Origin of the sequence: Streptomyces sp. NPDC056144 (assembly GCF_042264145.1) — a bacterium.
GTDB lineage: Bacteria > Actinomycetota > Actinomycetes > Streptomycetales > Streptomycetaceae > Streptomyces.
Map to the genome: position 1 here is coordinate 1 of NZ_JBHJVF010000009.1, position 56908 is coordinate 56908.

General features: G+C 74.3%; 44 protein-coding genes and 1 pseudogene (1 of these 45 cut by a window edge). 21 read left to right on the plus strand and 24 right to left on the minus strand.

Going from position 1 to position 56908, the window contains the following annotated elements:
- The first annotated feature begins 523 nt into the window (after nt 1-523).
- Nucleotides 524-973: a PTS glucose transporter subunit IIA gene (locus tag ACFC0Z_RS25000; protein WP_376441990.1), complete on the plus strand. Its 450-nt coding sequence runs from the start codon at nt 524-526 to the stop codon at nt 971-973.
- A gap of 79 nt (nt 974-1052) precedes the next feature.
- Nucleotides 1053-2723 carry a phosphoenolpyruvate--protein phosphotransferase gene (ptsP, locus tag ACFC0Z_RS25005; protein ID WP_376441993.1) on the plus strand — a complete coding sequence of 557 codons (1671 nt, stop codon included), beginning with the start codon at nt 1053-1055 and terminating at the stop codon, nt 2721-2723.
- A gap of 79 nt (nt 2724-2802) precedes the next feature.
- Here ptsP and ACFC0Z_RS25010 read toward each other — a convergent pair whose 3' ends face one another.
- Both ACFC0Z_RS25010 and ACFC0Z_RS25015 read right to left on the minus strand, forming a co-directional pair.
- Nucleotides 2803-3693 carry a hypothetical protein gene (locus ACFC0Z_RS25010; protein ID WP_376441995.1) on the minus strand — a complete coding sequence of 297 codons (891 nt, stop codon included), beginning with the start codon at nt 3691-3693 and terminating at the stop codon, nt 2803-2805.
- 24 nt (nt 3694-3717) lie between these two features.
- On the minus strand, nt 3718-5010 hold the full coding sequence (locus tag ACFC0Z_RS25015) for an MFS transporter (protein WP_376441997.1): 1293 nt from the start codon (nt 5008-5010) through the stop codon (nt 3718-3720).
- A 51-nt stretch (nt 5011-5061) separates the two neighbouring features.
- Here ACFC0Z_RS25015 and ACFC0Z_RS25020 point away from each other — a divergent pair, with 51 nt between their 5' ends.
- Entirely contained in the window at nt 5062-6381 is a 1320-nt protein-coding gene (locus tag ACFC0Z_RS25020; protein ID WP_376442000.1) for an aminotransferase class I/II-fold pyridoxal phosphate-dependent enzyme, read from the plus strand.
- Nucleotides 6382-6456: 75 nt separating this feature from the next.
- On the opposite strand, the gene ACFC0Z_RS25025 is transcribed toward ACFC0Z_RS25020, so the two are convergent.
- Complete coding sequence (locus ACFC0Z_RS25025; protein WP_376442003.1) at nt 6457-8085, minus strand: serine protease; 1629 nt, start codon at nt 8083-8085, stop codon at nt 6457-6459.
- Between the two features lie 120 nt (nt 8086-8205).
- On the opposite strand from ACFC0Z_RS25025, the gene ACFC0Z_RS25030 reads away from it, so the two are divergent.
- Nucleotides 8206-8964 (plus strand): RNA polymerase sigma factor, encoded by a 759-nt coding sequence (locus ACFC0Z_RS25030; RefSeq protein WP_376442005.1) that lies wholly within the window; start codon nt 8206-8208, stop codon nt 8962-8964.
- A complete protein-coding gene (locus tag ACFC0Z_RS25035; RefSeq protein WP_376442008.1) occupies nt 8961-10025 on the plus strand; it encodes a CU044_5270 family protein in 1065 nt (354 codons plus the stop codon). The genes ACFC0Z_RS25030 and ACFC0Z_RS25035 overlap by 4 nt, the downstream gene beginning before the upstream one ends.
- Nucleotides 10026-10097: 72 nt before the next feature.
- Here the strand turns inward: ACFC0Z_RS25035 and ACFC0Z_RS25040 are convergent, their stop codons facing one another.
- Nucleotides 10098-12068, minus strand: coding sequence for an acetoacetate--CoA ligase (locus ACFC0Z_RS25040; RefSeq protein WP_376442011.1), 1971 nt, complete (start codon nt 12066-12068; stop codon nt 10098-10100).
- 214 nt (nt 12069-12282) lie between these two features.
- Here ACFC0Z_RS25040 and ACFC0Z_RS25045 point away from each other — a divergent pair, with 214 nt between their 5' ends.
- Nucleotides 12283-14727: a glycoside hydrolase family 31 protein gene (locus tag ACFC0Z_RS25045; protein WP_376442013.1), complete on the plus strand. Its 2445-nt coding sequence runs from the start codon at nt 12283-12285 to the stop codon at nt 14725-14727.
- Between the two features lie 78 nt (nt 14728-14805).
- Here ACFC0Z_RS25045 and ACFC0Z_RS25050 read toward each other — a convergent pair whose 3' ends face one another.
- On the minus strand, nt 14806-15309 hold the full coding sequence (locus ACFC0Z_RS25050; RefSeq protein WP_376442486.1) for an NUDIX domain-containing protein: 504 nt from the start codon (nt 15307-15309) through the stop codon (nt 14806-14808).
- A 68-nt stretch (nt 15310-15377) separates the two neighbouring features.
- Between ACFC0Z_RS25050 and ACFC0Z_RS25055 the strand changes: the two genes are divergently transcribed.
- From ACFC0Z_RS25055 to ACFC0Z_RS25065, 3 genes are all read left to right on the plus strand, one after another.
- Complete coding sequence (locus ACFC0Z_RS25055; RefSeq protein WP_376442015.1) at nt 15378-16172, plus strand: M15 family metallopeptidase; 795 nt, start codon at nt 15378-15380, stop codon at nt 16170-16172.
- Nucleotides 16173-16269: 97 nt separating this feature from the next.
- Entirely contained in the window at nt 16270-16758 is a 489-nt protein-coding gene (locus ACFC0Z_RS25060) for a Zn-ribbon domain-containing OB-fold protein (protein ID WP_376442018.1), read from the plus strand.
- A gap of 26 nt (nt 16759-16784) precedes the next feature.
- Complete coding sequence (locus ACFC0Z_RS25065) at nt 16785-17942, plus strand: lipid-transfer protein (RefSeq protein WP_376442489.1); 1158 nt, start codon at nt 16785-16787, stop codon at nt 17940-17942.
- 62 nt (nt 17943-18004) lie between these two features.
- On the opposite strand, the gene ACFC0Z_RS25070 is transcribed toward ACFC0Z_RS25065, so the two are convergent.
- The 4 genes from ACFC0Z_RS25070 to ACFC0Z_RS25085 are packed head-to-tail and all read right to left on the minus strand — an operon-like array spanning nt 18005 to nt 22313.
- The gene (locus ACFC0Z_RS25070; protein WP_376442020.1) at nt 18005-18610 is read right to left on the minus strand and encodes an ATP/GTP-binding protein; all 606 of its coding nucleotides are present in this window, start codon (nt 18608-18610) and stop codon (nt 18005-18007) included.
- Nucleotides 18591-19013, minus strand: coding sequence for a DUF742 domain-containing protein (locus ACFC0Z_RS25075; protein WP_376442023.1), 423 nt, complete (start codon nt 19011-19013; stop codon nt 18591-18593). The genes ACFC0Z_RS25070 and ACFC0Z_RS25075 overlap by 20 nt, the downstream gene beginning before the upstream one ends.
- Nucleotides 19014-19023: 10 nt before the next feature.
- Entirely contained in the window at nt 19024-19479 is a 456-nt protein-coding gene (locus ACFC0Z_RS25080) for a roadblock/LC7 domain-containing protein (protein WP_376442026.1), read from the minus strand.
- A complete protein-coding gene (locus ACFC0Z_RS25085; protein ID WP_376442029.1) occupies nt 19476-22313 on the minus strand; it encodes a nitrate- and nitrite sensing domain-containing protein in 2838 nt (945 codons plus the stop codon). Before ACFC0Z_RS25085 ends, ACFC0Z_RS25080 begins: the two co-directional genes overlap by 4 nt.
- Before the next feature lie 426 nt (nt 22314-22739).
- Here ACFC0Z_RS25085 and ACFC0Z_RS25090 point away from each other — a divergent pair.
- A pseudogene (locus tag ACFC0Z_RS25090) lies at nt 22740-23042 on the plus strand (hypothetical protein); the annotation flags it as partial.
- 61 nt (nt 23043-23103) lie between these two features.
- Here the strand turns inward: ACFC0Z_RS25090 and ACFC0Z_RS25095 are convergent.
- From ACFC0Z_RS25095 to ACFC0Z_RS25115, 5 genes are all read right to left on the minus strand, one after another.
- A complete protein-coding gene (locus tag ACFC0Z_RS25095; RefSeq protein ID WP_376442031.1) occupies nt 23104-27771 on the minus strand; it encodes a hypothetical protein in 4668 nt (1555 codons plus the stop codon).
- 56 nt (nt 27772-27827) lie between these two features.
- On the minus strand, nt 27828-28739 hold the full coding sequence (locus ACFC0Z_RS25100) for a hypothetical protein (RefSeq protein WP_376442034.1): 912 nt from the start codon (nt 28737-28739) through the stop codon (nt 27828-27830).
- Nucleotides 28736-29341, minus strand: coding sequence for a hypothetical protein (locus ACFC0Z_RS25105; protein WP_376442036.1), 606 nt, complete (start codon nt 29339-29341; stop codon nt 28736-28738). Before ACFC0Z_RS25105 ends, ACFC0Z_RS25100 begins: the two co-directional genes overlap by 4 nt.
- Entirely contained in the window at nt 29338-30882 is a 1545-nt protein-coding gene (locus ACFC0Z_RS25110) for a hypothetical protein (protein WP_376442039.1), read from the minus strand. Before ACFC0Z_RS25110 ends, ACFC0Z_RS25105 begins: the two co-directional genes overlap by 4 nt.
- A 100-nt stretch (nt 30883-30982) precedes the next feature.
- Complete coding sequence (locus ACFC0Z_RS25115) at nt 30983-31717, minus strand: GntR family transcriptional regulator (protein WP_376442492.1); 735 nt, start codon at nt 31715-31717, stop codon at nt 30983-30985.
- A gap of 186 nt (nt 31718-31903) precedes the next feature.
- Here ACFC0Z_RS25115 and ACFC0Z_RS25120 point away from each other — a divergent pair, with 186 nt between their 5' ends.
- The 5 genes from ACFC0Z_RS25120 (at nt 31904) to ACFC0Z_RS25140 (ending at nt 36306) form a co-directional block, all read left to right on the plus strand.
- On the plus strand, nt 31904-33184 hold the full coding sequence (locus tag ACFC0Z_RS25120) for an MFS transporter (RefSeq protein ID WP_376442042.1): 1281 nt from the start codon (nt 31904-31906) through the stop codon (nt 33182-33184).
- Nucleotides 33181-33972, plus strand: coding sequence for a putative hydro-lyase (locus ACFC0Z_RS25125; RefSeq protein ID WP_376442045.1), 792 nt, complete (start codon nt 33181-33183; stop codon nt 33970-33972). The genes ACFC0Z_RS25120 and ACFC0Z_RS25125 overlap by 4 nt, the downstream gene beginning before the upstream one ends.
- A 92-nt stretch (nt 33973-34064) precedes the next feature.
- Complete coding sequence (locus ACFC0Z_RS25130) at nt 34065-34829, plus strand: LamB/YcsF family protein (protein WP_376442048.1); 765 nt, start codon at nt 34065-34067, stop codon at nt 34827-34829.
- The gene (locus tag ACFC0Z_RS25135) at nt 34826-35446 is read left to right on the plus strand and encodes an allophanate hydrolase subunit 1 (RefSeq protein WP_376442050.1); all 621 of its coding nucleotides are present in this window, start codon (nt 34826-34828) and stop codon (nt 35444-35446) included. The genes ACFC0Z_RS25130 and ACFC0Z_RS25135 overlap by 4 nt, the downstream gene beginning before the upstream one ends.
- Entirely contained in the window at nt 35443-36306 is an 864-nt protein-coding gene (locus ACFC0Z_RS25140; protein ID WP_376442053.1) for a biotin-dependent carboxyltransferase family protein, read from the plus strand. Before ACFC0Z_RS25135 ends, ACFC0Z_RS25140 begins: the two co-directional genes overlap by 4 nt.
- A 15-nt stretch (nt 36307-36321) precedes the next feature.
- Here the strand turns inward: ACFC0Z_RS25140 and ACFC0Z_RS25145 are convergent, their stop codons facing one another.
- The 6 genes from ACFC0Z_RS25145 to ACFC0Z_RS25170 form a co-directional block, all read right to left on the minus strand.
- Nucleotides 36322-39924: a hydantoinase B/oxoprolinase family protein gene (locus ACFC0Z_RS25145; RefSeq protein WP_376442055.1), complete on the minus strand. Its 3603-nt coding sequence runs from the start codon at nt 39922-39924 to the stop codon at nt 36322-36324.
- A complete protein-coding gene (locus ACFC0Z_RS25150) occupies nt 39921-40796 on the minus strand; it encodes an SGNH/GDSL hydrolase family protein (protein ID WP_376442058.1) in 876 nt (291 codons plus the stop codon). The genes ACFC0Z_RS25145 and ACFC0Z_RS25150 overlap by 4 nt, the downstream gene beginning before the upstream one ends.
- Complete coding sequence (locus tag ACFC0Z_RS25155) at nt 40793-42034, minus strand: glycosyltransferase (RefSeq protein ID WP_376442495.1); 1242 nt, start codon at nt 42032-42034, stop codon at nt 40793-40795. Before ACFC0Z_RS25155 ends, ACFC0Z_RS25150 begins: the two co-directional genes overlap by 4 nt.
- Before the next feature lie 194 nt (nt 42035-42228).
- Nucleotides 42229-43350 (minus strand): glycosyltransferase family 4 protein, encoded by a 1122-nt coding sequence (locus ACFC0Z_RS25160; RefSeq protein ID WP_376442061.1) that lies wholly within the window; start codon nt 43348-43350, stop codon nt 42229-42231.
- A gap of 261 nt (nt 43351-43611) precedes the next feature.
- Nucleotides 43612-45027, minus strand: a complete 1416-nt coding sequence (locus ACFC0Z_RS25165; protein WP_376442064.1) for a HEAT repeat domain-containing protein — start codon at nt 45025-45027, stop codon at nt 43612-43614.
- Nucleotides 45028-45352: 325 nt separating this feature from the next.
- Complete coding sequence (locus ACFC0Z_RS25170) at nt 45353-45745, minus strand: ankyrin repeat domain-containing protein (RefSeq protein WP_376442067.1); 393 nt, start codon at nt 45743-45745, stop codon at nt 45353-45355.
- Nucleotides 45746-46051: 306 nt separating this feature from the next.
- Between ACFC0Z_RS25170 and ACFC0Z_RS25175 the strand changes: the two genes are divergently transcribed.
- Both ACFC0Z_RS25175 and ACFC0Z_RS25180 read left to right on the plus strand, forming a co-directional pair.
- Entirely contained in the window at nt 46052-46246 is a 195-nt protein-coding gene (locus ACFC0Z_RS25175) for a hypothetical protein (protein WP_030493667.1), read from the plus strand.
- Nucleotides 46247-46283: 37 nt separating this feature from the next.
- The gene (locus tag ACFC0Z_RS25180; RefSeq protein WP_376442070.1) at nt 46284-47975 is read left to right on the plus strand and encodes a hypothetical protein; all 1692 of its coding nucleotides are present in this window, start codon (nt 46284-46286) and stop codon (nt 47973-47975) included.
- Nucleotides 47976-48041: 66 nt separating this feature from the next.
- Here the strand turns inward: ACFC0Z_RS25180 and ACFC0Z_RS25185 are convergent, their stop codons facing one another.
- Nucleotides 48042-49541, minus strand: coding sequence for a PLP-dependent aminotransferase family protein (locus ACFC0Z_RS25185; protein WP_376442072.1), 1500 nt, complete (start codon nt 49539-49541; stop codon nt 48042-48044).
- A gap of 64 nt (nt 49542-49605) precedes the next feature.
- Here ACFC0Z_RS25185 and ACFC0Z_RS25190 point away from each other — a divergent pair, with 64 nt between their 5' ends.
- The 4 genes from ACFC0Z_RS25190 to ACFC0Z_RS25205 all read left to right on the plus strand — a co-directional run bounded on the left by ACFC0Z_RS25190 (nt 49606) and on the right by ACFC0Z_RS25205 (nt 53181).
- Complete coding sequence (locus tag ACFC0Z_RS25190) at nt 49606-50337, plus strand: YitT family protein (RefSeq protein ID WP_376442074.1); 732 nt, start codon at nt 49606-49608, stop codon at nt 50335-50337.
- A gap of 17 nt (nt 50338-50354) precedes the next feature.
- The gene (locus ACFC0Z_RS25195) at nt 50355-51119 is read left to right on the plus strand and encodes a glycerophosphodiester phosphodiesterase (RefSeq protein ID WP_376442077.1); all 765 of its coding nucleotides are present in this window, start codon (nt 50355-50357) and stop codon (nt 51117-51119) included.
- Between the two features lie 67 nt (nt 51120-51186).
- Nucleotides 51187-52551, plus strand: coding sequence for an MFS transporter (locus ACFC0Z_RS25200; RefSeq protein ID WP_376442080.1), 1365 nt, complete (start codon nt 51187-51189; stop codon nt 52549-52551).
- Between the two features lie 255 nt (nt 52552-52806).
- Entirely contained in the window at nt 52807-53181 is a 375-nt protein-coding gene (locus tag ACFC0Z_RS25205) for an RNA polymerase-binding protein RbpA (protein WP_015032218.1), read from the plus strand.
- A 109-nt stretch (nt 53182-53290) separates the two neighbouring features.
- Here the strand turns inward: ACFC0Z_RS25205 and fxsA are convergent, their stop codons facing one another.
- From fxsA to ACFC0Z_RS25220, 3 genes are all read right to left on the minus strand, one after another.
- The gene (gene fxsA / locus ACFC0Z_RS25210) at nt 53291-53887 is read right to left on the minus strand and encodes an FxsA family membrane protein (protein WP_376442083.1); all 597 of its coding nucleotides are present in this window, start codon (nt 53885-53887) and stop codon (nt 53291-53293) included.
- Nucleotides 53888-54022: 135 nt separating this feature from the next.
- On the minus strand, nt 54023-54799 hold the full coding sequence (locus tag ACFC0Z_RS25215; RefSeq protein ID WP_376442086.1) for a polyprenol monophosphomannose synthase: 777 nt from the start codon (nt 54797-54799) through the stop codon (nt 54023-54025).
- 468 nt (nt 54800-55267) lie between these two features.
- Nucleotides 55268-56908, minus strand: the 3' portion of a protein-coding gene (locus tag ACFC0Z_RS25220; RefSeq protein ID WP_376442089.1) for an amidohydrolase. Its footprint extends 42 nt past the window's final position; 1641 of the gene's 1683 nt are visible here — the last part of the coding sequence; its start codon lies beyond the right edge, outside the window; its stop codon occupies nt 55268-55270.

Sequence of the window (56908 nt, forward strand, 5' to 3'; positions counted from 1 at the left end):
ACTAATCTGGCGTTGATTTTTGGCACGCTGTTGAGTTCTCAAGGTGCGGACGCTTCCTTCGTTCCTGTTTCCAGGCCCTCCGGGCGCTTCCTTCGGTATTTCGTGTTTCCAGCTTAGCAGACCCGATTTCTCGTTTCCGCCACCCGCTGGAGCGGGTTTCCGGGGCAGGAATTCACTTTCGTGTTTCCGTTTCCCGGCGGGGTCAAACATTACCAGGCTTTCTCGGCCCCTCCGACCACTCCCCCACCGTGCTGACGCACGCAGAGGTGTAGACCACTGAGGTTAGGATCTGGCTTGATGGTGCTGCCGACCCGCGACTCAAGGCCGCGTTGGGGTCAGGCAGGAGTACGACAGTACATCCCACCGTCAGTAGAGGCAAATCGTTTCGGGGTAGTCCTAGCTCCGTCCAACTGGTACGTCTCGTGCGGAACTAGGACTTCTTATGACTTACGCTTCTGAACAGTACGCCGTCCAGGACAGGTAGTGACGGCGCCACACAATCTCCGCCCCTGGGAGGCTTCCCATGACATCCGTGTCGTCGCCGCTTGCTGGTCGAGCCATCGGTCTCGCCGCAGTTCCCGACCCGGTCTTCTCCGGTGCGATGGTCGGTCCCGGCACCGCCATCGACCCCGTACGTGAGCCCTCGGAGGCGGTGTCGCCCGTTGACGGGGTCGTCGTCTCCATGCACCCGCACGCCTTCGTCGTCGTCGACGCCGAGGGCCACGGTGTGCTCACGCACCTGGGTATCGACACCGTTCAGCTCAACGGCGAGGGCTTCGAGCTCCTCGTGAACAAGGGTGACACCGTGACGCGCGGACAGGCCGTCGTGAAGTGGAACCCCGCCGCGGTCGAGGCCGCCGGCAAGTCCCCCATCTGTCCCATCGTGGCTCTCGAGGCCACCGCGGACTCGCTCTCCGATGTCGTCGAGGACGCCGACGTGAAGGCCGGCGACGCGCTCTTCAACTGGAGCTGACCGGTCCGTCCTCGTGACGACCGCGAGTTCGACATTCAACGCGGCGGCCGGGGCCGCCGCACTATCGGAGACGGGTGAGATGGAGACAACGCTGCGAGGCGTCGGCGTCAGCCACGGTGTGGCGATCGGCGAGGTCCGGCACATGGGCACGGCGGTTCTGGAACCGCCGGCCAAGCAGATTCCGGCCGACGAGGCGGAGCGCGAACAGGGGCGCGCTCGTCAGGCGGTGGAAGCTGTGGCCGCGGACCTGATTGCGCGAGGCAATCTGGCCGGCGGTGAGGCCCAGGCGGTGCTCGAGGCCCAGGCGATGATCGCCCAGGACCCGGAGCTCATCGCCGACGTCGACCGCCGTATCGCGGTCGGCAGCACCGCGGAGCGCGGCATTTACGACGCGTTCTCGCACTATCGGGAACTGCTCGCCGGTGCCGGTGAGTACATGGCCGGGCGCGTCGCCGACCTCGACGACGTGCGGAACCGGATCGTCGCCCGCCTGCTGGGCGTGCCGATGCCGGGTGTGCCGGACAGCGACGAGCCGTACGTGCTCATCGCGCGTGACCTGGCGCCGGCCGACACGGCGCTGCTCGACCCGGCGCTGGTGCTCGGGTTCGTGACCGAGGAGGGCGGGCCGACCAGCCACAGCGCCATTCTGGCGCGGGCCCTCGGTGTGCCGGCGATCGTGGCACTGCCGGGTGCGGGTGAGCTGGCCGAGGGCACGCTCATCGCGGTGGACGGTTCCACGGGCGAGATCTTCGTGGACCCGACCGAGGAGAAGCAGGCGGAGCTGACCGCGGCCGCCGCCGCGCGGAAGGCCGCGCTGGCGTCCTCCAGCGGTCCGGGTGCGACCTCGGACGGGCACAAGGTGCCGCTGCTCGCCAATGTCGGCGGTCCGGCGGACGTGCCCGCCGCGGTGGAGGCCGGTGCCGAGGGCGTCGGTCTGTTCCGTACCGAGTTCCTCTTCCTGGACGACAGCAAGCACGCTCCGTCCGAGGAGAAGCAGGTCGAGGCGTACCGCAAGGTGCTGGAGGCCTTCCCCGAGGGTCGTGTGGTCGTGCGTGTGCTGGACGCCGGTGCGGACAAGCCGCTCGACTTCCTGACGCCGGCCGACGAGCCGAACCCGGCGCTCGGTGTGCGCGGTCTGCGTACGCTCCTGGACCACCCGGAGGTGCTGCGGACGCAGCTCACCGCGCTGGCGAAGGCGGTCGAGGGTCTGCCGGTGTACCTCGAGGTCATGGCGCCGATGGTGGCCGACCGTACGGACGCGAAGGCCTTCGCCGACGCGTGCCGTGAGGCGGGGCTGCGGGCGAAGTTCGGTGCGATGGTCGAGATTCCCTCGGCCGCGCTGCGGGCGCGCTCGATCCTCCAGGAGGTCGAGTTCCTGTCGCTGGGCACCAACGACCTGGCGCAGTACACCTTCGCGGCCGACCGTCAGGTCGGTGCGGTGTCGCGGCTCCAGGACCCGTGGCAGCCGGCGCTGCTCGACCTGGTGGCGCTGTCCGCCGAGGCGGCCAAGGCCGAGGGCAAGAGCTGTGGTGTGTGTGGCGAGGCCGCTTCGGACCCGCTGCTCGCCTGTGTCCTGACGGGTCTGGGTGTCACCTCCCTGTCCATGGGCGCGGCGTCGATTCCGTACGTGCGGGCGACGCTGGCGAAGTACACGCTGGCGCAGTGCGAGCGGGCCGCGGCCGCGGCGCGTGCGGCGGACACGGCGCACGACGCGCGTCTGGCCGCGCAGGCGGTGCTGTCCGGGGAGTGATCCCGGGCGGATTCTGACGCGGGGAACCGGAGGGGCTTCCCGTCACCTTGGTGGCGGGGAGCCCCTTCGGCGTGTCCGGTCAGTGGTGGGCGGGCCAGTCCTCGTCGGGGTCGGGGGCGAGGGGGAATCCCGCGCGGTAGTCGACGCCGGGTTCCGGGGAGAGGGGTTCTCCGGTGCGGGCGTCGGTGCAGTAGGCGGCGAAGACCTCGGCCTCGGTGAGCGGGGCGAGGCCGCCGTCGGTGAGTCGCCAGCCGTGGAGGTGGTCGCGGGCGTCGGGGTGGGTGGTGCGCAGGACCAGGCCGCCGGGGGCGGCGAGGACGAGGCCCGCGGCGAGGACGGCGGTGAACTCGGCGGCGGCCGGTCCGGTGGGGTGACCGGGGCCTTCGGCGTGGAGGACGGCGAGGAGTTGGTCGGCGGCGGCGGGGACGCTGCAGACCAGGTGGTGGGTGCCCGGGCCGGCGGCGGCGAGGAGGCGGGTCAGGAGGCGGCCGGCCCGGGCGAAGGCGGCTTTGCCGAGGTCCTTGCCGCAGGTGGCGCAGTCGCCTGCGGTGGCGAGGACGGTGGTGGCGTACTCCCAGGTGGCGTGGCGGACGGCGGTGTCGACGAGTTCGGGGAGGAGGTCGCTGAGGGGTTGACCCGTGTAGGTGACGTGGGCGCCGGTGGCGGCGAGGTGGGCGGTGAAGCGGCTGCGGCTGGTGGGGTGGTCGGGGTCGAGGGCGGCTTCGGCGCACCAGGAGGCGTACTCCTCGGGGTCGAAGAGGGTGACGGTGGTGTGTCCGCCCTGGGTGGCGAGGGTTTTGAGGAGGGCCTCGACCTGGTGGAGGTAGGTCGTGTGGTCGTCGAAGGCGAAGGTGCGGTAGCGGCGCATGGCCGCGAAGTCCCGCTCGTCGGCGAGGAGGCCGACGGTGCTGGGGACCTCGCGGCGCAGGGCGCGGCGGAGGTGGGCGGTGGTGGGGCCGGTCCGGGTCATGTCTCCCCCTGAGTGACGCTCCGATCAGTGCTCACTCACCGTAACCATCGCCACTGACAGTGACGGTTCGGGAGGGGTGAGACGACCGCGGACCAGGCGGTTCTGGGTGGCACAGGTGGCGGCGAGGGCTATGCCGAGGACGGGCCAGGCCAGGGGGCCGGCGGACATGATGCCGGTCATGAGGAGGGGGCCGACGAAGCGCTGGGTGGAGTGGGCGAGGCCGTGGACGCCGAGGTAGGTGCCCTGAGCGTCGGCGGGGGCGAGGGCGACGGAGATCTCCCAGGACGACATCGCGTGGAGGATCTCGGCGAAGGTGAGGGCGACGACCGCGACGATCAGGCCCGTGACGGCGAGGGCGCGGCCGCCCGCGGCGGAGAGGGCGAGGGCCGCGGTGCCGAGGGCGAGGAGGCCGGCGAGCGGGGCGAGGAGACGGCGGGCGGCCGTGGTGGTGGCGGCGAAGCGGGAGAGCGGGACCTGGAAGAACACCACGAGGACGGTGTTCAGGACCATCAGGAGGGGAGCGAGGCCGACGGGGGCGTCCGTGGCATGGACGATCCAGAGGGGGACGGCCACCTGGAGGATCGTGTCGTCGAGGAAGAGGGCGGCGTCGGTGGCGGTGTAGCCGAGGAAGCCCCGGTCGCGCCAGGGGCTGCGGCTGGCGGGTGCGGCGGCTTCCGGGGTGTCCGCGGAGGTGGCGACCACGCGGGAGGGGCGGGGCGGTTCGGCGCAGGTGAAGGTCAGGGCGGCGATCACGAGGTAGGTGAGGACGTTGCCGAGGAGGAGCAGTCCGTACGCCCTGGTGCTGCCGGTGGCGAGCGCGGCGGCGGCGCCGAGGCCGCCGATGGACCAGCCGATGTTGACGGTGGTGCGCTGGATGGCCTGGTAGCGGACGCGCTCGGGGCCGGCGACGCGGGCCGCGTACAGCTTGATCAGGACGCTGCCGGCGCGGTCCGGGACGGCGCCGAGGGCCGAGTACAGGGTGAGCAGGAACAGGTTGTCGGTGGTGAGGAGCGCGAGGAGGGCGATGCCGCGCATGAGCTGGGCGGCGACGATCACACGGACGAGGGGGAAGCGGTCGGCGAGCCGGCCGGCGAGCGGGGCGCCGATGATGCCGACGCCGCCGGAGACGGTCATGAGGAGGCCGACCTGTCCGAGGCCGAGGCCGGCGACGTAGGTGAAGTACAGGACGGCGCAGCTTGCCCAGAGGCCGGTGCCGGTCTTGTCGATGATGCTCACGAGGAGCATGCGGCGGCCGTCGCGGCCTCCGGGTATGCGGCCGAGGACGGCGCCGGGCCGCCGTGAGGTCTCGTGGCTCATCGGTGTGGTTCCCCCTTGACTCGATTATTGTGTTGGTACATAATGTTTAACGTGGCAACACAATATGCGATTCAGGGAACGACGTCCAAGGGAATCGCCGCGTCCGTCGAGCGCGGCGTGGCGGAGGGCGAGCTCGCGCCGGGCGACGCGCTGCCCCCCGTACGGCGGCTCGCGGACGAGCTCGGCGTCAGTCCCGGCACGGTGGCGACGGCCTACAAGGAGCTGCGGCAGCGCGGTCTGGTGGTCACGCGCGGGCGGGGCGGCACGGTGGTCGCCGAGGCGCCGTCGGTCGCCTCCCGCCGGCCCCCGTCCGTGCCGCCGGGTCTCGTGGATCTGGCCAGCGGGCTCCCCGACCCCGCCTTCCTGCCGGTGCTCAGGCCCCCGGCCGAATGGCGGCCCGTGTACGGGTCCCATCGCGCGGCGCCCCGGATCGCGGCCCTGGAGGAACTGACGCGGGCCTGGTTCGCCCGGGACGGCGTACCGACGGAGCAGATCACGTTCGCGTACGGCTCGCTCGACTGCATCGCCCGGCTGCTCTCGGTGGAGCTGCGGCCCGGGGACGCGGTGGCCGTGGAGGATCCCGGATTCCACCACCTGCTCGACCTGGTGCCGGCGCTGGGGCTCCGGATGGTGCCGGTGGCCGTGGACGCCGAGGGGATCACGCCGGACGCGCTGGGCGCCGCGCTGCGCGCGGGGGTGCGGGCGGTGGTGTGCAGTCCGCGCGCCCAGTGCCCCACCGGCGCGTCCTTCTCCCTGACGCGGCGCGACGAGCTGGCCGCGCTGCTGCGGGAGTTCCCCGAGGTCCTCGTCATAGAGGACGACTACAACCTCGGGCTCGCCGCCCCGGCCGCGCCCACCTTGGGCGCCGCCGGGCTCGAACGCTGGGCGCAGGTCCGGACGGTGTCCAAGCGGCTCGGGGTCGACCTGCGGTGGGCCGGGGTGTCCGGCGACCCGGTGACGCTCGCCCGGCACGACGGCCGGATGCTCATGACCTCCGGCTGGGTCAGTCACGTCCTGCAGGAGACGCTCGTGTCGCTGTTCGCCGACCCGGAGGTCGTGCGGCTCGTCGCCGACGGCGAGGTCGAGTACGCGAAGCGGCGTACGGCCCTGATCGACGCGCTCGGCTCGTACGGGATCCGGGCGGTCGGGGCGAGCGGGATGAACGTGTGGGTGCCGGTGCGGGACGAGTCCGCGGTGGTGAACGGACTGCGGACGCGGGGCTGGTGGGTCGCCGCCGGGGCGCGGTTCCGGATCGCCGCTCCGCCGGCCGTACGGATCACGACGACGACGCTGGTTCAGGCGGACGCGGTGCGTCTCGCGGCGGACTTCGCGGGCGTGCTCGGGGACTCGCAGGCCACGTACGGGGGCTGACGACCGGGAGACCGGGACGACGACGGCGGCCTCGCGGGAAGGTTTCCCTTCGCGCGAGGCCGCCGTCGTGGTGGATCAGCGGGTGCGGTAGGCGTTGCGCAGGGTCTGGGTGAGGGTGTTGCCCGCCGTGTCGACGAGGGCGGCGCGGAGCGAGACCGTCCGGCCGGGGGCGGGGGTGCGGAAGGTCGTGCGGCCGTCGGCGACGGGGACGCGGGTCCAGGTGGCGCCGTTGTCGACGGAGACCGACACGGTCAGGGAGCGGACGCCGGTGCGCGCCGCGGCACCCTGGACGGTGACGGGCACGCGGACGAGGGTGCGGGCCGGGGCCGTGCCGTCGAGGGCGAGCGCCGGGGCGAAGCGGACGGTGCTGAGCGGGAGCGCGGTGGGCCGGGAGGTCGCCGCCGAGGTGAACGTCCAGGCGGCGGTGGCGCGGCCGCCCGCCGCCGGGCCGGTGCCGTGGGTCGCCGTGGTGATGAGCCGGTACGCGGCGCGGCCGGGCGTGGTGGTGAACTCCGCGCGGCCCGGCGCGCCCTCGCGGGTGCCGACGAGGACGCCGTTCCGGTGGAGCGTGGTGGTGGCGCCGTGGAAGCGGGGGCTGCCGGGCGCGTGGCCGTCGCCGTCGGCGAGCAGGGGGATGTCCAGGGCGAGCCGGGCGCCGTCGCGGACGCCTGCCGGGCGGGCGCCCGGTGACGTGTCGGGGGCGGGGCCGAAGACCGCGTTGTCGAAGGTGTGGGTGGTGGTGGCGCCGGCGCGGACCGCGAAGCCGTGCGCGCTGTACTGGTTGGGCCGGGTGCCGGGTCCCGCGGGGGCCGTGTAGTCGACGTCCCAGCGGCCGCGCTCCGGGGTCACGAGGACCGTCGCCGTGCCGGGTCGCTTCAGCGGCTGGGAGAGTCCGATGGTCGGGCCCGCGCTGGGCTGGATGGCGACGAACGCGGTGCCTGCCGTGCGGTCGGGGGCCGCGCCGCGGATCTTGACGGTGGCCAGCGCGGAGGCCGCGGGGTGGCGGACGAGGCCGGTGAGGGCGCGGGCGGAGGTGAAGGTGTAGCCGAGGGCGTAGTCGGCGTTCGTGCCCGACCAGTAGGTGTCGAACCACTGCTTCACCGAGCCGGGTTCGGCGGCGGGGCCGAGGTGGGCGACGCGCAGGTTCGGGCTTCCGGCCAGGATGTTCGCGGAGCGGGTCCTGCCCTCGTGGGTGACCTCGACGAAGCCGAGGCCGCTGCGGTGGCGGGCGCCCGGCTCCGGCGGTCGTACGTCCACGAGCGCGGTCCTGCGCGCGTCGACCGTCACCGTCGTGTCCCCGGTCAGGTCCAGTCGGGGCTGGACGATCCAGTCGGTTCCCGCCGCGGGGTCGGCGCCGTGGAGGGTGGAGTCGAGCAGGTAGCGGCCGCGGGGCAGGCGGAGGGTGACCGTGCCGGAGGGGTCGTGGGGCGATTCCTCCACCGCCGCTCCGGGGCCCGAGATGCCGGTGACGTGGGTGAGGTAGTCGTCGGTGGCGAGGCCGGCGCGGTCGAGGTGCCGGATGGTCAGGGTGTACGTGTCGGGGGCACGGCCGGCCGAGGCGAGGGCGGCCGAGGCCAGAGCGGCCGGGGGCGGCGCGGAGAGGGACACGGCGGCCAGGACGCCGGTGAGGGCGAGGGCGCGCAGGGCCGTGCGGCGGGTGGGCGGGGTCGTCCGCGTACGGTGTTCCGTCGATGAGTTGTTCATGATCAGCACTGCTCGGGGGCCGGTCCGCGTTCCCGTGACCTGGGACACATCCGGGACGATGTGGCCCAGGTCACGGGAACTCCGGCGAACCGGCGCCCAGTGCCAGATGTGGAATCACCTATGAGAAATCGTTTCCGCGCCGGGGACCCGGCGGCGCTGGGCGAGGCGTACGACGAACACGCGCGGGTCCTGTACCACTACGCGTTCCGTGTCTGCGGCGACCGGGCGGCGGCGGAGGACGTCGTGTCCGCCACCTTCCTGGAGGCCTGGCGCTGTCGGGACAAGGTGCACGCCGACGGCGGCAGCCTGCGGCCCTGGCTGCTCGGCATCGCCACCAATGTCATGCGCGGGGCCGCGCGTGAGGCGCGGCGCAGGGACGCGGCGCTCGCGCGGCTTCCCGAGCGGGGCGTCCTGCCGGACTTCGCCGACGAGGTCCTCGCCCGGATGACGGACGGGGAACAGGTACGGGCCGCCCGCGCCGCCCTGGGGAAGCTGCGGCGGCGTGAGCGGGAGGTCTTCACGCTCGTGGTGTGGGCCGGGCTCGACTACGCGGCGGCCGGCGAGGCGCTCGGGATCCCGGTCGGAACCGTCCGGTCCCGGCTGTCCCGGGCCCGTGAGCGGCTGCGGAAGCTCGCCGACGCGGAGCTGCGGGCGCTGCGGCGCCGTGAGCGGAGTGGCGGCCGGGTGGTCACCCGCGGCGGGGGCGGGCCTTCGGGGTCCGGACCCGTGCGCTCCGGACCCGTTCCGGTCACGGCTTCCGATGCCGGTGTGCCCGCCGTCTCCCCCTCTGCCGGCGCGCCGTCCGTTTCCCCCTCCCTCGTTCCTTCGACCGTCCGTCCGGATCTCGTGTCCCGTACCCACCCGGAGAACCAGGCATGAACACCTCCACGCCCCGACACTCCCCCACCGCCACGGACGATCCGCTGGTCGGCGACCTGGTCGGCCTCCTGCCGCCGCCGCCCGTGCCGGCTCTCGCCCCCGCCGAGGAGCACGACCTGCGGAACCGGGTGCTGCGCGAGGCCCTTGCCGCGTCGCCCGCCACGCGCGCGCGTGGCGGCCGGTCCCGGCGTCCCCTGCCGCGCTTCGCCTGGGTCGCCGCGCCCGTGACCGCCTGTGCCCTGGTGGCCGGTGCCGTCGCGCTCGCTCCGTCCGACCCTCCGGCCACGCCGCCGAAGCAGGTCACGGCCTCCGGGGCCGACCAGGTCCTCTCGCGGGCCGCGCTCGCCGCCGCCTCGGCGCCCGCGCCGGACGCGCGGCCCGAGCAGTTCGTGTATGTGAAGAGCCTGGTGGCCTTCGCGGGGCGGAGCGCCGACGGGGGTGCCGCCGCGCTCGCCCCCGTACACCAGCGGGAGGTGTGGCTGTCCGCCGACGGGAGCCGGGCGGGGCTGCTGCGGGAGGACGGTGCCGCCGATTCGGAGCTCGCGCCGCGCCTGCCCGTCTACGAGCTGGACCACCCGGGGGCGACGCCCCGGGCCACCACGATGGAGGGGCAGCCCTCCGTCAAGAACCCGACGCACGCGTACGTGGCGACGCTTCCCACGGATCCGGGGGCGCTGCTGACGCTCGTCAGGGAACAGACCCGGCAGGAAGGCGGCGATGCCGACCAGCGGGCGTTCCGGGCGATCGGGACGCTGGTCGCCGAGACCTGGGCTCCGCCGGAGGTCACGGCGGCGCTGTACGAGGCCGCCGCGCGGATTCCCGGGGTCACCGTGCTGCCGTCCGCGAAGGACGCGGCCGGGCGGGAGGGCGTGGCCGTCGCCCGTACCGCCGACGGGGAGCAGACTCAGTGGGTCTTCGACCGTACGACGTCGGCGTTCCTCGGCGAGCGGACCGTGCTCACGGAGACCACGGCCGCCGGGGTGAAGGGGAGCGTGTTGGGGGTGTCCGCCGTTCTCGCGAAGGGTGCCGTCGGGCGGGCCGGTGAGCTGCCCGGTTCCTGAGCACGCGCGCGTACGGCACGAGGCCGGTCCCGTGGGGGGACCGGCCTCGTGCCGTGCGGTGACCAGGGCGGGTCAGGGCCTGCGGGTGGCCGCGAGGGTCTCGTAGAAGCGCAGGAGGCCGAGGTCGTCGACCGAGCCGAGGTTGACGGCCTTCGCCAGGGGCGTGCCCTGGAGGAGGCGCTTGACCGGGACCTCGATGCGCTTGCCGGTGAGGGTGTGCGGGACGCCCGGGACCTCGATGATGTCGTCCGGGACGTGCCGCGGGGAGAGCTCGGTGCGGATGGTCCGCTTGATGCGGCCGATCAGCTCCTCGTCGAGGGTGGCTCCCTCGACGAGATGGACGAAGAGCGGCATCCAGTACCCGCCGTCGGGCTCTTCGAGGCCGATCACCAGGGACTCGCGGATCTCCGGGAGCCGCTCGACGGCCTCGTAGATGTCGGCGCTGCCCATGCGGACGCCCTGGCGGTTCAGGGTGGAGTCGGAGCGGCCGTGGATGACGACCGAGCCGTGCTCGGTGATCGTGATCCAGTCGCCGTGGCGCCAGACGCCCGGGTACATCTCGAAGTAGCTGTCGCGGTAGCGGCTGCCGTCGGGGTCGTTCCAGAAGTGGATCGGCATGGACGGCATGGGGTTGGTGACGACCAGCTCGCCGACCTCGCCGACGAGCGCCTTGCCGGACGGGTCCCAGGACTGGAGGTCGGTGCCGAGGCCGGCCGCCTGGAGCTCGCCGATGTGGACGGGGAGCGTGGGGACGGCGCCCGCGAAGCAGGAGCACACGTCGGTGCCGCCGCTGACGGAGGCGATCCACAGGTCCTCGCGGACCTCGTCGTGGAGCCAGCGGAAGCCGTCGGGGGGCAGCGGGGAGCCGGTGGTGGCCACGCACTTCACGGCCGAGAGGTCGAAGTCCCTGCCGGGGTGCACGTCGGCCTTCGCGCAGGCCATCACGTACGCGGCGGAGGTGCCGTACAGGGTGGCGCCGGTGCGTTCGGCGACGCGCCACTGGGCGGCGGTGTCGGGGTAGCCGGGGCTGCCGTCGTACAGGACGACGGTCGTGCCGGTGAGGAGGCCGGAGACGAGGAAGTTCCACATCATCCAGCCGGTGGACGTGAACCAGAAGAACACGTCGTCGGGGCCGAGGTCGCAGTGCAGGCCCAGCTGCTTGACGTGCTCGACGAGGATGCCGCCCTGGGACTGGACGATCGCCTTCGGCAGGCCCGTGGTGCCGGAGGAGTACAGGACCCACAGCGGGTGCGAGAAGGGGACCTGTTCGTAGACCGGCTCGACGTCGGCGGCGACCAGGTCGTCCCAGGCGAGGGCGCCCTCGGGGGCCGGGGTGCCGAGGAGCGGCACGTGGACGACGGCGCGGAGCGTGGGGAGTTCGGCGCGGAGCTCGGCGACGGTGTCGCGGCGGTCGTGCTCCTTGCCGCCGTAGCGGTAGCCGTCGACGGTGAAGAGGACGACCGGCTCGACCTGCTGGAAACGGTCGAGGACGGAGCGGGCGCCGAAGTCCGGGGCGCAGGAGGTCCAGACGCCGCCGACGGCGGCGGTGGCGAGGAGGGCCACGACGGACTGCGGCACGTTCGGGAGGTAGCCGCTGACGCGGTCGCCAGGGCGTACGCCGAGGGCGCGCAGTTCGGCGGCGAGGGAGCCGACCTGGCGGCGGAGCTCGCCCCAGGTGGTCGGCGTGGGCTCCTGCGTCTCGTCCACGTGGAGCAGGGCCGTGGCGTCGGGGCGCTCGTCGGCGGCGCGCAGGGCGTGCTCGGCGTAGTTGAGGGTGGCTCCGGGGAACCACTCGGCCCCGGGCATCGAGCGGTCGCCGAGGACACGCTCGTACGGGGTGGAGAAGCGCACGTCGAACCACTCGACGACGGCCTGCCAGAAGGCTTCGAGCTCCTCGACCGACCAGCGGTGGAGCGCCGGGTATCCGCCCTCGGCGGGCGCGCCGTGGTGTTCGGCGGCCCATGCCTGGAAGCGGGTGACCGCGGCGGTGGCGATGCGCTCCTCGTCCGGCTGCCAGAGCGGCTCGGTCTGCGCTGATGTCATGGGCGTGCTCCCTGGCTGTACGCGGGGTCGGCGTGTGTCGCGCGCACGTGCTGGGGTGTGCGCGTGACGCGGCTGACAGGACGATGCCATGTGATCGTCTTTCGCACCAGGTCTGCCCGCCCATGGTCCGGTACATGAACATGTGCTCCCACCACGGGTGAACGACCGTTGAACGGAGCTCGTATCGCCCCTGGTGGGTGGCAGGGTGATCGTCATGGACGGTCGGGAACTGGTGCGTTCGATCAAGGTCTTCGGTTCGGTGCGGGGGTTGCGGACGGTACGGGCGGCGTGGCGGCGGAGGCGGACGGACGCGCGGGGGCTGCCGCCGCGCGGGGCGGAGCGGGCGCGGGTGCCGGGGCCCGCGACGGGGGCGGAGGCGCTGCCGGGCGGGGGGATCGTCCGGTTCGCGCGCTCCTCGCTGCGGATCACGGTGTCGGTGGGCGGCGCGGTGTTCTGGGGGTGGGACGGGGCCGGGCCGCTGCCGTCGTACGCGCTGGCCGGCGAGGCGCCGGAGCCGGACCCGCGGGCCTCTCTCGAACCGGACACGGACGGCGGGTGGCGGATCGTCGCGGAGCGGGTGACGGTGGCGGTCTCCCGGCACGGGGCGGTGGAGGTGCGGACGCCGGGCGGGCTGATGCTGCGGCGGGATCTGCCGCCCCGGTGGTGGGAGCCGGTCGAGGGGGCCGGGGGCGGGACCGGGGCCGGGACCGGGGCTGGGGCTGGGGCTGGGACCGGGGCTGGGGCTGGGGCCGAAGGTGGGGCCGGGGCCGGTGAGGCTCGTTGGGTGCAGCGGAGCGAGGTGCCGGCGGACGCGCGGTTCTTCGGTCTCGGCGGGCGGGCCGCGGGGCCGCGGCTGCGGGACGGCTCGTACCGGCTGTGGAACACCGATCCCAAGGGCGGCTTCGTCCCGGGGGACGATCCGCTGTACCTGACGATGCCGGTGCAGTTCGTCGTCTCGGACGCGGGGACGCACCTCGCGTTCCACGACAACGCGTGGGACGGGCGGGTCACGCTCGCCGAGGGCGAGGAGGGCGACGGCTCCGGGCACGACCGGCCGGGCACCAGCGAGGTCCGGATGGGTGGTGGGCCGCTGCGCTGCTGGGTGCTGGTCGGCACCCCCGCGCGCGTGCTGCACGGCTGGGCCGCGCTCACGGGCGCGCCCGCGCTGCCGCCCGCCTGGGCGCTCGGTCCGCAGCACGCCCGGTGGGGCTTCGGCAGCGCGCGGGAGGTGCGGCGGGTCGTCGCCGGGTACCGCGAGCGGGGTCTGCCGCTGTCCGCCCTGCACCTGGACATCGACCACTACGACGGGCACCGCGTGTTCACCGTGGACCGGGAGCGGTTCCCGGACCTGCCGGGGCTCGCGGAGGAGCTGCGGGAGCAGGGGGTGCGGCTCGTGTCGATCGTGGATCCGGCGGTCAAGGCGGAGCCGGGCAACGCGGTGTACGACGCGGGGCGGGAGGTCGGCGCGTCCGGGGCGTTCGTCAGGGACGGGCGGGGGCGGGAGGTCGTCGGCGAGGTGTGGCCGGGGCCGTGCGTGTATCCGGATTTCACCGATCCGGCGGTACGGGAGTGGTGGGGCGGCCTCTACGAGGAGCGGCTCCGGCAGGGTTTCGCCGGGGTGTGGCACGACATGAACGAGCCGGTGTCCTTCGCTCCCTTCGGCGACACGACGCTGCCGCGCTCGGCGCGTCACGCGCTGGACGGGCGGGGCGGCGACCACCGGGAGGCGCACAACGTGTACGGGCTGACCATGGCCCGCGCCGGGTACGAGGGGCTGCGCGGGCTGCGGCCGGACGAGCGGCCGTTCCTCTTCTCGCGTTCGGGCTGGGCGGGGATGCAGCGGTACGGGGGCACGTGGTCCGGCGACGTGTCGACCGGGTGGCCGGGGCTGCGGGCCTCGCTCGCGCTGGTCCTGGGGCTCGGGCTGTGCGGTGTGCCGTACTCGGGGCCCGACGTGGGCGGCTTCGACGGCTTCCCCTCGCCCGAGCTGTACCTCCGCTGGTACCAGCTGGGGGCGTGGCTGCCGCTCTTCCGCACGCACGCGGCCATCGACGCGGGGCGGCGCGAGCCGTGGGAGTTCGGGCCCGAGATCCTGGAGCACGCGCGCGTGGCGCTCGCCGAACGGGAGCGGCTGCGGCCGTACTTCGAGACGCTGGCGCGGCTCGCCCGGATGACGGGCGCGCCGTACGTCCGGCCGGTGTGGTGGGGGACGCCGGAGGACCGGGCGCTGCGGGACTGCGAGGACGCGTTCCTGCTGGGCGACGCGCTGCTCGTGGCGCCGGTGCTCACGCGGGGCGCGGACCGGCGGGCGGTACGGCTGCCGCGGGGGCGCTGGTACGACACGGCGACGGGTGAGGCGTACGAGGGGCCCGGTCAGGTCCTGCTCGACGCGCCGCTGTCGCGGGTGCCGGTCCTCGCGCGCGCGGGCGCGGTGTTTCCGGTGCGCGGCGAGGACGGCGGGCTGGTCCTGGAGGTGTGGGCGCCTCCGGCCGGACGGACGGGCGGTGGGCTCGTCGTGCGGGACACCGGGGACGGCTGGGAACCGGCCGAGATCGAGCGGTACCAGTCGCGGCTGGTGGACGGCCGGGTGGTGGTGCGGCGGGTGACGGACGAGGGGGTCGGGGAGGTGGAGACGGCGGTGCGGGTGCGGGGGGTGTGAGGGGCGGAGGTGGCGTGAGGTGTGAGGGGCGGGAGGGGTAAGGGGCAGGACCGGGCTGCGGCGTGTTTCCGGGACCCGTCAGGCGTAGTGGCCCGCGAACCACTTGCGTACCGCTGCGGTGTGGAGCGGGAAGGCCAGGTCCTGGGGCGCGTGGATCACGTGGTGGCCCTCGGTCTCGTCCGTCGGGAGCGACGGGGGGAGGTCGGCGGCCGGCCGGGGCGGGAGGAGGCCGAAGACGAGGAGGTGGCCCGCCGGGGAGCTCATCGCGTCGGCGAGGCGGATGGTGTCGGCGTCCGCCTCGATCCCGGTCTCCTCGCGCAGTTCGCGGACCACGGCCGCGCGCCAGTCCTCGGCGTCGTCGATGAAGCCGCCGGGGAGCGCGTTCTCGCCTCGTCGCGGAGCGATCCCCCGGGTGATCACGAGGAGGCCGGTGGCTCCCTCGGTGTCGGTGACCGGGAGAAGGGCGATGGCGACGGGGAGCGGGTTGCGGTAGGCGGTGTGGCCGCAGGCGGGGCAGGTGCGGGGCCAGCCGGCCTCGGGGGCGTGGGGCGCTCCGCAGGCCGAACAGTGGGAATCGGGGATCGAGTTCACGCGGCCGACCGTATGCCATCGGCCTTTCCCCGCGCTGCCGGAACTGGTAGACGGTGCCCATGACAGGACTTGCTTCCGCTTTCCGCGCGTTCGCCGTCGCCGCGCTCCTGCTGGGCGCCGCTCCCCCGGTCTCCGCCGTGCCGGAGCCGAAGGCTCCCCCCGAGTTCGTGGCGCTGAGCTCGGTGGACCGGACCGTCCTCCAGGAGATGCGGTACGCCACCCCGCACACCTTCGTGGGCGAGCCGGTCGACGGCTACCGGCAGCCCCTCTGCCTCCTGACCCGGCCGGCGGCCGAGGCCCTGCACCGCGCGCAGACGCGTCTCCTGGCGCGGGGCTACACGCTCAAGGTGTACGACTGCTACCGGCCGCAGCGGGCCGTCGACCACTTCGTGCGGTGGGCGAAGGACCTGGCGGACGAGCGGATGAAGGAGGAGTTCTATCCGCTCGTCGACAAGTCGAGGCTGTTCACGGACGGGTACATCGCGGAGAAGTCGGGACACAGCCGGGGGTCGACCCTCGACGTGACGATCGTGCGACTTCCGGCGGCGCCCACGCGCGCGTACGTGCCGGGCGAGGAGCTCGTGGAGTGCTACGCCCCCCAGGAGGAGCGCTTTCCGGACAACTCCGTGGACATGGGGACCGGGTACGACTGCTTCGACACGCTCTCGCACACCGACGACCCGCGGATCCAGGGCGTGCAGCGGGCGAACCGGCAGCTCCTGAAGGGCGCGCTCGCCGAGCAGGGCTTCGTGAACCTGCCGGAGGAGTGGTGGCACTTCACGTTCAAGCCGGAGCCGTTCCCCGGCACGTTCTTCGACTTCCCGGTGGAGCGGAGGGCCGTGGCCGGGCATTGACGGCTCGCCTGCCGGGCCTTCTCACCGGCGGCCGCCCGTGCCACACTTCTGACGCTTCGTCAGATAGGGACGTGACCTGATCGGCTCGGGAGGCTTCGTGGCACGGACACGCAGACCGGTGGTGGCCCGGTGGTTCACCGACGACTCGGTGCCGGAGGCGGAGTTCCGGCTGCTCGGGACCCGGTGCACGGCGTGCGCCTCGGTCTTCTTCCCGCGCGAGGACGACGGGTGCCGCAACCCCGGGTGCCCGGGTGGCGGCGAGCTGGCCGAGGTCCCGCTGTCGCCGCGCGGCCGGATCTGGTCGTACACCGACGGCCGCTACCGCCCGCCGGCCCCGTACGTCTCCGACCCGGACGCGCCCTGGGAGCCGTACACCCTCGTCGCGGTGGAGCTCGCGGCCGAGGCGATGGTGGTGCTCGGGCAGGCGGCGCCCGGGGTGCGCCCGGCGGACCTCGCCGTCGGCATGGAGGTCGAGGTCGTGCCGGGCGTGCTGAACGAGGACGAGTCGCACACCTGGACCACCTGGAACTGGCGGCCCGTCGCGCCGGCCGTCGCGCCGAGCACGGAGCGGGAGGAGCGGTCGTGAACGACATCGCCGTCCTCGGGGCAGGGATGCACCCGTGGGGCAAGTGGGGCCGGAGTTTCGTCAGTTACGGGGCTGCCGCCGCCCGCGCCGCGCTCGCCGACGCCGGGATCGACTGGAAGGACGTCGGCTCGATCGTCGGCGCGAACACCATGCGGTGCGGCTACCCGGGGTACGTGGCGGGGGCCACCTTCGCGAAGGCGCTCGGCTGGCAGGGCGCGCGGATCACCAGTGTGTACGCGGCCTGTGCCTCGGGCGCGCAGGCCATCGCGACCGCCCGGTCGCAGATCCTGGCGGGCCTCGCGGACGTGGTCCTGGTCGTCGGCGCGGACTCGACGCCGAAGGGTTTCTTCGCCCCGGCGGGCGGGGAGCGGCCGGACGACCCGGACTGGCTGCGGTTCCGGGTGCTCGGCGCGACCAATCCCGCGTACTTCGCGCTCTACGCCCGGCGCAGGATGGCGCTGTACGGGGACACGGTCGAGGACTTCGCCCAGGTGAAGGTGAAGAACGCGGCGGCCGGGGCGCTCAACCCGCTCGCCCGCTACCGCGCGCGCGTGTCCGCCGACGAGGTCGCCGGGTCGGCCGTCGTCGCCGACCCGCTGCGGCTCCTCGACATCTGCGCGACCTCGGACGGGGGCGCGGCACTCGTCCTGTCCAGCATGGAGTTCGCCCGGCGGCACGGGCAGGCTGATCCGGTGCGGGTGCGGGCCGTCTCGACGGTCTCCCCCAGCTACCCGAGGACGGTGCTCGACCTGCCCGACATCGCGACGGACTCGGCGCTCGCGGGCTCCGGCGGGGCGGACGGCTTCCGGTCGGCGATCGCGCGTGCCGCGTACGAGGAGGCCGGGATCGGCCCCGAGGACCTGTCCCTCGCGGAGGTGTACGACCTGTCCACCGCGCTGGAGCTGGAGTGGTACGAGGACATCGGCCTCTGCGGGGCCGGTGAGGGCGCCAAGCTGCTGCGGGAGGGCGTCACGGCGCTCGGCGGGCGGCTGCCGGTGAACACCAGCGGCGGGCTCGCTTCCTTCGGCGAGGCGGTGCCGGCGCAGGCCATCGCCCAGGTCTGCGAGCTGACCTGGCAGTTGCGGGGCACGGCGGGCGACCGGCAGGTGCCGGGGGCTCGGGCCGGGATCACCGCGAACCAGGGGCTGTTCGGGCACGGGTCCGCGGTGGTGGCGGTGCGGTGAGCACGGCTCGGTGAGCGAGGTGCCGTGAGCGAGGAGGCCCCGCGGGGGCCTCCTCGCGTCGCTCAGCCCGTGACCGTCGCGTGGGCGCGGTCCGCCAGGGCCAGGGCGTGTTCGACGACCGCCACGAGGACGTTCTTCACGGACTCGCGGTCCCGGGCGTCGCACATCAGGAGCTCGACCTCCGGGTCGAGGTCGAGCGCCCCGCGCACGTTCTCGGCGGAGAACCGCCGCGCGCCCTCGAAGCAGTTGACCGCAACCGTGAACGGGATGCCCCGCCGCTCGAAGTAGTCGATGGCCGCGAAGCTGTCCTCCAGGCGGCGGGTGTCCGCCAGGACGATCGCGCCCAGCGCGCCCTGCGCGAGCTCGTCCCAGAGGAACCAGAAGCGGTCCTGGCCGGGGGTCCCGAACAGGTACAGGACGAGGTCCTCGCGCAGCGTGATCCGGCCGAAGTCCATGGCGACCGTGGTGGTCGTCTTGGTCTCGACCCCGTGGAGGTCGTCGACGGGCCGTCCCGCCTCGCTGAGGATCTCCTCGGTGCGCAGGGGCCTGATCTCGCTGACCGCACCCACCAGCGTCGTCTTGCCGACCCCGAACCCGCCCGCGACGAGAATCTTCAGGGTTACCGGCTCGACGAGCGGCTTCGTACGGCTAGAGCGCCCGAAGGCCATTGATCACCTCGCGAAGGATGCTCACGTCCGGCAGCTCGGCCGGCGGAACGGGGCGGGTCACATGGACGAGTTCGTCCTCGACGAGATCGCCGACCAGGACCCGGACCACCCCGACGGGGAGGTCGAGTCCTGCGGCGAGCTCGGCGATCGACTGGGGCTGCTCGGAGCAGCGTTCGACGATCTCCACGTGTTCCGGGGAGAGCGTCTGGTCGCGGCCGGGGTCGTCGGCGGCCGGTTCGGGAACCACCAGCGCGATCAGGTCCAGCTGGTGGCGGCCGGCCGCGCTGGTCCGGCCGCGGGTCATCGCGTACGGACGGACCACCGGCCCCGCGTCGGCGTCGAACCAGTGGTGGCCGGGGGACGGGGCCTGATGCGCCTGGTTCGGCTCGGCTGCGTCAGTCATGGCGTCCCGCTCACGCTCCGGAGGGCAGGCCGGTCCGCGGGGCCGTGGCGAGGTGGGCGCCGACCCGCTTCACCATCAGGGTCATCTCGTAGGCGACCTGGCCGACGTCGGAGTCGGCGTCGGCCAGGACGGCCAGGCAGCTGCCGTCGCCGGCGGCCGTCACGAAGAGGAAGGCCTCCTCCAGCTCGACGACGGTCTGGCGGACCTTTCCGGCCTCGAAGTGGCGGCCGACGCCCTTGGCGAGACTGTGGAAGCCGGAGGCGACGGCGGCCAGGTGCTCGCCGTCCTCACGGGTCAGGTCGCGCGAGGCACCGGTGGGCAGGCCGTCGCTGGAGAGCACCAGCGCCTTGCGGATGGACCCGACCCGCTGGACGAGCTCGTCGAGGAGCCAGTTCAGCTCGCCGTTCCCGTGCCCGTGTCCGTAGCCGGAAGTGCTGTTGGTTGCTGCGGCGTTCGGTGCGGTCATCGACCGTCCCCCTCGGGTGTCGTTCCTTGTGCTGTCGTGTCGTCGGTGTGCCGTCGGCCGCGCTGCCAGCCGCGCTGCATGGCGGCCATGCGCGCGCGTACCTCGTCGGCGTCGCGCTCGAAGGAGTCGGGGCCGTCGGCGCCCGCGGCCGTACGGTCGGCGGCGCCCGTGCCGCGGCCTCGGTCGTCGCGGGCCTCGGTCTCGCGCAGCTGGGGGGCGAGGCTGGCCTGCCGGACGCGGCGCGGCAGGCCGCCGAAGTCGTCGGCTCCCTGCGGGGGTACGGGGAGGAGGGTCGGCGCGGAGGGCTGCTCAGGAGCCGGCGCAGACGCCTGCGTCCGCGGCGCCTCGGGGCGCTCGACCGCCGTCGAGTGGGAACCCGGCATCGGGTGGGAACCCGGCGCGGGGTGGGCACGGCCGGGCTCGTCGACGCGGCGGCCGTGGTCCACGACGAGCGTCGGGGTGGTCCGGCGGGGCAGCGGTACGGGGGCGGGCGCGACGCCGTCGCCGTGCTCCTCCTCGCCGCGGCCCGCCGTCTGGTCGGGGGCCTGCTGGTGCTGCTCGCGGGGCCGCCGGTACGGCTCGTACGGCTCGTCGGCCGCGGTCAGGCCCGAGCGGCGGCGGTCGCGGGGGCGGAAGAGGCCGCCGCGCTCGCTCTCGGTGTCGAGGAGGTCGCCGGTCCGGTCGAAGAGCACGTCGAAGGAGTCGCCGCCGATCGGGCCCTCCAGCTCGACTGGGCCGTCGAGCGGGCCGTCCAGGGCGGCGGGCGGCTCGGTCACGTCCGGGACGCGGGCGAGCGCCGGGCGGCGGGTGGGCAGCCGGCTGGGGCCGAGGAGGTCCTCGTCGAGGCCGTCGGCCACGCCGGGGCGGTCCGCCGTCGCGTCGGCGCCGGAGCGCTCCACGTTCTTGCGGTCCAGGCGGAAGCCCGCGCCCTGGGTCTCGGGGGCGTCGGTGAGCAGCGCGGCCGGGATGAAGACGACCGCGGTGGTCCCTCCGTACGGGGAGGGCTGGAGCGAGACGCGGACGTTCTGGCGCTGGGCGAGCCGGCTGACGACGAAGAGGCCGAGGCGGTCGGTGTCCGAGAGCTCGAACTCGGGAGTCTCGGCGAGCCGGAGGTTGGCGTCGAGGAGCGCGTCGGGATTCATGCCGAGGCCGCGGTCGTGGATCTCCAGCGTGAAGCCGTTGGCGACGCGCTCGCCGAGGACCTGCACGGCGGTGTGCGGGGGCGAGAACACCGTGGCGTTCTCCAGGAGTTCCGCGATGAGGTGGGTGAGGTCGGCGACGGCCGGGCCTCCCACGCCGAGGCGGGGCAGGCGGCGGACCTCGATCCGCTCGTAGTCCTCGACCTCGGCGACGGCGGCGCGGACGACGTCCATGAGCTGGACGGGCTTGCGCCACTGCCGGGAGGGCGCCGCGCCGGAGAGGATGACGAGACCCTCGGCGTGGCGGCGCATGCGGGTGGTGAGGTGGTCGAGGCGGAAGAGGTCCGCGAGTTCGTCGGTGTCCTCCGTGCGGCGCTCCATGGTGTCGAGGAGCGTGAGCTGGCGGTGGAGCAGGACCTGGTTGCGGCGGGCGAGGTTGACGAAGACGTCGGAGACGCCGCGGCGCAGTTCGGACTGCTTGACGGCGGCCTCGACGGCGGCGCGCTGGAGGGTGTTGAGGGCCTGGCCGACCTGGCCGACCTCGTCCTCGCCGTACCGCAGGTGGGGCACCTCGGTGCCGACGTCGACCGTCTCGCCGGCGGCGAGGCGGCGCATGACGCTGGGCAGGCGGACGCCGGAGACCTCCTGGGCCTCCTTCTGGAGGCGGCGCAGGTCGTGGACGAGGGAGCGGCCGATGCGGACGGAGATGACGATCGAGGCGAGGAGGGCGAGGAAGCCGAGGACTCCGGCGACGCCGACCTTGAGGAGCACGCTGTACGCGGCGGGCTGGACGCGGTCCTGGTAGCGGTCGCCGGCGTCGGTGTTGGCGCGGGCGAGGTCGTCGAGGACGGGGCTCGCCTCGTCCTGCCAGTACGCGGCGGTGGCGGCGCGCGGGTTCTTGGTGGGGCCCTCTTCGATGATCGCGTTCTCGGCGGCGCGCAGGGGCGCGGTCTCGGGGCTGTTCCAGTACTGCTCGAAGCGCTCGCGCTCGGCAGCGGGCAGGAGTTCGAGGTTGACCTCGTAGAACTGCTCGCGGTTGGCGACGAGATCGGAGATCTCGCGGATCTCCTTGGCGCCGATCTGCCCGGCGACGAGCGCGGAGAGGACGAGGGCGTCCTCGCGGGAGAGCAGTTCACGCGCGCGCGTGATGCCGACGAGGGCGCGGCCCTGCTTGTCCATCTCCACGTTCTCCAGGGCGTGGAGGGTGATGAGGAAGCTGTAGCAGGGGTCGACGAGCCGGTTGTAGAACTCGAGCGCTTCGAGGCGGTCGATGCTGCGCTTCTCGACGGAGCGGCGCAGCGAGGCGAGGTCGTCGAGGGCGTCGAGGAGGGAGGCGAGGCGCTGGCTGGTGACCGGCCGCATCTCGTCGCGTACCCCGGCGTCGGTGGCGTTCGCGCGGATGCGCGCGATCTGCCGGTCGGTGGCCCGGCGGGTGTCGCGGAGGGAGGCGAGGGCGGTGGAGCCGCGCGGGTCGGCGAGGTAGATCAGCGACTGGCGGCGTTCGAGCTGGATGACACGGGCGGTGTCCTCCAGGGGGTAGCCGATCTTCTCGATGATGTAGCCGACGTCGAGGAGTTGGTCGGCCTCACGGCCCGTCAGGACCGTGGCGAAACCCCACAGCCCGGTCAGGGAGACGAGCGGTACGAGGAGCAACGCCACGATCTTCCGGCGGATGGACTTCCCGCGAAAGCGCATGGCCTCCCCCAGCTCGGCCCCCGCGCGCCACGGGGGTCCCTCACGTTCGTGACGTCGCGCGTCAACACACGGCGTCAACCTTCGGTTTCAAACAAACGGCGGCGTGAGCCTACTACTGCATCACGGCCATCTCGAAGGTCTGTCCGGGCGATTTTCAGCCTGACGAGTGAGTGTTGATCATGAGATGTCCCGGTATTCGGGGAGTTGGGATCAGCCACTGTGGCGTAGGACACCCGGGAGTGCGTCATTTCCCCGGCCACTCTCCGGCCTGCGGAGATGGCTGGAATTATTCGTTCCGTTCCGGTGTGGACGAAACCTTTTCTCGCTCTTGTGCGTCAATCAGTACGGGGCTGGTTCTGCTCGCGTAACGGGGATCGTGGTGGGCAGCCACTCAGAAGGCGTTCAGTGGTGGGGAGTGACCAGGCGATGGAACACGAGTCGCGGCCGGCACGGCAGTTGTGGGTGGACGACGAGAAGGGCCGGCAGCGGATGCCCGATCCGGTGCGGACCGCCGCCGTGCGCGCGGTGATCCTCACCTCGGTGACGATCGTGCAGGGGGTGGTGGCCTTCTTCTGCACGGTCACCGGGTCCTGGCTGGCGTTTCCGGTGACGGTGACGGCGGTGGCGTCCACGGTCGTCGCCACGTGGAGCGTCCTCGACGTCTGGATCACCCGTCAGGTGTGGCGCCAGCGCAACGGGGTGGTCTCGCAGCCGAGCAGCACGGCGCGCTGACGACGGTACGCACGGAGAGCGGCCCGGTCCTCGGGGGACCGGGCCGCTCTGCGTGTCGTCAGGAGGTGACCGCCGTCGGGTCGTCCGAGGCGTGACGGCGGAACATCCGGGTCGCCGTGATCTCGCCGTGGACCGACTCGCCCTCCCCCGCGGTCTGCGGCAGACCCGGCCGCAGGTGCTCCTCCACGCTGATGTACTTGAGACCGGCCCGCAGGTCGGCGTCGTTGCGCAGCCGGATCACGAGCGGGAACTCGGCGAGCGCCGTCGTGTCGAACAGACCGGTCGTGTACAGCAGCTGGACGCCGAGCGCGTCCGACACGGCCCGCTGGAGTTCGAGCAGGTACGTGGCGTTGGCCCGGCCGATCGGGTTGTCCAGGAACAGCGTGCCCGCGTGGCGGTGCTTGTCGCGGCCCCGGTCGTTCGAGCGGAGCGCCGCCATCGTGCAGTACAGCGCGATGGCCGCCGTCAGCAGCTGACCGCCGGAGAACACGTCGCCCATCTGCCCGACGGGCACGCGCTCGGCGCGCAGCACCGCGTCCGGCTTCAGGATCTCGACGGAGACGCCCTTGGGTTCGAGCGCCGCCTGGACGCCCCGCAGCAGCAGGGACATGCCGTCCCGGCGCAGGTCCGAGTTCTTCTTGACCGCGGCGCGGGTCGCCTCGTCGACGACCTCGCCGAGCCGCTCCGCCAGGGTCGCCTGGTCGGGCTCCTCGAAGCGGATCCGCAGGAACTCCTGGCCCGACCACTCGCCGAGCCCCTCGGGCAGCCGGGAGAGGCGCTGCGCCGAGCGCAGGGTCGCGAGGGAGGACTCGACGAGCCCCCGGAGCCGGTCCACGATCGAGTCGCGGTTGCGCTCCAGCTGCGCCAGCTCGTCCGTGAGCACCCGCAGGCGGGGCGCGAAGGCCTCGGCCCACTTGGCGGCGTGCTCGGGCAGCGCGGCGGCGGGCAGCTCGCGGATCTGCTGGCGGGCGGGGGTGCGGACCTGCTCGTACCGGGTGGAGTTGGCGTGCCGGACGAGGATGTCGCTCGCCTCGCGGACGGCGGCGTCGGCGGCGGACAGCTCGGCGGTGCAGGCGCGCAGCGAGCGGCGTGCCTCACCGGCGGCCGTACGGGCCTCCTCCAGGCTCCCCCGGTAGGTCTCGGTCTCCTCCTGCTCCTCGTCGGCGTGGTCGCGGAGCAGGTCGCGCAGGAGCGCGGCGGTCTCGTCGAAGCCGCCCGCCGCGTCCTCGGCGGCGCGGTGGTCCCTGAGCAGTCCGGCGTGGGCGGCGCGGGCCGACTCCAGGGCGTCGCTGCGGGCGGCGAGCTCGCCGGTGGCGGTACGGAGCAGGGCCTGGGCCTGCTCGGCGTCGGCCGGCACCAGCTCCTCGGGCAGCTCGGTGTGCTCCTCGCCGTCCTCGGGGGCCAGGCGCTCGGCCTCGCCGCGCAGGCGGCCGAGCTTCTCGCTCGCCTCCGTCGCGCGCGACTCCAGCATCTGCACCAGCGACTCGGCGCGGGCGGCGGCGGCCTGCCGGGACGGGCCGTCGGCCCCGTCGGTGGACTCCAGGAGCTGTTCTGCGCGGGTGCGGACCTTGTTGGTGAGGCGGTCGAGCTCGGCGAGCGCGGCGGACTCGTCGCTCTCGGCACGGGCCTGCTCGGCGCGCAGGTCGGCGCCGACGCCCACCTTCTCGTACAGCTGGGAGGCCGCACGGTAGGCCTCGCGGAGGGCCGGGAGCGCGACCCGGGGCGCGTCCGGGTCCGCCTCGGGGAGCGTGTCGGGGGCACCGGCGATCTCCGCGCGCTCGGCGCGCAGGGCGCGGGCGGTGCGGTGGGCGTCGTCGGCGGCGCGCTGGGCCGCGCGACGGTCCTCGTCGGCGGCGCGGGCCCGCTCCAGACAGGTCTGGGCGCGGGCCTCGGACTCGGTGGCGTCGTCGGCGAGTTCGCGGAGCTTGGCCTGCCAGGCGGAGCGCTCGCGGAGCCGGAAGGCGAGGCCCGCGAGGGCGTCGGCGGCGCGGCGGGCGCGCTGCGCGGCCTCCTGGCGCTCGTCCCTGAGCCGGGCCGCCTCGCCGGCGACCTCGTCGGCCTCGGCGCGGACCGTCCTGGCCGCTTCCAGCGCGGCGGCGGCTTCCTCGGCGGCCTCGCGGGCGGTCGTGGCGGCCGAGGCGAGCTCGGCGAGCATGCCGGGCGGGCAGTCGGCGCGCCAGGCGCCGATCCGGGAGGCGAGCGAGCGGTCTCCGGCGAGGCGGGCGGCGAGGGTACGGATCTCCTCGTCGCGCGCGGCGGCGCGGGCGCGCAGGGCGTGCCGTTCCTCGTCGGCGGCCTGCTCGTCGTGCATGGCCGGGTTCGGCGGGACGAGGAAGACGTCCGTGTCGGCGGCGCCGTCGTCGGACGGGTCGCGTCCCGGTACGGGGGCGAGGAGCGCGGCGGCGGTGCCGACGGCGACGGTGGAGCGGGGCAGCAGGGCGGCCGAGGCGAGGACCTCGCGGGCGCGGCCGTACGAGACGGGGTCGGTGATGACGACGCCGTCGACGAGCTCGGGGCGGGACGCGAGCACGCGCGCGTGGTCGGCGGGGTCCACGGACTGGGCGAGGTAGCGCCAGCCGGGGAGGGCGGGGATGCCCTGCTCGCCGAGGTACTCGACGGTGGCGAGGACGTCGGGGCCGGGCGGCAGCAGGCCGCCGTCGCCGAGGGCGCCGAGGATGCGGGAGTCGTCGGCGGCGGCGGTGCGCAGCTCGAAGAGGTGGCGCTCGGCGGAGGAGACGGCCTGGTCGAGCATGCCGCGCAGTTCGTCGGCGTACCGGTCGAACTCGGTGACGGTCAGCGGGCCCTGGGGGCCGTCGCCGGTCCCGGGGGCGTCCGTGCCGTCCGCGGAGTCGCCGTCCGCCTCCGCCCGCCGGGCGTCCTCGGCGGGAAGGCTCAGGAGCTCGGCGAGCCGTTCCTCGGAGGCGAGGGACTCGGCGGCGCGGCGCTCCGCGTCGTACGCGTGCCCGGCGGCCTCGGCGGCGTCCGCCGCACGGGCGGCGGCGAGCTCGGCGCGGGAGTCGGCGGCGGCGGCCTCGCGGGCGCGGTCGGCGGCGGTGCGGGCGGCCTCGCGGGCGGTGTCCCAGGCCGCGACGGCGGTCTTCTCGGCGTCGCTCGCGGCGAGGGCGGCGCGGGCCGGGTCGGCGTCGGGGGCGGAGTCGTCGAGCCAGCCGGCCCGTACGGCCTCGGCGGTCTCCTGCTCGACCTCGACGAGCCGCTGGCGCAGGTGCCCGGCCTCGCTGCGGGCCCGCTGGGCCTCGGTGGCGGCGGTGGTGGCGTCGCGGTGGGCCGCCTCGCCCGCCTCCTGGAGGGCGGTCGAACGCTCCTCCTCCTCGGCGGCGTGGCGCTCGCCCTCCTCGGCGGCGGCGGCAAGGGCCCGTACGAGGTCGGCGGCGGCGGCCGCGCGGGCCGCGAGCGCCGGGGCGGCGTCCCGCTCGGCCTCGCGGATGGCGGCGGCCACGCGCGCGGAGCGGTCACCGGCGGCGCGGTGCCGGAGCACGGCCTCGGCGGCCTGCCAGGCGGAGTGCAGGGTGCGGGCGTCGGTGAGCTCGCGGCGCTGGGAGGCGGCGCCCTTCTCGGCGGCCGTCAGGGCCAGGGAGGCGTGCCGGTAGGCCAGTTCGGCGGCGATGAGGGCGCTGCGGCCGCGGGCCGTCTCGGCCTCGGCGACGGCGTGTCCGGCGGAGGTGACCTGCTGGGCGAGTTCGGCGCCCCGGCCGCGCTCCTCGGCGGCGCGGGCGGAGAGGCGGCGGGCGAGGCCGCGCGTGCGGCGCTCGGCGGCGGTGTGGACCTCGCGCGCGTGGGAGCGGCTTTCGGCGGCCTCGACGATCCGGCCGAGGAGGTCGACGGAGCCCGCGGTGAAGTCGCGCTCGGCGGTCAGCTCGGCGCGGCGGCCGAGCTTGTTGCCGAAGCCGCCGACGAGGTCGGCGAGGCCGTCGGTGTCCCGGGTGTCGGTGACGGCGCGCAGGAGGAGGTCGGTGAAGTCGGAGTCCTTCTTCACCGCGAAGAGGCCGGCGGCCTCGCCCTCGTCGGCGTTCATCTCGCGCTGGTAGCGGAAGAGTTCGGGGTCGAGGCCGATGTCGCCGAGGTGCTCGTTCCAGCGGTCGTGGATCTCCTCCCAGACCACCTCCAGGTGCGGGTACGCCTTCCCGGCCTCGGTCAGGGCGTCGCGGAAGCCCTTCATGGTGCGGCGGCGGCCGGTGGCGCCGGAGGCGCCCTCGGCGGGCGGGCGGACGGAGGTCGCCTCGGCGACGGGGAGGTTGTCCAGGCTGAGGCCGGGACCGGGGCGGAAGGAGTACCAGGCCTCGGCGAACTTGCGCGGGTCGTTGGAGACCTGGCGGCCGCGCCACTCGCTGGCCTTGCCGACGACGACGAGCTCGCCCGTGAGGGTGTGCTGCCACTCCAGGGCGACGTGCCCGCAGTCGTCGGCGAGGAGGAACTTGCGGAGCACGCCGGAGCTGGCGCCGCCGAGGGTGTTGCGGTGGCCGGGCAGCATGACCGAGAAGATCAGCTTGAGGAGGACGGACTTGCCGCCGCCGTTCTCCAGGAAGAGGACGCCCGCCGGGGCGGGGCGGCGCGGCGGACCGACCGGCTCCTCCTCGAAGAACTCCGCCTGGGTGGGGGCGGGGTGGGGCACGGGCGCACCGACTCCGCGCAGGTCCAGGACGGTGTCGGCGTACCGCGCACCGGCGGGGCCGATGGAGTACAGGCGGACGCGGGACAGCTCGTACATGGCGAGGGACTCTCGTGCTCTCGTTCTCGGGAGGTTCGGGTGACGCGACGGGGCGGTCAGGCGTGGAACGGGAGGCCCGCGTCGGCGGCGAGTTCCAGGTCGTCGCCCTCGGGCGGCGGGACGAGGGTCGCCGAGCCGTCGCTGACGGGGACGACCCCGAGCTCCAGGAGCTCGGCCATGGCGGCGGAGCCCGCCATGTCGCGGACCTGGAGCTGGTAGCGGGCGGTGGTGCGGTACGAGCCGCCGCCCTCGTCGCCGGTGCGCTGGAGGAAGCCGGATTCGGTGAGGAAGGCGGCGGCCTTGCCGACGATGCCGGTGGTGGAGCCGGCGAGTCTGCGGGCGTCCTTGGTGGCGCCGGTGGCGCTGCGCCGGGCGTAGATCCGCCAGGCGGCCTCCAGGCCGGGGGCGTCGGAGGCCGGGTCGGTGTTCTCGCCCTGCTCCTCCGCGCGCTGTTCGAGGCGCAGGCAGGCCTGGCGGACGAAGGCGTCGACGCCGTTGACCGTGAGGCGGCCGATGTAGGCGTCGTCGGCGAGGTCCTCGGGCCGGGGGAAGGCCATCGCGGCGACGGCGAGGTGGGCGAGGCCGTGGAGGAAGCGGTCGGCCGAGTCGGTGGAGGCGCGGCGGGCGTAGTCGCCCATGCGGACGGCGAAGACGGAGTCCTCGCCGGCGGTGACGGCCATTCCCGCGCGCGGGGAGACCTCCAGGACGACCAGGCCGAGGCCGGTGGCGACGGCGTCGGCGAGGCGGGCGAAGGCGGGGTCCTCGCGGTAGCGCCGGAGCAGTTCGGTGTACTCGGCGTCGCGGGCCGGGAGCAGCTTGGGCTGGAGACCGAAGGAGACGAGCCGGGCCGCGTCGGCGGCGTCGGCGGGGGTGACCGCCGAGGTCGTCGCCGGGGCCGGGGCCGCCGGGGCGTGCGGGGGCTCCTGCTCGCTCCACGCGTCGGCGTGCTCGACGTGGGTTTCGCTCACGGCTGGGGCTCCTCGGTACGGCTCTCGGTCGGTGCGTCGGCGGGGGCGGGCACGCCGGCGGGGGTCGGCACGTCGGCCAGGGTCGGTGCGTCGGCGGGGGTCGGCGCCTCGGCGACGGTGGGTGCGTCGGCGGCGTGCGGTGCGTCGGCGGGCACCTCGGGGGCGCCCGGCGCGTCGGCGGCGGGGCGGGGCAGGGGCAGGGGTACGGGGGTGACGGCGGCGGGCGCGGCGGCCGGGGGCCGGCTCCGGCCCTCGCCGTCGCGACGGGAGGCACCGCCCTCCGGCCCGGGGGTGAGCCGCACGGCCCGGACCGTCGGCACGTTCCGCCGCCGGGTCGCCGCGTCGCCCCTGGCCGGCTCCCCGACGGGCACGGAACCGAGCCGGGGGCGCCGGGGCGCGGCGGCGGGCGCCTCTTCGGCGTCGCTCTCACCCGCGACGGGCGCGCCGGTGGGCGGGTCCACGACGACGTGCTGGATCCGGGGCCCGTCCGCGGACCGCGCTGTCCTCGGAGCGGGGACGGCGCCCGGTACGGCGGCGGGGGCCGGCGCGGGCGCCTCGGCCGGGGGTTCCGGGTGCGTGTCACCCGTGCAGAAGGGGGTCACGTGGCCTCCGTGCGGTCGGCGGCCATGCCTGCCGCGTCGAGCAGGGCCGTACCCACGATGAGGTCGGCGCCGCCGAATTCGGGGTCGTCGAGCGGGGTGCCGTCGTCGACGGCGAAGAGGAGGCGCTCCTCGCCCTGGCGGTAGGCCGTGCCGACCGGGGGGCTCGCCGCGTGGACGGCGAGGAGGGCGACGAGGTACGGCAGGTCGGGGTCGAGGCGGCGGGCCTCGGCGAGCAGGCCGGAGAGGCGGCGGGGAGCGTCGTGCTCCAGGTCGAGCAGGCGCATGGCGCTCGCGAGCTGCTCCTCGCTGAAGCGGGAGTCGTCCGGGGTGGCGATGAGGTCGGGCTCGGGCATCTCCGCGCCGAGGTGCTCGCGCTCGACGGGCGGCGTGAGCAGCAGGTCCACGAGGTCGCCGAGGCGGACGGACGCGGGGGTCCGCAGGCCCGTGCCCCGGGCGAAGAAGGCGTCCGTCACGCGTGTGGCGCTCTCGGCGGGGAGCGTGAGGACCGGGGCGACCAGCTGCCCGTACAGGTCGAGTCCCGTGTACGCGGTGGGGGCGGCGAAGGCCTGCCGGTCCTGCTCGGCGCGGAACAGCGGCCCGGCCTCCAGGAGGCGGGACTGGAGCTGGGTGTGGCGGCGGATGCAGTCCTTGACGATGTCGACGAGCTCGGCCGCGCGGCGCTTGTGCTCCGCCGTCTTCGGGTCGGACGCGGCCTCCGCCTCGTCGCGGGCCTTGCGGATGTTGGTGAGGATCGCGTTCTCGTGGCGGTAGCGGTCGGCCACGTGGTCGAGCGCCTCGTCGATCATGTCCGGGACGGCCTGGAGCCAGTCCACCGCGCGGACGTTGCGCCGGGTGGCCTCCAGGGTCTTGCGGAGCGACTCGGCGTACTGCACGGTCCGGTAGCGCGCCTGCTCGGCGGCGAGCTGGGCGTCGGCGAGGCGGCCCCGGCTGATGAGGACCTCCAGCTTCACCTCGGCGGCGATCTGGGCGCTGGTGACGTCGGTGTCGAGGGCTCCGACGAGGACGTTGACCGCTTCGTCGGTGGTGCGGAGGTAGACCCCGCCGCCGTATCCCGGGACCTCTTCGATGAGTTTGAAGTCGTAGTCCCTGCGGACGTACACGCCGTCGGTGCCGAAGGTGCCGTAGACCGCGCGGAAGCCTCGGTCCACGCTGCCGACGTTGATCAGGTTCTCCAGGACCCAGCGGGCCACGCGCTCGTGTTCGGCGGCGGGGCGCTCGGGGGCCTGGGCGGCGACGCGGGGCAGCAGCCGGGCGACGATCTGCTCGTGGTCGGCGCCGGTGTCGAAGTCCATGTTGAGCGTGACGAGGTCGATGGCGGAGAGCGCCACCTCGGCCATCGCGTAGATCGAGTACTCGCCGGCCAGGTTCGCCTTGCGCGCGTCCAGGTCGTGCAGCGGCGCGGTGCACGCGAGCGCGCGGAGGCGCCGCGCGAGCCCTTCGTCGGCGGCCGGGCCCTGAGCGGGTCGCGGCGCCGCGCTGAGCTGGGGCGGAGCGAGGTCCGTCGAGGCAGGCGAAGTCACGGTGGACAGATTAGGTCCTCGCACTGACAACGGTCGAAACGGCGCAGATGCGACCGGGATCACACGGGCCCGTCGCTCCGGCCCCGGCATCCCGGCCCGTTCACTCCGCGGGGTCCTCGACCGCGTCCGCGTAGGCCGCCCCGACCCGGGTGCGGGAGTCGTCGAGGTAGCGGGCGAGAAGCCGTTCGGCCGTGGCCCGTTCGCCGGCGATCAGGGCTTCCAGGATCTCGCGGTTGCGCCGGAGGTAGGGCTCGTGGAGGGCCTGGGCGTCGTCCACGACGTGGAAGGCGAGGCGGAGTTCGGCGAGGACGCTCCGCATCAGCTCGTCGGTGCGGGCGCTGCCCGCGAGGGCGACGAGTTCGCGGTGGAAGTGGATGTTGGCGGTGGAGACGCCGGTCCAGTCGCCCGCGCGGGCGGCGGCCTCGCCCTCGGCGACGGCGGCCACGAGGCCGTCGACGGCGAACGGCGGCTGCCCCAGGCCCCGTACGACCGCGCATTCGACCAGTCGCCGGGTGCGGTAGATGTCGTCCACGTCACCGACGGCGAGCACGCGGACGAACACCCCGCGGTTGAGTTCGTGGACGAGCAGCCGCTCGTGGGTGAGGAGGCGGAACGCCTCGCGCAGTGTGTTGCGGGACACACCGAGGGCGCCGCCGATGCTCTCCTCGGAGAGCCGGACGCCGGGCGCGAAGTATCCCTCGGCGATACGGCTCCGCAGGATGTCGGCGACCTTCTCCGCCGTACTCGTCCGCCCGAGCAGCGCCCGGTCGTCCGCCAGGCTCCCGGCCCCGGTCCCAGCCCCCGCCGCTGCCCCGACTCCGGCCGCGTCGTTCATGTCCCGCACGTCTGCCACGCCCACGGCCCCTCGTCGTTCGTCGTCGTCCGGGCCCGAGTCAACCGCAGATCCGAGGAAGGAACAACAGGCCCCTTGTCGGATCGTTGAACAATCCTCTACGTTGTCGACACCGCACGGTCCCTCGGTACGTCTCTCACGCACGCCCTCCCCTCCTGCGAGGTGCAGATGAGCACGGCACAGACCCGGCAACCGCTCCAGGGCGAACGGCCCGACGACACGGGCGCGTTCGCCTGGCTGCGCGCCCTCGGGCCGCGCGGCCGACGCGCCTTCGGCGGCGCTTTCGGCGGATACGCCCTGGATTCCTACGACTTCTTCACCCTGCCCCTGTCGATGGTGGCGATCGCCGCCTACTTCCAGCTCGACAAGGGCCAGACCGGCCTCCTCACCACCGTCACCCTCGTCGTCTCGGCGATCGGCGGCGCGCTCGCCGGTGTCCTCGCCGACCGCGTCGGCCGGGTGAAGGCCCTGATGATCACGGTCGTCACGTACGCGCTCTTCACCGTGCTCTGCGGCTTCGCCCCGAACTACGAGACCCTGCTGGTCTTCCGGGCGCTCCAGGGCCTCGGTTTCGGCGGCGAGTGGGCCGTCGGCGCGATCCTCGTCGCCGAGTACGCCTCCGCGAAGCACCGGGGCCGTACGCTCGGCGGCATCCAGAGCGCCTGGGCGGCCGGCTGGGCGCTCGCCGTCCTCGTCTACACGCTCGTCTTCCAGTTCGTCGACGCGGACCTCGCCTGGCGGGTCATGTTCTGGACGGGCGCGCTGCCCGCGCTGCTCGTGGTCTACGTACGGCGGAACGTGGAGGACGCCCCGCAGGCGGCCGAGGTCCGCAGGACCAGCGCGGACCGGGGGTCGTTCACGGCGGTGTTCCGGCCCGAGCTGCTGCGCACCACGCTCTTCGCGATCCTGCTCTCCACCGGCGTGCAGGGCGGCTACTACACGCTAGCGACCTGGGTCCCGACCTTCCTGAAGACCGAGCGCGGTCTCACGGTGGTCGGCACCGGCGGCTATCTGACGCTGCTGATCTCCGGGGCCTTCACCGGCTATCTGACCGGGGGTTACCTCACCGACCGGCTGGGCCGGAAGAAGAACATCGCGCTCTTCGCCGTCCTGTCGGCCGTCTCCGTCCTGGCGTACACGCGGATCCCCGAGGGCTCGAACACCCTTCTCCTGGTGCTCGGTTTCCCCCTCGGGTTCTGCATGTCGGCGATCTTCAGCGGCTTCGGCTCCTTCCTCGCCGAGCTCTACCCGACGCCGGTGCGCGGGACGGGACAGGGACTCACGTACAACACCGGCCGCGCCGTCGGCGCCGTCTTCCCGACCCTCGTCGGCTATCTCGCGGGCAGCTGGGGCGTGGGCGGGGCGCTGGTCTTCGGCGCCGTCGGGTACGGGATCGCCGTGCTCGCCCTGTTCGGACTGCCGGAGACGCGCGGAAGGGAACTCGTATGAGCCCCTCGGCCGCCGTTCTCGATCCCCGTGACGCACGCGCGCGTGCCCGGGCCGGGACGGCCGGGCCTACGGCGGGCTGGGCGCCGGGCCACACGCAGGCCAACCTGATCGCGGTCCCCGCCGACTGGGCCTACGACGTGCTGCTCTTCTGCACCCGCAACCCCCGGCCGTGCCCGGTCCTCGACGTCACCGACGCCGGCTCCTGGACGACCTCGCTGGCCCCGGACGCCGACCTGCGCACGGACATCCCGCGCTACCGCGTGTGGGAGCACGGGCGGCTGGTCGACGAGCCGCGGGACGTCACCGGGTACTGGCGGAGCGATCTGGTCTCCTTCCTCATCGGGTGCAGCTTCACCTTCGAGGGGGCGCTCGCCGAGGCGGGCGTGCCGCTGCGCCACGTCGCGCAGGGCCGGAACGTCTCGATGTACGTCACCGACCGGGAGTGCCGTCCCGCGGGACGGCTGCACGGGCCGATGGTGGTCTCGATGCGGCCGGTCCCGGGGGAGCTCGTCCCGGTGGCCCGGCGGATCAGCGGTCTCCTCCCGGCCGTCCACGGGGCGCCCGTGCACGCGGGCGATCCGGCGGCGCTCGGCATCCGCGACCTCGGGCGGCCCGACTTCGGGGACCCGGTCGAGGCCGAGCCGGGGGACGTGCCGGTGTTCTGGGCCTGCGGGGTCACCCCGCAGGCGGCGGTCATGGCCTCGCGTCCGCCGTTCGCGATCACCCACGCGCCGGGGCGGATGCTCGTCACCGACGTCCGGGACGAGCGGTACCGGATATCCGTCTGAGCGACCGCCACATCCCACCTCCACGACACACACCGCACGACGCACACGGCATTCCGCACTCCGTACGACGCACGAAACGAAGGAAGCACCACATGACCTGGGCCCCGATCGATCTCAACGCCGACCTCGGCGAAGGCTTCGGCCGCTGGACTCTGACCGACGACGACCAGCTCCTCTCGGTCGTCACCAGCGCGAACGTGGCCTGCGGCTTCCACGCCGGGGACGCGGCCACGATGCGACGGGTCTGCGGGCTCGCGGCCGAGCACGGGGTACGGATCGGGGCCCACGTCTCCTACCGGGACCTGGCGGGGTTCGGGCGCCGCTCGATGGACGTCCCGGCCGCCGAGCTGGCCGCCGAAGTGGCGTACCAGATCGGCGCCCTGGAGGTCTTCGCCCGCGCGGCCGGTGCGCGGGTGTCGTACGTGAAGCCGCACGGCGCGCTCTACAACCGGGTCGTGCGGGACGAGGAGCAGGCGGCGGCGGTCGTCGAGGGCGTGCTGCTCGCCGACGGCTCGCTGCCGGTCCTGGGGCTCCCGGGGTCCCGGCTGCACGCGGCCGCGGCGGAGGCCGGTCTCCCGGTCGTCGCCGAGGCCTTCGGCGACCGGGCGTACCGGGCGGACGGCTCCCTCCTGCCACGGGGGGAGGAGGGGGCCGTCGTCTCGGACCCGGAGCGGGTCGCGGAGCGCTCGGTGGCCATGGCCACGACCGGGACGGTCACCGCGCACTGCGGGAACCCCGTCGCCGTACGGGCCAGGTCGCTGTGCCTGCACGGGGACACCCCGGGCGCGGTGGGCCTCGCCCGGCTCGTCCGGCGGCGGCTGGAGGACTCCGGCGTGCGGGTGGAGGCCTTCGCGTGAGGGTCCTGAGGGTGGGCGAGAGCGCCCTCCTGGTGGAACTGGACGGCGGCGGGGCGGCGGAGGCCTTCCACGCCGAGGTGCTGCGGCGGCGGGCGGCCGGGACGCTGCCCGCCGTACGGGAGGTCGTTCCGGCGGCGCGGACCGTGCTCCTCGACGGGGTGGCCGATCCCGCGCGGCTCGCGGCCGAGCTGCCCGGCTGGGAGGTGGGACCGCTCCACGCGCGCGTGGGCGAGGTCGTGGAGATCCCGGTCCGTTACGACGGGCCGGATCTGGAGGTGGTCGCCGCACTGTGGGGCGTCCGCCCTGACGAGGCGGTGCGCGTGCACACGGCGGCCGAGTTCCGGGTCGCGTTCTGCGGGTTCGCGCCGGGCTTCGGCTATCTGACCGGGCTCGGCGAGCGGTACGCCGTTCCGCGACGGGCCACACCCCGTACGGCCGTCCCGGCGGGGTCGGTCGCGCTGGCGGGGCCGTACACGGGGGTCTATCCGCGCTCCTCACCCGGCGGCTGGCAGCTGATCGGCACGACGGACGTCGTCCTGTGGGACGCCGGGCGCACGCCGGCCGCGCTGCTGGCACCCGGCACGCGCGTGCGGTTCACGGCGGAGGGCGCGCGGTGACCGACCGAGCCGTGGCCGTCGTCAGGGGCGGCGCCCTGACGACCGTGCAGGACCTGGGGCGGACGGGGTACGCGCACCTCGGCGTGCCCCGTTCCGGCGCCCTCGACCCCGGGGCCGTACGCCTCCTCAACCGTCTCGTCGGCAATCCGGAGGGGGCCGCGGTCCTGGAGACGACCGTCGACGGGTGCGCGCTGCGGCCCCGGTGCGCGGCCACGGTCGCCGTCGGAGGGGCGCCCTGCCCCGTACGGGTGGACGGGCGTCCGGCGCCCTGGGGGACGGCGGTACGGGTCCCCGCCGGGGCCCTCCTGGAGATCGGCGCGGCCGTGCGCGGGCTGCGCGCGTACGTGGCGTTCGGCGGTGGTCTCGCCGTCGCCCCGGAGCTGGGGAGCCGCTCCACCGACCTGCTGTCAGGGCTCGGCCCGGCACGGCTGGTGGAGGGGGCGGTTCTGCCGCTGGGAGCGGACACGGCCGTACGGGGGTCGGTCGACGCTCCCCCCTGGCCTGGCCCGCCGGACGAACTCGTCCTGCGGGTCCGGCTGGGTCCCCGTGACGACTGGTTCACGGGGGCCGCCCTGCGGGCGTTCGCCACGCGCGCGTACCGCGTGTCCTCGGCGAGCAACCGGATCGGGCTCCGGCTCGACGGGCCGCCCCTGGAGCGGGCGGTGAGGGGCGAGCTGGCGAGCGAGGGCATGGTCCTGGGCGCGGTCCAGGTGCCGCCGGACGGGCATCCGGTGGTGTTCCTCGCGGACCATCCGACGACCGGCGGCTATCCGGTGGTCGCGGTGGTGCGGGAGGCGGACCTCGGGGCGGCGGCCCAGGCGGTGCCGGGGACGCCGGTGCGGTTCGTGCCGGTGCGCTGAGGCCTGACGGGCTCGTCAGGCGGGCGGCGGCGTGCCGTATCCGCCGCCGCCGGGGGTGCGCAGGACGAGGACGTCGTCGGGGCCCACCTCGGTGGTCGCGGCGCCTTCGAGGCGGTCGACGGTGCCGTCGGCGCGTTCGACGAGGTTCTCGCCGAGCGCGCCGGGCTCGCCGCCCGCCATGCCGTACGGGGGCACGCGGCGGTGTCCGGTGAGGAGGGCCACCGTCATGGGTTCCAGGAAGCGGATGCGGCGCTCCACGCCGTGGCCCCCGTGCCAGCGGCCGCGCCCGCCGCCGTCCTCGCGTACCGCGAAGGCGTCGACGCGGACGGGGTGGCGCCACTCCAGGATCTCGGGGTCGGTGAGGCGGGAGTTGGTCATGTGCGTCTGGACGGCGTCCGCGCCGTCGAAGCCCTCGCCGGCTCCGGAGCCGCTCGCGACGGTCTCGTAGTACTGCACGCGCGCGTTGCCGAAGGTGACGTTGTTCATCGTGCCCGAGCCCTCGGCCTGGACGCCGAGGGCTCCGTAGAGGGCTCCGGTGACGGCCTGGGAGGTCTCGACGTTCCCGGCGACGGTGGCGGCGGGGTGGACGGGCGCGAGCATCGATCCGGGCGGGACACGGACCTCCAGGGGTTCGAGGCAGCCGCTGTTGAGGGGGATGTCCTCGTCGACGAGGGTGCGGAAGACGTACAGGACGGCGGCCATGACGACGGAGGTGGGCGCGTTGGCGTTGCCCGGCAGCTGCGGGGAGGTGCCGGTGAAGTCGACGACGGCGGAGCGCCGTTCGCGGTCGACGCGGACGGCGACCCGGATGACCGCGCCGCCGTCCGTCTCGTAGCTGTACGCGCCGTCGTGGAGGGTCGCGACGATGCGGCGGACGGACTCCTCGGCGTTGGCGCGGACGTGCCGCATGTAGGCCCGGACGACGTCGAGGCCGAACTCGTCGACGGCTCGACGGAGTTCCTCGATGCCCTTCTCGTTGGCGGCGATCTGGGCGCGCAGGTCGGCGAGGTTGGTGTCGGGGTCGCGGGAGGGGTACCGGGCGCCGGTGAGGAGGGCGCGGGTCTCGGTCTCGCGCAGCCGGCCGTCGCGGACGAGGAGCCAGTTGTCGAAGAGGACGCCCTCCTCCTCGACGGTGGTGCTGAAGGCGGGCATGGAGCCGGGGGTGATGCCGCCGATCTCGGCGTGGTGGCCGCGGGAGGCGACGAGGAAGCGGAGTTCCGTGCCGGTGTCGTCGAAGACGGGGGTCACCACGGTCACGTCGGGGAGGTGGGTGCCGCCGTGGTACGGGTCGTTGATCGCGTACACGTCCCCGGGGCGCAGGTCGTCGGCGCGGCGGCGCAGGACCTCCTTGATGGACTCGCCCATGGAGCCGAGGTGGACGGGGATGTGGGGCGCGTTGGCGACGAGGTTGCCCTCGGCGTCGAAGAGGGCGCAGGAGAAGTCGAGGCGCTCCTTGATGTTGACGGACTGGGCGGTGTTCTCCAGGCGGACGCCCATCTGCTCGGCGATGGACATGAAGAGGTTGTTGAACACTTCGAGGAGGACGGGGTCCACGTCGGTGCCGGCGGCCACGCGCGCGGGGCGGGGCACGACGCGGCGCAGCCGGAGATGGCCCTCCTCGGTGGCGGTGGCCCGCCAGCCGGTCTCGACGACGGTGGTGGCGTCGGCCTCGGCGAGGATCGCGGGGCCGTCGACGGCGTCGCCGGGCCGGAGGTCCTCCCGGCGGTGCAGCGGGGTGTCGTGGGCGGTTCCGGCGCTGTGCATCCGGACGGTGGCGAGGGGGACGGGCACGCGGCCGTCCGGGCGTTCCCCGGTGTCGACCACGACCGGGGCGTGGGGGCCCGTGACGCCGACGGCTTCGACGGTGACGGCCTCGACGATCAACGGCCGGTCCAGGGTGAAGGCGTACCGCGCCCGGTGGATGTCCGTGAACGCGGTTTTCAGCTGTTCCGGCGGTGCGAGGTCGACGGCGAGGCTCGCGTCCGTTCCGGCGTACCGCAGGAGCACGCGCGCGTGGGTGGTGATCGCCGTGTCCGGCAGTCCGTCGGCTCGCAGCTCCGCGCGGGTCACGTCGGCGAGTTCGGCGCGGACGGCGTTCACGCGCTCGGCGGTGCCCGGCGCGTCGAGCTCGGCCTCGACGGACCGCTCGCGCAGGGCGGTCGCGTCGGCGAGCCCGATGCCGTAGGCGGAGAGGACCCCGGCCAGCGGCGGTACGAGGACGGTGTCGACGCCCAGGGCGTCGGCGACGGCGCAGGCGTGCTGCCCGCCGGCTCCGCCGAAGCTGGTGAGGGCGTAACGGGTGACGTCGTGGCCGCGCTGGACGGAGATCTTCTTGACGGCGTTGGCCATGTTGAGGACGGCGATCTCCAGGAAGCCGGCCGCGACCTCCTCGGGAGTGCGCCCGCCGCCGGTCTCCTCGGCGAGGGCCGTGAACCGTTCCCGTACGACCTCGGCGTCCAGGGGCAGGTCACCGGTCTCGCCGAACACGGCGGGGAAGTGGGCGGGCTGGACGCGGCCCAGCATGACGTTGGCGTCGGTGACCGTGAGCGGGCCGCCCCGGCGGTAGCAGGCGGGGCCGGGGTCGGCGCCGGCCGAGTCGGGGCCCACACGGTAGCGGCGGCCGTCGTAGTGGAGGACGGAGCCGCCGCCCGCGGCGACGGTGTGGATGCTCATCATGGGCGCCCGCATCCTCACCCCCGCGACCTGTGTGCCGAGTTCGCGCTCGAAGGCACCCGCGTAGTGGGACACGTCGGTGGACGTGCCGCCCATGTCGAAGCCGATGACCCGCGCGTGTCCGGCCCGTTCCGAGGTGCGGGCCATGCCGACGACGCCGCCCGCCGGTCCGGAGAGGACGGCGTCCTTGCCCCGGAAGTGGGTCGCCTCCCGCAGCCCGCCGTTGGACTGCATGAACATGAGCCGGATTCCGGCGAGTTCGCGGGCGACCTCGTCGACGTACCGCCGGAGGACGGGCGAGAGGTAGGCGTCCACGACGGTGGTGTCGCCGCGCGGGACCAGCTTGATGAGCGGGCTCACCTCGTGCGAGCAGCTGATCTGCGGAAAACCGGCGGCGCGGGCCGCCTCGGCGACGCGGAGCTCGTGAGCCGGGTGGCGGTAGCCGTGCAGCAGGACGACGGCGACGGAGCGGAAGCCGTCGCGGTGGGCGGCGGCGAGGGACGCGGCGACGGCCTCCTCGTCGAGGGACCTGACGACCCGGCCGCGGGCGTCCACGCGCTCCGGAACCTCGACCACACGCGCGTACACCGCCTCCGGCAGCACGATGTGACGGTCGAAGAGGCGGGGCCTGTTCTGGTACGCGATGCGCAGTGCGTCGCGGAACCCCTCGGTGACGCACAGGACCGTGGGTTCGCCGCGCCGCTCCAGGAGGGCGTTGGTGGCGACGGTGGTGCCCATCTTGACGACGGAGATCCGGTCGGCGGGGATCGGCTCCTCCGGGCCGAGGCCGAGGAGCGCGCGGATCCCGGCGACGGCGGCGTCCTGGCGCCGGTGCGGGTCGTGCGAGAGCAGCTTGCGGGTGACGAGCCGCCCGTCGGGACGTCGTCCGACGACGTCCGTGAAGGTGCCGCCCCGGTCGATCCAGAACTCCCAGCGCCCGGTCATCCCTCCATTGTGGCGGCGAGCGCGGCGGCGAGGGCGGCGTCCGCACGCGCGTCGAGGGGGCCGGTGCCCGGACAGCCGGTCCGGTGGCGCAGTTCGTCCCCGGCGAGCAGGAGCAACTGCGGCAGCAGGTCCCGGCTGCGCCGCAGGACCCATCCGGTCCCGGCGGTCGCGAGCCAGAACAGGGCCTCCGCGCGCGTGGGCGGCCGTTGTACGGGCTCCCGCCCCGGGGGCGCGCCGTGGGCGAGCCCCCGCTCGGCGAGGAGCCGGTGGAAGCCGGCCGCGACGGCGCGGTGGCCGCGCTCGCCGGGATGGAGCCGGTCGGCGCTCCACAGCGCGCGGTCCCGGGTCCAGGTGTCGTCGGCCAGGTGCAGGTGGACGGTGTCGTAGCGCGCGGAGAGGGCGTGGACGACGGCGTTGACGGACCGCTGGCGGCGGGCGAGCGGCCGGGCGAGCGGTGACGGCAGGCCGAGCATCCTTCCGGGGTCGGGCAGACAGGCGGTCAGGAGGACGGCCCCGGCCGCGTCCAGCTCCCCGAGGACCCGGTCCAGGCGGCGGGCGAGGAGGGCGATGTCGAAGGTGTGGCGGAGGGTGTCGTTGACCCCGACCACGACGGAGGCGAGGTGGGGCCGGAAGGCGAGGGCGCGGGGGGCCTGGTCCTCGGCGACGTCCGCGCTGAGGGCGCCGCCGACGGCGAGGTTCAGGAACACCGTCTCGCGGCCCTCGGCGGCGAGCCCGTCGGCGAGCAGCGGCGCCCAGCCGCGCCAGGCCCCGGCGACCCGGTCGCCGACGCCCTCGCTGAACGAGTCGCCGAGCGCCACGAACCGGACCGGGCCGTCCCGCGCGTCTCGCGGCTCCTCCGCCGCCGCCGTCATCGCCGCGCTCCCTCTGACGGGGACGGCGAACGGCGGGCGGGCGGCCCGGGAAGGGCGGGAAGGGCCGGGAGGGCGGAGAGCCGGGGTCCGGGGTGCGCGTCTCGCGCGTCTCGCGCGTCTCGTACGTCGTGCGCGTCGTGCGCCGCCAGGAAGGCGCGGACCGACCGGTCCCAGGGGAATTCCTCCGCACGCGCGCGTGCCGCCGCGCGCCGGACGGGCTCGGGGACGGCGAGGAGCCCCCGTACGGCCTCGGCGAAGGCCCGCGGCGTGTCGGCGGCCGCGGCTCCCGCCGTCCCGACGACCTCCGGCAGGGCGGAGGAGGCGCTGACGACGACCGGGGTCCCGCAGGCGAGGGCTTCGAGGGCCGAGAGGCCGAACGTCTCCGCAGGTCCCGGGGCCAGGCAGACGTCCGCCGCCGCCTGGAGGTCGGCGAGGGCCTCCCGGTCGGCGACGTGCCCGAGGAACCGCACGGGGAGCCGCCGGTCCCGTGCCCGGCGCTCCAGGGCGCCCCGGAGCGGCCCGTCGCCCGCGACGACCAGCGCCGCCCGGACGCCCGTGCCCCGCAGCTCCGCGAGGGCGTCGAGGGCCGTGCCGGGCCGCTTCTCGACGGACAGCCGGGAGCACAGGACCAGCAGGACCCGTTCCCCGTCCGCGTACTTCGCGCGCAGGACGGTGCTGCGGCGGCCGGGCCTGCACCGGTCCAGGTCCACGCCGAGCGGAGCGCGTACGACGTTGCGGGCGCCGATCCGGACGAACTCGCGCTCCGCCCACGCGGTGGTGCAGACGATCCGGGCGAAGGCCCAGGCCGTACGCCGGTTGAGGCGGTCGGCCGCGCGGGCGGCGAGGGCCTCGGGCACGCCCCAGGTGCGCAGGACGCCGTCGGCGGTCTCGTGGGAGACCATCACCGACGGCACGCGCGCGCGGCGCGCCCACTCCCCCGTCCATCGCAGGGTCGTCCGGTCGGGGACCTCGATCCGGTCGGGGGCGAGCTCGTCGAGGAGGAGGCGGACCCGGCGCCGGTCGGCGAGGACCCGGTAGCCGCCGGTGCCGGGGACGACGGGGCCGGGGAGGGTGACGACCCGGCCCTGTTCGGTGAGGTGGTCGCTCGCGACGTCGCCGGGGACGACGAGCACGGGCTCGTGACCGGCGGCGAGGTAGCCGCGGCCGAGCTGGTCGAGCGCGGTGCGCAGACCGCCGGAGGTGGAGGTCACGAAGTTGGCGAGCCGCACGATCCGCAGCCCGCGCCCGCCTCGGGGGCCGGTCGGGCCGTGGGGGCCGTGGGGACCGTGGGGGCCGTGGGGGCCGTGGGGGCCGTGGGGACCGTGGGGACCGTGGGGACCGTAGGGGCCGTAAGGGCCGTAAGGGCCGTAAGGGCCGTAAGGGCCGTAAGGGCCGTAAGGGCCGTAAGGGCCGTAAGGGCCGACAGACCCGTTCACGCCGCCACCGCCGTCCGCGCCCGCAGGACCTCCCGGTAGTGCCCGATCAGCTCGTCGCCGAGCGCCTCCCACGTGCGGCCCTCGACGGCGGCGCGGCCCGCTCGCCCCTGGGCCGCGCGGGTCTCCGGCGCGGCGGCGAGCGAGGCGACGGCCGCCCGCAGCGCCCCCGGGTCGCCGGGCGGTACGAGGAGCCCCGTACGCCCGTGGTCGACGAGGTCCAGGGGGCCGCCGACGGCCGGGGCGATCACCGGGAGTCCGCTCGCCATGGCCTCCTGGACGGTCTGGCCGAAGGTCTCGTACGGGCCGGTGTGGACGAAGACGTCGAGCGAGGCGAAGATCCGGGCGAGGTCGTCGCCGGTCCGCCGCCCCAGGAACCGGGCCTCCGGCAGGGCGGCGCGCAGCGCGGGCCCGCTGGGCCCGTCGCCGACGACGACCGTCCGCACGCCCGGCAGGTCGCGGATCCCGGCGAGCAGGTCCACGCGTTTCTCGGGCGCGAGGCGCCCGATGTAGCCGACGAGGAGTTCTCCGTCGGGGGCGAGGTCCCGCCGCAGCTCCTGGTCGCGCAGCGCGGGGCGGAAGCGGGCGGTGTCGACCCCGCGCCCCCAGAGCCGTACGCGGCCGATGCCGTGCGCCTCCAGGTCCCGTACGGCGGCGGTGGAAGGGGCGAGGGTGCGGTCGGCGGCCCCGTGGACGGCGCGGAGGCGCCGCCAGGCGGTGCCCTCGCCGGTCCCGACGTACGTGCGCGCGTACCCGGCGAGATCGGTCTGGTAGACGGCGACGGCGGGGATGCCGAGCCGGGCGGCGGCGGTCATCCCGCGCACGCCGAGGACGAACGGCCCGGCAAGGTGGACGAGGTCGGCGCGGTGCGCGGCGATGGCGGCGGCGACCCGGCGGCTGGGCAGGGCGACGCGCACCTGGGGGTAGCCGGGCAGGGGCAGGGAGGGGACCCGGACGACCGGGCAGGGGGCGTCGGCGTCCGCCGCCGGGTCGGCGACGGCGGGGGCGATCACGAGGGGGGCGTGGCCCCGGCGGGCGAGGTGGCGCGCGGTCTGCAGGGCGCAGTGCGCCACACCGTTGACATCGGGAGGGAAGGACTCTGTGACGATGACGACACGCATACCGGTGTTGTCGTCGGGCTTGGCGTGTACGCGCCTACGTCGATCTCAACGGCGGGGGAACGTCCCATGAGCGTTTCCCCCGGAGGGGCGGCGGACGGCGCCGGCCCCCGGGGCGGGGCCTCGCGCGACGGGGTCTCCGTCGGGGGCCGCGCCGCCCCGGGGGCCGGGTGGCGGGTGCTGCCGGTGGCTCTGGTGCGCGAGGTCGGGCCGGGAGGGGTGGTCGGACCTGTCGTCGCCGAGCCGCGTGCGGAAGCGCGGGCGTCAGACCTGCAGGTCCGGCCCTATCCGGTTGCGCACCGCCGTCTGGACCTCGGCTTCCTCGGCCGGGTCGGCGGCGAGGCGTCGGAGTCGCTCGGCGACCCGTACGTCACCGGTCTCGGCGTGGAGCGCGGCCACCTCGCGGGTGGTCTCCTCGCAGTCCCAGAGGCATTCGACGGCGAAGCCCGTCGCGAAGGTGGGGTCGGTGGCCGCGAGCGCGCGGGCCACGCGGCCGCGCAGCTGGGAGGAGGAGGTCTCGCGGTAGACGTGGCGGAGCACGGGCGCGGCGACGGCGATGTCGAGGCGGCCCACCCCGTCGACGAGCACGGCGAGCTCGGGGGCGTCGGGGCCCGCGGAGCGGATGGTGCCGCGCAGCGCGCCGAGGACGAGTCCGGCGTCCTGGGCGGTGCCCCGGCCGGCGAGGACCTCGGCGGCGGCCTTGCCGAGCTCGTCGGTCCGTCGGACCCACGCGCGGGCACGGGCGACGGCGTCCTCTCCGCACATGCGGCGGTAGGCGGCGACGGCGGCCTCGGCGACGGGTCGCGAGTCGCCGTTCGCGGCGGCCTCCACGAGGTCGAGGACGGCGGGGTCGCGCGATGCGGCGAGGTGGTGGAGGGCCGCGCCGCGCGCGCCCTCGGCGCCGTACCGGGCGGCGGCGAGGATCTCGGGGCGGTCCTCGGGTCCGGCGACGGCGCTCAGGCAGCGGGCGGCGGGGGCGTGGAGCACGGCTCCGCGCTCGTATCCCTCCTGCGCCCAGTCGAGGACGGCGCGGACGCTCCACTCGGGGCGGGGTCCCGTGGGGCGCATCTGGCGCTGCCAGCGGTCGAAGGAGCCCTGTTCCCGGGCGGCCGTGATCCGGGCGCCGACGGACGGGCGCGGATCCTCGGCCCACAGGCGCCAGGGCCGGGGCTCGTAGGCGTCGCGGACGACGGCCGCGAGCTCGGCCTCGCCCTCCGGGTCCGCGGAGAAGCGGGCCAGGACGGGCAGGGCGAGGGCGCGCAGGCCCGCGTCGTCGTCGCGGACGGCGAGCTCGTCCAGGGCCCAGGCCCAGTTCGCGCCGGTCGCCGCGTAGCGCCGGAGCAGGAGCAGGGCGTCGTGGCGGCCGTACGAGGCCAGGTGTCCGAGGACGGCGAGCGCGAGCCCGGTCCTGAACTCCTCGGTGTCGAGGTGGTCCTCGGCGTCGAAGAGGTGCGCCTCGATCTCGTCGAGACCTCCGTGGAGGTCCAGGTAGAGACGGGCGTAGTAGAGGGAGCGGTTCTCGACCTGCCAGTCGTGGCGGGGGTCGTCGAGGACGCAGTGGTTCAGGGCCGCGAGGGCCTCGGCGCGTGGCGCGGCGAGCGCGTGGAGGGTGCCGTCGCCGCGGCCCCTCTGCAGCAGACCGAGCAGGGTGCCGCTCGGCGCTATGACTGGTTCGAACATGGGAAGACGCCTCACATCAAGCTGTCGACACGACCGGGGGAATCCGGGATGACCCGGGTCAGGCGGTACATCGCTGTACGCCTAGGCCGCGCGGCAACAAGTAGGGCCGCCCGTCGTCCTGCGCTTGCCAGTGATCATCTTCCTCTGCCTCTCGTCGGTGGCCCGGTCTGCCGGGCCCGACGTCATGATGACCCACCCATTTCGCCACCGCGACCACATTTACGGAGCTGCTCTCACCTGGGGTTCAGCCTCTGTTCACCGTGCTCGGGGGAGCTCCGCGCGCGGGGTTCCGGAGAACCGGTTCCGCGGGCTCCGGGGAACCGGTTCAGCTGACCCCGAAGAGCTCCAGGAGATCCGTCTTCCCGAACATGCGGGCCGTGTCCACGGCGGACGGAGTGCCGGACTCCGGATTCGCCCCGCCGGCGAGCAGCGCGCGGATCACGGTCTCCTCGCCCTTGAAGACGGCTCCCGCGAGCGGGGTCTGGCCGCGGTCGTTGGCGCGGTCGGCGTCGGCGCCGCGCTCCAGGAGGGCCGCCACCGCGGCGGCGTGGCCGTGGTAGGCGGCGAGCATGACGAGGGAGTCGCCCTTGTCGTTGGTGAGGTTCGCGGGGACGCCCGCGTCCACGTAGGCGGCCAGGGTCTCGGCGTCCCCGGTGCGCGCGAGGTCGAAGACCTTGGACGCCAGCTCGATGACCTCGGGGTCCGGAGTCTCACTCATGGGATGGGGCCGCCTTTCTCCTGCAAGTTCGACATGCGCACGGCAAGCGCGGCCGTACGAGTGAATCGACAGGGTACTGCCCGTTCGGTGACATGACCGCGCCCGACTGAGGCAAAGATCACGGCAGTCCGACCCCGTCCACCTCTAGCGCACTACGGGTTTTTCGCCACCGGGCGCGGCATCCGCCGTCGGCCGGTGAAGTGAAAAGTTCCGTAATTCACCCCAATGCACCTTTAGTCACATAGATACTCGCTGTGAACATGGAAGGACTCGTGGTGACTGTCCCCTCAACCAGGAGAACACCAAATGATCCTGTCCATCTCAGGCGTGGTCCTGCTCGGCATCATCTGCTTCCTGTTCTTCAAGAAGGACGGGCTCAAGGCCTCGCACGCGCTCGTGTGCGCGCTGTTCGGCTTCTACCTCGCGGGCACCGCGATCGCGCCCAGCATCACGGCGGGCGGGCAGTCCCTCGCCGGCCTCCTGGGCGGAATCAAGTTCTGACGCTCCTCAGCCCCTTCCACGAACCCAGGAGTACGACGTGGCCCGGCGACCACTCCCCCGCATTCTGAGCAGCGGCAGCGCGCAGATCGCTCGCAGTCGAGAGATCGCGCGCACGGCCGCCGACAGCGCCACCGACGTGCTCCATCCGCTGATCACGGTCACCCGTGGTCTGCGGAAGCTGGCCGCGACCGCGCGCGCCAAGTGGGCCGCGACCCCCAAGGAACGGCGGGGTCCCACGCTGTTCCTGGTCGCGGCCTGCGTCCTGGTCGTCGCCCTCGTGCCGTACGGGCCGCTGCTCGCGCTCGTCACGCTCATGGGCGCCGCCGCGTGGAAGGGGCGGGAACGTCCGGTCGTGAAGACCGGCCCCGACGACGCGGAGCTCGCGCGCCTCAAGGGCCTGTACGAGGCCCTCGTGCCGTACTTCTCCGTCCTCGACGACCCGGCCCCGCTCTTCGCCCACGGCGGCGAGTGGAGCGGCGCCTTCGGCGAGTACGCCTTCGACGAGGACGGGCGGCTGACCCGGCTGAGGATCGCGTACCCCCCGTACTTCACCGACGGAGAACCCGCCGCACGCGCGCGTATCGAGCAGTTGCTGCACGCCAAGTCCGGGCGCGGGCGCGAGTACCTCTTCGACTGGGACGAGGAGGGCAACCGGCTCGTCATGAGCGTGCTGCCGCCCCTGCCCACCACGATCGCCGCCCAGCGCTTCGTCACCGTGCAGGGCGAGACCGTGCTCGGCTTCACCGACGCGGACGCCGTGCAGCGGACCGTGCCCGTGGTCGCCCCGGACGGCACGGAGGACGCCCCGGCCGTCGTCTGGCGCACGGGACCCCGTTCCACCGAGCCGCACCTGCTCGCCGTGGGCCAGCCGGGCAGCGGCACGACCTCCCTGCTCCGCTCCCTCGCGCTCCAGGCCCTCCCGCACGGCGACGTCCTGATCATCGAGGGCGGCGGCACCGGCGAGTACGCCTGCCTGACCGGCCGTGCCGGGGTCCTCGCCGTCGAGTGCGGGCTCTCCGGGGCGCTGGCCAGCCTGGAGTGGGCCGCGCACGAGACGGAGCGGCGGCTCATCGCGGCCAACCGCGCCCGGCAGGCCGGCCACCCCGCGCCGGAGGACACCCGCCGCCCGCTGTGGATCCTGCTGGACCGGCCGAGCATCCTCGGCCACCTGGCCGCCGCCGACGGCCGGCCCGACCCGCAGGAGCTGCTCCAGGTGCCGCTGCGGCACGGCCGGGCGGCGCAGGTCACGGTGGTCGTGGCCGAGCAGTTCGACAGCGTGGACACCCTGAGCGAGACGGTACGGAGCCACACGCGCGCGCGTGTCGTGCTCGGCCCCGCCGCACCCGAGCAGATCGAGTGGGTCCTCGGCGCCGCCCCGCACACCACGCCGACGCCCCAGGTGCCGCCGGGCCGCGGCTACGCCCGCCTCGGTGCGGGCCAGGTCCTGCGCCTCCAGGTGCCGGCGACGCCCGACCCGTACGACGACGCCACCAGCGAGACGCACCGCCAGGCGGTCCTGGACCTCCTCCCGGAGCGCCGGACGGCGGTGAGCGCCACGGGCACGGCGGCGGACGCCGCCGACATCGTCACGGGGGACACGCTCCCGACCGTGAAGGCGATCGGCACGGTCCCGGGCTCGGCTCCCGACCCCGACACGGCCCCCACCCCGCGCTACGAGCCGGAGCACGGCCCGACCCCCCGGCACGCGCCGGTACCGGCGGAGGGCTGAGGGAACGAGAGAAAGAGGCCGGTACGGGTGCACCCGTACCGGCCTCTTCGCGCGGGAACCGCGCTCCTACGCCACGAACGAGCGCGGCGGCTCCACTCCCCCGCCGACGCCCGACTCCACCAGCCGCGCCGCCGCCGCGAGCCGGGCCGCCGCCTCGTCGGCGACCGCGCCGCCGACCGTGAACGGCAGCCGCACGTACCCCTCGAAGGCCCCGTCCACGCCGAACCGCGGGCCCGAGGGGACCCGGACGCCGACCCGCTCGCCCGCCTCCGCGAGCCGCGAGCCGGACAGCCCGCCGGTGCGGACCCACAGGGTGAGGCCGCCGCGCGGCACGGAGAACTCCCACTCCGGCAGCTCCCTGCGGACCGCCGCGACGATCGCGTCCCGGTTCTCGCGGGCCTGGTCGCGCCGCAGGCTCACGGCCTCCTCCCAGCCGCCGGTCCGCATCAGCCAGTTCACGCCGAGCTGCTCCAGGACGGGCGTGCCGAGGTCGGCGTACGCGCGGGCGGCGACGAGGGAGCGGATGACGTCGGGCGCGGCCCGCACCCAGCCGATCCGCATCCCGGCCCAGAAGGCCTTGCTGGCCGAGCCGACCGTCAGGACGGTCGAACCCGCCGGGTCGAAGGCGCAGACCGGACGGGGCATCTCCAGGTCGTCGTCGAGGTACAGCTCGGTCATCGTCTCGTCGACGACGAGGACCGTCCCGGCCGAGCGGGCCGCCTCGACGAGCTGCCGCCGCTGGTCCTCGTCGGCGAGCGCGCCGGTCGGGTTGTGGAAGTCGGCGACCACGTACGCGAGGCGGGGCGCCGCGTCCCGCAGCACCTGGCGCCAGCGGCCCAGGTCCCAGCTGCCGAGCCCCTCGGACATGGCGACGGGCACGAGCCGGGCGCCGGCCGAGCGCATCAGCTGGAGGATGTTGGCGTACGAGGGCGACTCGACCGCGATCCGCTCGCCGCGCCCGGCGAAGAGGTGGCAGATGGCGTCGATGGCGCCCATCGCCCCGGTGGTCACCATGATCTGCTCGGGCATGGTGGGGATCCCGCGCGCGGTGTACCGGTCGGCGAGCATCTGCCGCAGGGCGGGCAGCCCGGCCGGGTAGTCGCCGTGCGTGTGGGCGTACGGCGGCAGCTCCTCCAGGGCCCCCTGGACGCCCCGCGTGAGCCACGGCTCGGGCGCGGGCAGGGCCGCGCAGCCCAGGTCGATCATGGAGCCGAGGGCCTCGGGGGGCAGCGGTTCGAGGCCGCGCGCGGGCAGCGGGTTCCCGGCGGGGACGGCGGTCCAGCTGCCGGCCCCGCGCCGGGACTCCAGGAAGCCCTCGGTGCGCAGCGCCTCGTAGGCGGCGGCCACGGTCGTGCGGCTGACGGTGAGGGCGACGGCGAGCTCGCGCTCGGCGGGGAGGCGGGCGGCGACGGGGACGCGGCCCTCCAGGACGAGCAGACGGATGCCGTCGGCCAGGGCCCGGTACGCGGGAGGCTTGCGCGCGCCGGGGCCCGCGGGCCTCGGCTGCTGCGCCTGGAGCTGCCGGGCGAGCTGGGCCGGTCCCACGGCCGAAGTCCACTGAGCCATGGAAATCAGTCCACCTTCATCGAATTGGCCATGGTTGGCATCGGATACCCCGCCACAGAGTGTCATGAGTCAGTCCACTACCACCACCTTGGGGGGCAGTCCTTTGTCCATCGCCTCCGGCCTCCACGGCCGGCACCTCACCCGCAGGCTCGTCCAGCTCTACGTCGGGCTGACGCTGTACGGGGTCAGCTCCGCGCTCCTGGTGCGCAGCGGGCTCGGCCTGGAGCCCTGGGGCGTCCTCCACCAGGGTCTCGCCGAGAAGACCGGCCTGACCATCGGTGTGGTGTCGATCGTCGTGGGGGCGGTGGTGCTGCTCCTGTGGATCCCGATCCGGCAGCGGCCGGGGCTCGGGACGGTCTCCAACGTGTTCGTGATCGGCCTGGCGATGGACGGCACCCTGGCCCTGCTGCCCGACGTCGACGGCCTGGCGTGGCGGATCCCGCTGCTCGTGCTCGGCATCGTCCTCAACGGCGTCGCCACCGGCCTGTACATCGCGGCCCGCTTCGGCCCCGGCCCGCGCGACGGCCTGATGACGGGCCTGCACCGGCTCACCGGCCGCTCGATCCGGCTGGTCAGGACGGCGATCGAGGTCGCGGTCGTGGCGACGGGCTTCGTCCTCGGCGGCTCGGTCGGCGTCGGCACGGTCCTGTACGCCCTGGCGATCGGGCCGCTGGCCCAGTTCTTCCTCCGCTGGTTCGCGGTGCCCGAGCAGGAGGCCCGTCAGGAGCCCGGGCCCGTGGCGGCCGCCGCGACGCCGGAGACCCGACGCCCCGAGGTCGCCGCCGAGACACCCTGACAGGCCATACTTCGCCCGTGACTCGCGTACGCCACCCCTACCTCGACCACCCCTCCCCCCTCGCGTTCGCCCATCGCGGCGGCACGGCGAACGGCCTGGAGAACACCGCGGCCGCCTTCCGCCGGGCCGCCGCGGCGGGCTACCGCTACTTCGAGACGGACGTCCACACGACGGCGGACGGCGCCCTCGTCGCCTTCCACGACGCGACCCTCGACCGGGTCACGGACGCCTCGGGCCGGATCGCCGACCTGCCGTGGGAAACCGTCCGCCACGCGCGCGTGGCGGGCGAGGAGCCGCTGCCGCTCTTCGCCGACCTCATGGAGGAGTTCCCCGAAGCCCGCTGGAACATCGACGTCAAGGCCGAGTCGGCCCTGCTCCCCCTCGTGGACCTCATCCGCAGGACCGGCGCCTGGGACCGGGTCTGCGTGGGGTCGTTCAGCGAGGCCAGGGTGGCCAGGGCGCAGCGCCTCGCCGGCCCCCGGCTCGCCACCTCGTACGGCGTCCGGGGCGTCGTGGGCCTTCGGCTGCGGTCGCTCGGCATCCCGGCCGCGCTGCGGGCGGGCGCCGTGGCGGCGCAGGTCCCCGAGCGGCAGGGCGGGGTCACCGTGGTCGACCGCCGGTTCGTCCGCGAGGCCCACGCGCGCGGGCTCCAGGTCCACGTCTGGACGATCAACGATCCGGAGCGGATGAACTCTCTCCTCGATCTGGGCGTGGATGGCATCATGACCGATCATTTGGAGACGCTGCGCTCGGTCCTCACCGAGCGGGGGGCGTGGGTCTGAGCCACGCCCGCCCCGCCACGCGGGGACGGTTCACGGGGATTCACGGGGACGAACAGGGGGCGCGGCCATGACCGCAGAGACCACCGAACCGGAGGAGTACGCCGCCGGTCCGGCCGAGCGGCGGCGCGAGCAGCACGGCTGGTACTTCTACGACTTCGCGTGCTCGGTCTACTCCACGAGTGTGGTGACCGTGTTCCTGGGGCCGTACCTGACCTCGGTGGCCCGGGCCGCGGCCGACGCCGACGGGTTCGTGCACCCGCTCGGGATACCCGTGCGGGCCGGCTCGCTGTTCGCGTACGCCGTCTCGGTCTCGATCGTCGTCGCGGTCCTGGTGATGCCGCTGGTGGGCGCGGTGGCGGACCGTACGGGCCGCAAGAAGCCGCTGCTCGCCGCCGCGGCGTACCTGGGGGCGACGGCCACGGCGGGGATGTTCTTCCTGTCGGGCGACCGCTATCTGCTGGGCGCGTTCCTGCTGATCGTGGCGAACGCCTCGCTGTCGGTCTCGATGGTGCTCTACAACGCCTTCCTGCCGCAGATCGCGGAGCCGGACGAGCGGGACGCGGTCTCCTCGCGCGGCTGGGCCTTCGGCTACACCTCGGGCGCGCTGGTCCTGGTCCTGAACCTGGTCCTGTACTCGGGCCACGACTCCTTCGGCCTCACGGAGGGCATGGCGGTCCGGATCTGTCTCGCCTCGGCCGGACTGTGGTGGGGCGCCTTCACCCTCGTACCCCTGGCGCGGCTGCGGGACCGGAGGACGGGCGGACAGCGGCACGCCGCCGAGGGCGCGGTGGGCGGCGGCTGGAGTCAGCTGCGGGCGACCCTCAAGGACATGCGGCGGCACCCGCTGACGCTCTCCTTCCTGCTCGCCTACCTGATCTACAACGACGGCGTGCAGACCGTGATCTCGCAGGCGTCGATCTACGGCTCGGAGGAGCTGGGACTCGACCAGACGACGCTCATCACGGCGGTCCTGCTCGTGCAGGTGCTCGCTGTGGCGGGCGCGCTGGGGATGGGGCGACTCGCCCGGGTGTACGGCGCCAAGCGGACGATTCTCGCCTCGCTCGCCGTCTGGACCCTGATCCTCGCGGCGGCCTATTTCCTCCCGGCCGACGCGCCCGTGTTCTTCTACAGTCTGGCGGCCGCGATCGGTCTGGTCCTGGGCGGAAGCCAGGCCCTGTCCCGCTCGCTGTTCTCGCACCTCGTGCCGCGCGGCAAGGAGGCGGAGTACTTCTCGGCGTACGAGATGAGCGACCGCGGCCTGAGCTGGCTGGGTCCCCTCGTTTTCGGCCTCGCGTACCAGCTGACCGGAAGCTATCGGGATGCGATCATCTCTCTCGTGATCTTCTTCGGTGTCGGATTCGTCCTCCTCGCCCGGGTCCCGGTGCGGCGCGCGGTGGAGGAGGCGGGCAACCCGGTACCGGAGCGGATTTAGACGCGGAAGTGAAAGGCCGGTAGTGTACGCCTTTGGCCTGCCAGGCGGACCGTTACTGCGTGCTGCTTTGGTGAAGACAGTGAGTTACATCTGCCGTCAGATGTGACAAAACGGGCACTGGTGGGTACAACAAGGGGCGGCACGACGGGCGACGCATGACCCGGCACGGGAATCTTTACCGCCGACCGGACGTTGACCGGATAACGACGACAGCGACACCTGTCCTGTGGGCGACAAGCCCGGGAGGCACGATTCATGAGTGAGCGAGCTCTTCGCGGCACGCGCCTCGTGGTGACCAGCTACGAGACCGACCGCGGCATCGATCTGGCCCCGCGCCAGGCCGTGGAGTACGCATGCGAGAAGGGCCATCGTTTTGAGATGCCCTTCTCGGTGGAGGCGGAGATTCCGCCGGAGTGGGAATGCAAGGTCTGCGGAATCCAGGCTCTCCTGGTGGACGGGGACGGGCCTGAGGAGAAGAAGGGCAAGCCTGCGCGTACGCACTGGGACATGCTCATGGAGCGGCGCACCCGCGAGGAGCTGGAGGAGGTCCTCGCCGAAAGGCTGGCCGTCCTTCGCTCCGGCGCCATGAACATCGCCGTACATCCGCGCGACAGCCGCAAGTCCGCCTAGCGGACCTCCGGAAGTAACGACGCCGAGGGGCCCGGTACACATCTCGTGTACCGGGCCCCTCGGCGTCTGTCCGTACGGCCTCCCTTGCGGGCGGCCGTACGGGTTTCGGTCAGGGCATCAGGGGCGGGCGGGGCTCGTCGGGCCGACGAGGCCCCTGGTGCGCGTCCTCGCGGACGACCTCGCCCTGGACGACCTTTCCGTCCGGGCGGTGGATACGAGCCTGCTGGAAGGCGTCCTGGAGGCTGCCGGGGGGCGCCGCGCTCATCCGGCGCTCCACGGTCTTCTCCGCGTACCGCCCGAGGAACGAGCGGACCTGCGGGATCAGCAGGAGCAGACCGGCCGCGTCGGAGATCAGGCCCGGGATCATCAGGAGCAGACCGCCGAGCATCAGGAAGCCGTTGCGGTCGTCGGCGCCGGACCGGCCGGCGGACGTCGGAGGCGTGCCGCCGGTCTGCGCGGCGGCCTGGGCCTCCTTGAAGGTCGAGGTGAGGTTCCCGAAGGCGCGCCGGCCCGCCCGCTTCACCACGGTGGCGCCGAGGACGGCGCCGCCGACGAGCAGGAGGAGCACGGTCAGCGCGCCCGCCGCGTTCGCCACCACCGTCAGCAGCCAGATCTCCAGGACCAGCCAGGCGGCGACGGCGAGGGGCAGATAGGTACGGGCGCGCGAGCGCTTGCGGGCGAGGGGAGGCGGTGCGCCGGTCGTCATGAACCCCAGTGTGCCTGGCGCCGTGCCGGAACGTCGTAAAGGAAGGATCAGGCCCGGAGGGAAGGAACAGGGCCGGAAAACAGGATCAGGGCCGGCCCCGTGGGAGGAGCCGGCCCCGTATGGCGAGTGCGAGCGTCAGGCGGACTTGCGGCCGAGCAGCTTGCCGACCTTCTCCGCGCGCGCGGTCAGGCCCCATCCGGTGACCCGCCACAGCGCCTCGACGACGATGTTCCGGCTCATCTTGGAGTCGCCGATCTCGCGCTCGACGAAGGTGATGGGGACCTCGACGACGTGGAAGCCGGCGGCGACGGCGCGGCGGGCCAGGTCGACCTGGAAGCAGTAGCCGGCCGAGGCCACGTTCTCCAGGCCCAGGCCCTCCAGGGTCTCCTTGCGGAAGGCCCGGTAGCCACCGGTGACGTCGCGGATCGGCACGTCGAGCATCACGCGCGAGTAGAGGCTGCCGCCGCGGGAGATGAACTCGCGGGACTTCGGCCAGTTCACGATCCGGCCGCCCGGCACCCAGCGGGAGCCGAGGACGAGGTCCGCGCCCTTGAGCGCGGTGAGCAGCCGCGGCAGCTCCTCGGGCTGGTGGGAGCCGTCGGCGTCCATCTCGACGAGGACGCCGTAGCCGTGCTCGATGCCCCAGCGGAAGCCGGCGAGGTAGGCGGCGCCGAGCCCCTCCTTGCCCTTCCGGTGCAGGACGTGGACGTGATCGTCCTCGGACGCGATCTCGTCCGCGAACTTGCCCGTGCCGTCAGGGCTGTTGTCGTCGGCGACGAGAACGTGCGCCTCGGGTACGGCCTCCCGCACCCGCGCGACGATCGGCTTGATGTTGTCCGCCTCGTTGTAGGTCGGAATGATCACCAAGGCCTTGCCGAGCGGGCCGTAACGCCTCTGGCCACCGTCGTTCACTACTGCCCCTTCGGATACAAACGCAGAACCCCACCATAGCGAGGTCCCCGGAGTGGTCCGCCGGGGCGGTCGCGCGGGAGGGTCGGGGCGGGAGGGCAGGGCGGGACATTTGGGGGCGTGCCGTGCGGTGCGGGGCCCGACGTCCTTCGGTCCGACCTGGGATCCGCTGGCTGCGGGTCGACCGAGAGCCGTTGTCTACTGAACGTCCGGGCCCCACCCGGGTCGCACCTTCCGCCGGAGAAACCTTCCCTCGCGACCGAGGCGCGGGCGGCGGTCGGCGACTGCGAGGGGGTTCGAACCGGTCGGACGTCCATTGGTGGACGCCGAGAACCTACCCGCCCCCGCCTGTTGCCTGTCAACACCCGTTTGACCTGCGCAAATGTCCTAAAAGTCCAGGCCGGAGGGGAAGATCCGCAGGTCGGGGACAAGCGTGCGGAACGGTCGCCCGGGGTCGGAAATATCCCTACATCACTCGTTCGGCCGTACGAAAACCGTCTGCCCGTACACCACGGTCCGCAGGCAGACCGGCAGCTCGGCACCCGGCGACAGATCGGGCAGACCGGGCGTACCGGACCGGGGGTCGGTGGACCAGCGGGCCACCCGGTCGTCGGGAGCCTGCACGAGGAGTTCCCCGGTGCTCCAGATCGCGTAGTCGGCGGGCGCGCCGGGGACGAGCGTCCCCGCGTCGTCGCGGCCCACGGCCCGCCAGCCACCGCGCGTGTGGGCGGTGAAGGCGGCGCGGACGGAGATCCGGTGCTCGGGGGTGCGGTGGAAGGCGGCGGCCCGGACGGTGCCCCACGGGTCGAGCGGGGTGACCGGGCTGTCGGAGCCGAAGGCCAGCGGCACGCCCGCGCGCAGGAGCCCCGCGTACGGGTTGAGGGTGCGGGCCCGCTCGACGCCGAGCCGGTCGGCGTACATGCCCTCGTCGCCGCCCCAGAGCGCGTCGAAGGCGGGCTGGACCGAGGCGGTGAGCCCCAGCTCGGCGAAGGCGGCGATCGTCTCGGGGGTGAGCATCTCGGCGTGCTCGACACGGTGCCGGGCGGCCCGGATCCGGGCGAGACCGAGCTTGTCGGCGGCGGCGCGCACGCCGTCGACGACGGCGGTCACGGCGGCGTCGCCGATGGCGTGGAACCCGGCCTGGAGGCCGGCCTCGGTGCAGGCGACGACGTGGGCGGCGACGGTGGCGGCGTCCAGGTGGGCGGCGCCGGTGTGCGCGGGGGCGGCGTGGTCCGCGTACGGCTCGTGGAGGCAGGCGGTGTGCGAGCCGAGGGAACCGTCGGCGAAGAGGTCGCCGGCCGCGCCGAGGGCGCCGAGGGCGCGGGCCCGCTCGACGTCGAGATCGGCCCAGTAGCCGACGACCCGGGGCCCGGCCTCGGCGCGGGCGAGGTCGAGGAGGCCCGTGAAGTCGTCCTCGGAGGAGATCTGCGGCCCGCCGCACTCGTGCAGGGTGCCGATGCCGAGGGAGGCCGCGTGGGCGCGGGCGGCGCGCTGCGCCTCGGTGCGCTGCTCCGGGGAGACCGCGGCGTAGGCGGCCTCGCGGACGGCGTGGTGCGCGTCGCCGGTGAGCGGCTGCTGCCCGTCGTGGAAGCCGTCCAGGTCGCGGACGCCCGGGACGAGGTCGAGGAGGGCGGTGGTGACGACGGCCGAGTGGACGTCGATGCGCGTGAGGTAGAGCGGACGGCCGCCGGTGAGCCCGTCGAGTTCGGCGCGGGTGAGGGGGCGGCGCTCGGGCCACCGGGAGGCGTCCCAGCCGTGGCCGATGAGGATGCGGTCGCCGGGGCGGGCGGCGGCGTGGGCGCGGATCAGCTCCGCCGCCTCGGCGAGCGAGGCGGCGGAGGACAGGTCGAGGCCGGTGAGGGCGAGTCCGGTGGCCGTGGTGTGGACGTGCGCGTCGACGAAAGCCGGGGTGACGAGCGCGCCTTCGAGGTCGACGACCTCGTCCACGCCGGAGGCGAAGGCGTCGGCCGCGCCCTCCGAGCCGACCCAGGCGACGTGCCCGCGCTCCACGACCATGGCGGTGGCGAAGGGGTCGGCGGGGCTGTGGACTTCCCCGCCGCGCAGCAGCACCGTGCGCTGCTCGGCGGCGGAAGCGCCGGACGCGGCGGAAGC

Coding starts and splice junctions, on each gene's coding strand:
- ACFC0Z_RS25030 (WP_376442005.1), top strand. CDS start 8,206: ATGAGAAATCGTTTCCGCGCCGGGGACCCGGCGGCGCTGGGCGAGGCG.
- ACFC0Z_RS25175 (WP_030493667.1), top strand. CDS start 46,052: ATGATCCTGTCCATCTCAGGCGTGGTCCTGCTCGGCATCATCTGCTTC.
- ACFC0Z_RS25085 (WP_376442029.1), bottom strand. CDS start 22,313: ATGCGCTTTCGCGGGAAGTCCATCCGCCGGAAGATCGTGGCGTTGCTC.
- ACFC0Z_RS25055 (WP_376442015.1), top strand. CDS start 15,378: ATGACAGGACTTGCTTCCGCTTTCCGCGCGTTCGCCGTCGCCGCGCTC.
- ACFC0Z_RS25010 (WP_376441995.1), bottom strand. CDS start 3,693: ATGACCCGGACCGGCCCCACCACCGCCCACCTCCGCCGCGCCCTGCGC.
- ACFC0Z_RS25000 (WP_376441990.1), top strand. CDS start 524: ATGACATCCGTGTCGTCGCCGCTTGCTGGTCGAGCCATCGGTCTCGCC.
- ACFC0Z_RS25095 (WP_376442031.1), bottom strand. CDS start 27,771: ATGTACGAGCTGTCCCGCGTCCGCCTGTACTCCATCGGCCCCGCCGGT.
- ACFC0Z_RS25015 (WP_376441997.1), bottom strand. CDS start 5,010: ATGAGCCACGAGACCTCACGGCGGCCCGGCGCCGTCCTCGGCCGCATA.
- ptsP (WP_376441993.1), top strand. CDS start 1,053: ATGGAGACAACGCTGCGAGGCGTCGGCGTCAGCCACGGTGTGGCGATC.
- ACFC0Z_RS25205 (WP_015032218.1), top strand. CDS start 52,807: ATGAGTGAGCGAGCTCTTCGCGGCACGCGCCTCGTGGTGACCAGCTAC.
- ACFC0Z_RS25080 (WP_376442026.1), bottom strand. CDS start 19,479: ATGACCGCACCGAACGCCGCAGCAACCAACAGCACTTCCGGCTACGGA.
- ACFC0Z_RS25040 (WP_376442011.1), bottom strand. CDS start 12,068: ATGACATCAGCGCAGACCGAGCCGCTCTGGCAGCCGGACGAGGAGCGC.
- ACFC0Z_RS25065 (WP_376442489.1), top strand. CDS start 16,785: ATGCACCCGTGGGGCAAGTGGGGCCGGAGTTTCGTCAGTTACGGGGCT.
- ACFC0Z_RS25170 (WP_376442067.1), bottom strand. CDS start 45,745: ATGAGTGAGACTCCGGACCCCGAGGTCATCGAGCTGGCGTCCAAGGTC.
- ACFC0Z_RS25035 (WP_376442008.1), top strand. CDS start 8,961: ATGAACACCTCCACGCCCCGACACTCCCCCACCGCCACGGACGATCCG.
- ACFC0Z_RS25185 (WP_376442072.1), bottom strand. CDS start 49,541: ATGGCTCAGTGGACTTCGGCCGTGGGACCGGCCCAGCTCGCCCGGCAG.
- fxsA (WP_376442083.1), bottom strand. CDS start 53,887: ATGACGACCGGCGCACCGCCTCCCCTCGCCCGCAAGCGCTCGCGCGCC.
- ACFC0Z_RS25160 (WP_376442061.1), bottom strand. CDS start 43,350: ATGCGTGTCGTCATCGTCACAGAGTCCTTCCCTCCCGATGTCAACGGT.
- ACFC0Z_RS25150 (WP_376442058.1), bottom strand. CDS start 40,796: ATGACGGCGGCGGCGGAGGAGCCGCGAGACGCGCGGGACGGCCCGGTC.
- ACFC0Z_RS25115 (WP_376442492.1), bottom strand. CDS start 31,717: ATGAACGACGCGGCCGGAGTCGGGGCAGCGGCGGGGGCTGGGACCGGG.
- ACFC0Z_RS25190 (WP_376442074.1), top strand. CDS start 49,606: ATGAGTCAGTCCACTACCACCACCTTGGGGGGCAGTCCTTTGTCCATC.
- ACFC0Z_RS25075 (WP_376442023.1), bottom strand. CDS start 19,013: ATGACTGACGCAGCCGAGCCGAACCAGGCGCATCAGGCCCCGTCCCCC.
- ACFC0Z_RS25130 (WP_376442048.1), top strand. CDS start 34,065: ATGACCTGGGCCCCGATCGATCTCAACGCCGACCTCGGCGAAGGCTTC.
- ACFC0Z_RS25045 (WP_376442013.1), top strand. CDS start 12,283: ATGGACGGTCGGGAACTGGTGCGTTCGATCAAGGTCTTCGGTTCGGTG.
- ACFC0Z_RS25165 (WP_376442064.1), bottom strand. CDS start 45,027: ATGTTCGAACCAGTCATAGCGCCGAGCGGCACCCTGCTCGGTCTGCTG.
- ACFC0Z_RS25125 (WP_376442045.1), top strand. CDS start 33,181: ATGAGCCCCTCGGCCGCCGTTCTCGATCCCCGTGACGCACGCGCGCGT.
- ACFC0Z_RS25145 (WP_376442055.1), bottom strand. CDS start 39,924: ATGACCGGGCGCTGGGAGTTCTGGATCGACCGGGGCGGCACCTTCACG.
- ACFC0Z_RS25070 (WP_376442020.1), bottom strand. CDS start 18,610: ATGGCCTTCGGGCGCTCTAGCCGTACGAAGCCGCTCGTCGAGCCGGTA.
- ACFC0Z_RS25120 (WP_376442042.1), top strand. CDS start 31,904: ATGAGCACGGCACAGACCCGGCAACCGCTCCAGGGCGAACGGCCCGAC.
- ACFC0Z_RS25025 (WP_376442003.1), bottom strand. CDS start 8,085: ATGAACAACTCATCGACGGAACACCGTACGCGGACGACCCCGCCCACC.
- ACFC0Z_RS25200 (WP_376442080.1), top strand. CDS start 51,187: ATGACCGCAGAGACCACCGAACCGGAGGAGTACGCCGCCGGTCCGGCC.